Here is a 56,786-nt window from a genome sequence, read left to right as displayed (position 1 = left end):
GGCGAGTGCGGGCTCGGCCGAGGTCTCCAGGGCGTTGTACGTCGACTGGACGGTACGGAAGAGAGGCTCGCCGTCGACCGTCACGGCGAGGGCGGCGCGGATCGCCTCGGCCTGGGCGGGGCCGCTGGTGGAGAAGCCGACGGTGAGGCCCTGGGCGGCCGCTTCGGCAAGCCTGGCGTGCAGGTCCTTGTCGGTGAGAGCGGGGCTGTCCGGGGTCACCGAGTGGATCTGGTAGAGGTCGAGCCGGTCGCCGAGCAGGGCGTCGGTCTCGGCGCGCTGACGTTCGTACGCCTGAAGGCTGTGGTCCTTGACCTCGTGCTTCTCGGCGTCGGTGGTCCAGTCGGCGGTGTACGTGTAGCCCCATTTGCTGCCCACGACGATGTCGTCGAATGCGGGACGGGCCTTCAGCCAGTCGGCCAGGAACTCCTCGGAACGGCCGTAGGAGCGGGCCGCGTCGAAGTAGCGGACGCCCTGGGCGTAGGCGGCGTCGAGGAGTTCGTGGGTGCGGGTGCGAAGCGCTTCGGCGCTCCGGTCCTCTCCGAGGTCCTCGTCCCGGCCGAGGTTGATGTAGCCGGGGCGGCCGACGGCGGCGAGGCCCAGTCCGATGTGGCAGGTGGGGGTTGTTGCTGTGGCCAGTCGGGCGAAGGGCATCGCGGGCTCCGTTCGGTCGGGTCCGGTACGGCTCCCGAACAACGTAACCCGCGATGGCGCTGCGCTTGCTGAACGGGGCGCCCAGGAGCTCGGGTGGTGCGGCCCTCGTCGTGGCTTGGCGTGCCCGCGCGGCTGAGCCGCACATCGATACGGCCCCGCGCACCTTCAGGGGGGTTCCTCTACCGCTTGGCCGTCGCCCACTCGTGCTGGGCCGCCACGTCCTGCTTCACCTCGGCCAGCTGGATCGCCACCGCGCTCGGGGCGGTACCCCCACGGCCGTTCCTGGAAGCCAGAGCACCCGGCACGTTCAGCACCGAGCGCACCTCCGGTGTGAGGTGGGCGGAGATCTTCGCGAACTGGTCGTCCGTCAGGTCGGCCAGTTCCTTGCCCTCGGCCTCCGCGACCTTGACGCACTCGCCCGCGACCTCGTGGGCGACGCGGAAGGGAACGCCCTGCTTGACCAGCCACTCGGCGATGTCGGTGGCGAGGGAGAAGCCGGCCGGGGCCAGTTCCTCCATGCGCTCGCGGTTGACGGTGAGGGTGGCCATCATGCCGGTGAAGGCGGGGAGCAGGACCTCCAGCTGGTCGCAGGAGTCGAAGACGGGCTCCTTGTCCTCCTGGAGGTCGCGGTTGTAGGCGAGGGGCAGGGCCTTGAGCGTGGCCAGCAGACCCGTCAGGTTGCCGATCAGGCGGCCGCTCTTGCCGCGCGCCAGCTCCGCGATGTCCGGGTTCTTCTTCTGGGGCATGATCGACGAGCCCGTGGAGAACGCGTCGTGCAGGGTCACGAAGGAGAACTCCTTCGTGTTCCAGATGATGATCTCCTCGGCGATCCGGGACAGGTTCACGCCGATCATCGCGGTGATGAAGGCGAACTCGGCGACGAAGTCACGGGAGGCCGTGCCGTCGATCGAGTTGGCGGCGGACCCGTGCTCGAAGCCGAGGTCCTTCGCCACGGCCTCCGGGTCCAGGCCGAGGGACGAGCCCGCGAGGGCGCCCGAGCCGTACGGCGAGACCGCCGTCCGCTCGTCCCACTGGCGCAGCCGTTCGGCATCCCGGGACAGGGACTGGACGTGGGCCAGCACATGGTGGGCGAAGAGCACCGGCTGAGCGTGCTGGAGGTGGGTGCGGCCGGGCATCGCCACGTCCGCGTGGGCCTCGGCGAGGCCGATCAGGGCGTCCTGGAGATCGGCGATCAGGCCGCCGACGATGCGGGCGTGGTCGCGCAGGTACATCCGGAACAGCGTCGCCACCTGGTCGTTCCTCGACCGGCCCGCGCGCAGCTTGCCGCCGAGGTCCGGACCGAGGCGCTCCAGCAGGCCGCGCTCCAGGGCGGTGTGGACGTCCTCGTCGGCGATCGTGCCCACGAAGGAGCCGTCGGCGACGTCCGCCTCGAGCTGGTCCAGCCCGGCGGTCATCCGGGTCAGCTCGTCCTGCGTGAGCAGCCCCGCCTTGTGCAGCACGCGCGCGTGGGCACGCGAACCGGCGATGTCGTACGGCGCCAGCCGCCAGTCGAAGTGGACGGATGCGGACAGCTTGGCCAGCGCCTCGGCGGGACCGTCGGCGAAACGGCCGCCCCAGAGCCGGACGTCACCGCTGTTGCTGCTCACTTGCGTTGCTCCTAGGAAGGGTCGGTCGGCGTTGCGCCGGGTCGACGTCAGGCTATGCCCGCGACGGACGCTGAGCGGTACTGCTCGACGACAGGCTGTTGCATGAGTATGCAGAGCTCTGCATGATTCGTCAATCTCGGTCGGCGTGAGCGGGAATTTCGGTCTCCCTTTGAACGCGGGAAACCGCTTACCCGTACCTCTCGCCGAACGCAGGCGCCGCGTTTGTAAAGAAGTCCGCGAAGAAGACACTCCCGAACCCGAGTGAGGCATCCGTATGTCCAGGGCTCTTCCGAAGTACAACAAGCGTCGCGTCACGTTCGTCGGCGGCGCCGCCGCGGTGGCGCTGTCCGGCACGGTGATCGCCGGTTTCGCCCTGGCCGGGGAGACGACATCGTCCTCGACGAGCGCCGGCACGAACGCCCGGACACTGGCCGGCCCCGGCACCATCTCGTGCCCGGACGTGACCGGCGAGCTGCCCGCGGTCCCCGCGTCCGCGCAGGCCGAGGTCGACCGCAACCTCGCCCAGCTCCAGACCCAGATCCAGGAAGCCAACCAGCGCCTCGCCGACACCGTCGGCCAGGGCGGCCCCAACTTCGTCCAGAACGCCATCCTCGGCCCCCTCGAGGACAAGCGCGTCGCCGCCCTCAACCGCATCGAAACCTCCATCGGCCGCGCCGCCGCAAAGCCGGAAGGACTGGAGGCGTTCGCCGCCTGCACGCTCAACGCCGAAGGCGGTGCGGGCGGGGGCGAGGAGGCCGACGCCGGTGCGGAGGCGGACGCGGGCGCGGAGGCCGGGGCGGGCGCGGAGGCCGGCGCCGGCGGGGAGGCCGGGGCCACCCCGGGCGGTGCCGCCACGGAGGAGGCCGGCGGTGCTGCGGGCGAGGAGGCCGGTGACGCCGCGGGCGAGGCGGGGAACGCCGGTGTCGGCACGATCAGCTGCCCGGACGTGACCGGTGAGCTCCCCGCGGTCCCCGCGTCCGCGCAGGCCGAGGTCGACCGCAACCTCGCCCAGCTCCAGACCCAGATCCAGGAAGCCAACCAGCGCCTCGCCGACACCGTCGGCCAGGGCGGCCCCAACTTCGTCCAGAACGCCATCCTCGGCCCCCTGGAGGACAAGCGCGTCGCCGCCCTCAACCGCATCGAAACCTCCATCGGCCGCGCCGCCGCAAAGCCGGAAGGACTGGAGGCATTCGCCGCCTGCACGCTCACCCAGTGACGTGACAGGCAGCCATGGCCGCCCCGTTGGCACGCCGGCCGGGGCGGCCGTGGTGACTCCAAGAGGACCACGCAATTCCTTAGACAGGCGAACGATCCGCGTCCATACTCGGTTGACGTGGGAAAAACTTACGAACGCATAGACGGCAGGCTGCGGACCTTCATCGAGGAGCAGCCCCTCTTCTTCACCGCGACCGCTCCCCTGTCCGGCGATGGCACGGTCAACCTCTCCCCCAAGGGCCTCAAGGGTTCCTTCGCGATCCTCGACGAACTGACCGTCGCCTACCTCGACTTCGCCGGCTCCAACGCCGAGACCGTGGCGCATCTGCGGGAGAACGGCCGGATCACCCTGATGTGGTGCGCCTTCCAGGGCCCGCCGAACATCGTCCGCGTCCACGGCCGCGGTGAGGCCGTCTTCCGCGACGACCCGCGGTTCAAGGAGCTGCTCGGGCGCTTCCCCGACATCGACCCGTCCCTGCACGGGCTGCGCGCGATCATCGTGGTCCGGGCCGACGTCATCCGCGACTCCTGCGGGTACGCGGTGCCCCTGATGACGTACGACGAGGACCGCGACCTGCACGGCAAGCGGTTCGCGCGCGAGGACGACGACTCGCTGAGCGCGTACTTCAGCAGGAAGGAGTACATCGCGACCAGCCTGGATGGCCTACCCGGGCTGCCGCTGCCGCTCCCGCCCTCTAGCGTCTGAGCCATGCGCCCCGGTGTCGTAGCCCTCGCGTCCGCGTCCCTCCTCGTGCTCGGTGCCGCACCCGGCGCCGGAACGCCCGAGCCGCTGCCCGCACGCATGGCCGACACCGGGGGCGGCACCCAGCTGATCACCGCCGTCGCGCCGGGGAAGGGCTCGACGTCGGGCACGGTCACCTGGTGGGACCGGGTGGGCGGAAAGTGGGTGAAGGCCGGTTCGGCCTCGGCCCGTTTCGGGGCGAAGGGGCTTGTCGAGGGGACCCGGCGCAAGCAGGGCACGAACACGACACCGACCGGGCTGTACGGGCTGCCGTACGCCTTCGGCATCAAGGCGGCGCCGCGCGGCACGGCGTACAAGTACCGGCGTGTGCACCAGGGCTCCTGGTGGTGCCAGGACACCGACTCCCGCGCCTACAACCGCTGGAGCGAGCCGCTGGCCCGCGACTGCCGTGCCGCCGAGTCCGAGCACCTGGTCTCCTACGGCGCGCTGTACGCCCACGCGCTCGTCATCGCCTTCAACTACGAGCGCCCCGTGAAGGGCCGCGGCGCCGGAATCTTCCTCCATGTGAGGGGGCGTACGGCGACGGCCGGTTGTGTGTCGGTGTCCGAGGCGGCGATGAAGCGGATCCTCAAGTGGGCCGACCCGGGACGGAGGCCGCACATCGCGATCGGGACCGAGCGCGGGGCGACTTCCATCACTCGGTACTGAGGGCTGCGACAGGGCAAGCCGTTTCGCCGCCGCCGGCAGCGGGGCGATGCCATCATGTTCTCCTGCTGGTGGGAGGGGAACGGGGAACATGGAGCAGGCTCGCAAGGCCCTGCTGGTCGGAGTCGGACAGGTGCCCGCGGCCGCAGAACAGCTGGAGCCACTTGACGAGGCCGTCACCGCGGATCTCCGGCTTCTCAGCTCGGCGCTGGATGCGTCAGGGTACGAGGTACGGACGCTGCACAACGCAGGTCTGAGCCAGATGCGATCGATGATCTACGAAGTGGCCCGGGACATTCCGGAGGGCGGAGTCCTCCTGCTCTACTTCACCGGCCACGGCCTGCGCGTCGGCCGCACCGACTACCTCGTCCCGGCCGACACCGTTCCCCCGGCAGACGGGAACTGGCAGGAGCCGTACCTGGACTCGCTCCTCCCGGCCAACATCAGTCCGCTGCTCAAGGACTGCGCTGCCGACACCGTGCTGTGGTTGATCGACGCATGCCGCTCGAACCTTCCGAGCAGCGGAGGGCCGTTCGGAAACGGTGTCGACAGCGGCCCGCCGAACAGCGGCTTCGCCGTGCTGACCGGATGCTCAGCCGGCGAACGCAGCGGATACACGGGGGAAGGCAGCTTCTTCACCCGCGGACTGGCACACGCCCTTGGGCCGATGACCCCCGCCCGCACCGTCGAGGAAGTGTTCGCCGCGGCATGCGGCAGAACCAGGGAGGCGGCACTCAGGCACGGGCTCACCCAGACACCCCGGGTGCGGTACGGCACCCATGGCGAGGCCAGGACCAGGGAAATGGAGATCTGCGGCGGGCGCCCCCTGCTGGAGGCCTGGCAGGAAGCCGTCGAGGACACACCCCTGTGGGGGTATGTCGCCGCTGGGGACATAGCTCACGTGCCTGCCTTCAAGGAGGCGCTGCGCGCGTTCGTGGAGCAGTGCGCGCGCACCGTTCATCTCGCCCACCAGCGCTTACCCCACGCCGATCCCTGGGCTGACGACACCTTCCCCGTCAGAGTGCTGTGCGACCGCCTGCCGCTGCTGCTTCCCAAGGACGCCTCGCTCTCGGCCCTCGAGGCCGTCACCCTCATCGCAGCCCCTCTGCTGCGGGAGGTCGCCTGGGCCGAACGCCTGAGCCATGCCTCGGAGATCGATCCGTACTCCCCGGAACGACGTCCGGACCCGCAGGCCCACCGCCGCCACTACGAGCAGATCGCCGAACAGCACCACCGCATCGCGCGCAAGGTGTCCGACTGCCGAAGTCGCGGCCGTACGGAGGACATGGCCGCGGTCGCCATGTGGCTCGTCCATCGCTGGATCGCGGACCGCTGCGAGACGGACGACGAGGCCGTTCCGATCCGTCCGAGCGAGGCGCTGGCCACCGGACTGGGCGTGACGGACGGCAGAGTTCACGAACTCTCAGAAATGCTGCGGGCGGCCGCGTCGGGGATGGGCCTGGACGAACAGGTCGACGAAACCTGGAGCCGACCCCGCAAGGTACTGCTCCCCGGAGGCCACCAGTCGTTGCGTCTACGCCCTTTGGTGGCACTGCTCCAGCTCGCCGCGATGCTGGCCCTGGACGTCCGCAGGCTTCCGGTTGTGGTGGCCGAGCACTTGGCCGTCACGGACCCGGTGCTGCCCCAGCAAGTCGTCGCACTCGCCCACGGGTTGAGCTGGCACCGAGACGGCGATGCCCTGCACCTCGACGCACCGTCGCCGCACCAGGCGGTACACGCCGTCCTCGCGGAAGTCGCGGGGGAGGCGGACGAACTCGTCGCTCGGACCCTGGAACTGGCTCACGATCTACGGGAGTCGGAGGCCGAGCTACTGGGGGCACTTCCCCTGCGCGTCACCGACCGCGATCTTCGCCCGCAACGTGTAGGCAACCAGGACGCATATGAGGTTCCACTCCTCCGCTTTCACCTGGCACAGACCGAGGTGCGCGAACTCCTCATGGGTGAGCAGCTCTACGGCGGCGAGCCCGAGCTGGCACTGCGAGAGATGTACCAGAACGCCATGGACGCGTGCCGATACCGGGCCATGCGCTGGGCCTACCTGAGCAGCAGCTGCGCTCGACCGGCCGACTGGTCAGGCCGGATCGTGTTCACCCAGGGGCGCGACGAGCGCGGCCTGTACGTGGAATGCCGGGACAACGGCGTGGGTATGAGCCGGGAGCAGCTCAAGCAGACCTTCACCCGCGCCGGCAGCCGTTTCGAGCGGTCGAAGTCGTTCCGCAAGGAGCAGTCCCGGTGGCTGCGCCACGACCCTGCGCTACGTCTGTACCCCAACAGCCGATTCGGCATCGGTGTGTTCAGCTACTTCATGCTCGCCGAAGAGATGACGGTCGTGACCCGTCAGGTCAGTCCCGACGGCATTCCGGCGGAACACGCTCTGCGCGTCGACATTCCCAGCAGTGGGAGCCTCTTGCGCATCCAGCGTCACGACGGATCCGACGACGGCCTCGCGGAGGGCGGCACGCGGGTGAGGCTGTACCTCCGCGACAGCCTGGCGGCCCTCTCCTGTGTCTCCGTGCTGCGGAACCTGGTCAGAGTGAGCGAGTTCGCCCTGGAGGCGCGCGAGCACACCGGGCTTGGACATGTGTGGGACGCCGGGGTTCTACAGCCCTTGCCCGGCGCCGACGCGGTCGAGTCGCTCGAGGCCGTGCCGGGAGCGCTGTGGTGGGTCACCGGGCGGGGTGCGGTCCTGTGCGACGGCGTGATGACGGACCAGGATCCCTTCGGCTACGTGGTGAACCTGACCGGCCCCCATGCCGGAAGTCTGAGCGTCAATCGTAAGGAGCTCCAGGACTTCGATGCGGAGTGGGTGGCCGACCTGTGGCGCCGGGGCGCGCAGAAACTTCGGAGCTGGCCGAACCTGTCACTGTCTTGGCTGGGCCGTCTGGACGACGTGAGCCGATCCGCCGCCCGTGTACTCGCCGAGGTATGGCGGGGCAAGGGGGTGTCGGCGCGGGGGTGGGACGACGAATCCATGTCACTCGACACCGTGGGCTGGTTCCACCTTGATCGTGGATTGCTGGAAACCAGCTTCCTCTCAGGTGACCAGGTCAGATACGCCCCGTGGCGCGCCGCTGTCCTGGACAGGGTCCTGGGCGCCAGTACGGCTCCTCCGCTGGACCTGGCCGGGCACGCGGTACCGATGCCCGGCGACGCGGAGCTCCTGCGCAGGAATCCACGCCCTTGGACCGAAGTTGTCGCATATGCGGCAGAGCAGGACTTGACGCCGGCGGATGTGCAGCGCAGACGGAGGCGCCTGCGTATCGTGCATTGGATCTTCGGACCACTTCCCACGTCCGGACCCGTGGTCGAACAAGTGCCGGATGATCTGGACAGGTCCTTGGCGGAGAGTCTGGGCAATGTCGGCGCGGCGATGGTGGTTGACGGTGACGGCTCCCGACACTGGGGCGGCCTGATCCTCGCGTCCGTGCAACACGCCCTGCCGCTGGGCACGCTGGTCAGGCGCCTGCACCTGCTAGCCCCGTTGCTCCCCGCCCGCCCACCGGAGATACCACCACATCACGAGAATCGCGTCTGCACGCAGGAAGACGTGGACAGCATGTTTCTTCGTGATTCCTCCCGCATCGCGCGCGGCGCCTCCGTCCATTGGCTCCTCGCCGATGAGCCGGCGTACCTGGACGAGATTCACCGGAAGACCGGAAAGGATCCGACAGAACTCCTGCGCCGTCTGGCCGAATTCTCCTGGCTCGGGTGGACCCCACCCTCACCTGATGAAGTCGCTGCCTGGACTGACCTCACCGATGAGCTTCACGACGTGGTCTCGCTGTTCACGTCGCAGGGCCCTGACGACAGCCGAACGCTTCGCTGGGCAGCGACCCTGGACTACGCGGACACACTGGAGGTCGGGCTGAAGGCGGCCGAACAGCAACTCGCCACGGTTGCCGATCGTCTGGGGCTGACGTACCAGCGGCGCTATACCGACGACTGCGCGGTCGGTCGCTTCGTCCCGTCCCCCGATGCGGCGCACCTGGTGCGCAACCTCGTGGAATGGGGTGGGCATCTCGAACACGGAGTTGATCTGGCGGACCTGGCTCTGGCGTACAAGGGCTGGTCGGAGGAGTTCAGCCTCGAGAGGGCGGTCGACGACCTGAGAGAAGCCGGCGTCACGGTCCCTGATCACGTTGCGATCATCGTGGAATGGGACGACCTGAGCCTGCGCGACCGCTACATCCTGTCAGGCAAGGAAGCGTCCATGGACGAGGAGGACTACCCGGCGGCAGACATCACTTCGGCCATGCTCCTCGATTCCGCGGGACGGCTCAATGAATCGCTCCGCGATGTGTGGGCCGTGGCCACGAAACATGCCGAGCGCTTTGGACTCACGGTGCCTCCGCTCCCGGACGACCTCGCCGATTTCCGGCCGTCCGACGGTCTGACCAGAGCCCTCATCCGGCATCCCGACGACGGTCGCGGGAGCCTCAAAGCCGGACAGTGGCGCCGTCTCACACCGCTGCGGCTGGCCTCGTACGCCCGTCAGCTCGCCGTCGACGCGGCAACCGCTTACGAACGCCTGTGGGCCTTGCGCCCCCTCGGCGCCCCCTTGCCCGAGCTCACCACCGAGGCGCTGGACACGCTGAGACATTGCGTGCCGGACCCGTACGACCTGGTCGCCCTCGACGATGAACACCGGCTCACGCCACCGGAAGCCCCGTACGAGGCACTGGACGTGGTCAGCATCGCCGGCCGCCTGGGCGAGCCCCTGCCTCGCACGGTCCAGCGCATCTCCCCCTATCTCCCCCTGTGCCCAGGCGCTGATGACCTGCCGCTCGTGCCTGACGTCATCCCGTTCTGGCAAGACCTGGCCCTGCTCAGTCAGAACCTCGACGGCATGCTGCCCGCCCTCACGGGACGCGTCACGCGGCGGCACATCGCACTCGCGGCGGACGCCACGGACGAGAGCGAGGTATGGATCCTGGACCGACTGCGGTTGTACGCCCCGATGTTCGGACTGGTTGTCGACGAGGACGAGAGTGATGGCTGAACCACCGTGCCGCTCCCATGACTTCAGCGCGGGATACGCGGAGACGTACCTGGGGGTGACGACCGCCGTGTTCGCGCGCCGCGCCGCCGCCGACAGGCAGAGCGTCCTGGTCGAGGGCGTCTGTCCGCGCTGCCACGGCGATACCGCGACGGAGTACCGGCACGGGGTCCCCGGCACCGGCACGAAGGGCGTCCTGGACCGGCTGCGGCAAGCGCGGCGGCCGTCGCCTCAGGACGAGGACGCGGTCCTCCTCGCGGAGGTGCACTTCTGCGAGTGCGGCCACCCCCATCCCGATCTGCCCGCGGACGCTCCGTGGGTGGGCTGCGGGGCGAGTTGGCGAGTGGCGGCGCTGACGACGGTGGACCAGGCGTGAGCAGGCAGTCGGACAGACGCTGGGCCCAGCTCGCGCGCGAGCTGGAGTTCACCCAGCTCCCCGAGCTCAGGCGGCAGGCAGAGGGGTGGCGTACAGGCCTCACCGGCCTCACCGCGCTCCTCGCGGCTCTCGTCACGCTCAAGGGACGGGACGACCTGTCCCAGCTCCCGGACTCTGCCCGACATGGCGCAACCGCCCTGATCGGTCTTGCCTTCCTGCTCCTCGTTGTGGGCTCAGTGCTGGCCGTACGCGCCGCTCACGGCAGCCCCGGCGAGCGGGTTCTTCTGGCCGGTCAGGCCCTGCGCGAATGGACCCAACGGGAGATCGCGAGGGTCGACAGGTCGCTGCGCCATGCCGCGTTGTGCTGTGTGATGGGCGTGACCATGGTCGCCGCCGCCGTAGTCGTGGCATGGACGACCACCCAGGCCTCGCCGGACCATCTTGTGATAATCAGGACGACGAGCGGCGAGCGCTGCGGCGAATTCATCGCCTCTGGACCGGATGGGGTGACCCTCAAAACGGAGGGCGACAATCAGGTGATGCTGCCCGCGCGCACGGTGACGTCAGTGATTCCGGTGCCCGCGTGTAAGTAGTCGGATGGCCACGCGAGCACCCTGGGCGGGCAGGGTGGCTGCTGCCGGCCAATGCGTTCGCTCCTGACTCCGCGCCCGACTGAACACTCGAGCGTCACGGCACGTACCTCTGGGCCAAGGGACCACGCCCACCCCTTGCTCCCGTCCCCGGAGGAACCGTGACCACCACGCTCGCAGGCGGCCGTGCCGCTCGCCGCCAGACGATGCGCCGCATCCGCCCGCGCCGCTCCCCGGCCGTCCCGCTGGTGATCGCCCTATGGGCGGGCGCGGCGGCGGTGCTGTGGCTGTGGTGGGACAACACGCCGTCCCTCGCGGACAACACAGCCAAGATCATCGCCGCGGGCCGGATCACCGGCCTGCTCGCCGGCTACCTGATGGCGCTCGTGGTGCTCCAGATGGCCCGGGTGCCCGCGCTGGAGCGACGGGTGGGCTCGGACCGGGTCGCGCGCTGGCATGCGATGAGCGGGCGGTACACCATCTGCCTGGTCATCGCGCACGTCTTCCTCATCATGTGGGGTTACGCGCTCCAGGCCGGCAAGACGCTCGGCGATGTCGTCCAGCAGACGATCGACTCGGTCAACACGCTGCCGGACATGGGCAAGGCGGCGATCGGCACAGGGCTGCTGTTCTTCATCGCGTTCATCTCGATCGGGGGCATCCGCCGCCGCATCCCGTACGACACCTGGTACCACGTGCACCTGCTGACGTACGCGGCGGTGTACCTGACGTTCTGGCACCAGATCTCCACCGGCAACGAGTTCGCCGTCGAGCCCGCCGCGAAGACCTTCTGGTACGGGCTGTACGGCGTGGTCACCGCGCTGGTGGTCTGGTACCGGATCCTCACGCCGATCCGCCTCAACCTGCGGCACCGGATGTATGTCGAGGCGGTCATCGAGGAGACGCCGGGCATCGTGTCCGTGCTGATCGGCGGGCGCAAGCTGCACCGCATCGGCGCGGAGGCCGGGCAGTTCTTCCGGTGGCGGTTCAAGGCGCCGGGCATGCGGTTCAGCTCCCACCCGTACTCGCTGTCGGCGGCGCCCCGCCCCGACATGCTGCGGATCACGGTCAAGGCGATCGGCGACCACACGTCGCGGCTGCGTGACCTGAAGCCCGGCACCAAGGTGTGGGCCGAGGGGCCGTACGGCGCGCTGACCGCCCAGCGGCGCAGCCGCGGCAAGGTGCTGCTGGTCGCCGGCGGGGTCGGCATCACCCCGATGCGGGCCCTGTTCGAGACGCTGCCGGGCGCGTCCGGCGACATCACCCTGCTCTACCGGGCCAACAGCACCCAGGACCTGGCGCTGTGGGACGAGCTCTCCAAGATCGCCGACGAGCGCGGCGCCCGGCTGATGTACGCGGTCAACAGCCCGGACGGGGAGCGGCCCGACATCTCGGCGGAGCGGTTGCAGCAGAAGCTGCCCGACATCGACAAGCACGACGTGTTCATGTGCGGGCCGGCCGGCTTCGCGCAATCCGTCTACGAAGCACTACGCGGCGCGGGTGTGCCCGCCCGCCGCATCCATCACGAGTCGTTCGAGATGTGAGCGACGGGACTTCCAACTTCAGGAGCTGTAGGAGCGATGAGGAAGAGTCACCCGATCCGCCGCGTTGTGCTGGCAGGCGCCGCCACCGTGTCCGGGATCGTGCTGCTGCTGTCGCTGAAGCCGGCGACCGACCCGGGCGCCGCGCAGGCGGCGGGCGTCGGCGCACCGCCGGCGGCCTCGGCCCAGGGCGGCGCCCAGGCGGCGTCCGGCACGGTCACCGGTGACGCGGCGCAGACCCAGTACGGGGCCGTGCAGGTACGGCTGACCGTGGCCAACGGAAAGATCACCAAGGCCGAGGCCGTCCAGGCACCCAAGGGCGGCCAGAGCGACCAGATCACCGCGAACGCCGTACCCAAGCTGAACCAGGCGGTGGTCACGGCGCAGAGCGCGAACGTCGACGCCGTGTCCGGGGCGACGTACACCAGCAACGGCTACAAGAAGTCCGTGCAGTCGGCGATCGACAAGGCGAACGCGAGCGCCGGCTCCCAGGGTTCGGGCGGCTCCGCGCAGGCCGCCACCGTCACCGGCGACGCCGTCCAGACCCAGTACGGCGCGGTCCAGGTCCGTGTCACCGTCGCCGGCGGAAAGATCACCAAGGCCGAGGCCGTCCAGGCACCCAAGGGGGGCCAGAGCGACCAGGTCACCGCGAACGCCGTACCCAAACTCAACCAAGCCGCCGTAGCCACCGGCACCGCCGACATCGACGCCGTCTCCGGAGCCACCTACACCAGCAACGGCTACAAGGAATCCCTCCAGTCCGCACTGGACAAGGCGCAGGCGAGCTCCGGCTCGTCGCAGGGCTCCGGCTCCGAGGGTTCGGGCGGCGGCGCCGCTCAGGCCCGCACGGTCACCGGCAGCGTCTCCCAGACCCAGTACGGCGCGGTCCAGGTCCGTGTCACCGTCGCCGGGGGAAAGATCACCAAGGCCGAGGCCGTCCAGGCACCCAAGGGGGGCCAGAGCGACCAGATCACCGCCAACGCCGTACCCAAACTCAACCAAGCCGCCGTAGCCACCGGCACCGCCGACATCGACGCCGTCTCCGGAGCCACCTACACCAGCAACGGCTACAAGGAATCCCTCCAGTCCGCACTGGATCAGGCCGGTGGCTGACACGGTGGTGGAACCGACACAAGCTCCCGCCGCGGTGCGTCATGCGGAGGAGGTCATGGGGACGGTCTTCTCCTTCGACGTCCGCGGCGGGGACCCCGGTGCCGTGCAGGCGGCGCTGGGAGAGGCGGTCGCCGGCCTGCACCGGGTCGACGAGGTGTTCAGCACCTACCGCGACGACAGCCAGATCTCCCGGCTGGCGCGCGGTGAGCTGACCGTCGAGGAGTGCGATCCGGAGGTCGCCGAGGTGCTGGAGCTGGGCGCCGAGGCGGAGCGGCTCAGCGAGGGCTGGTTCAGCACGAGGTACGAGGGCCGCCTCGACCCGACCGGCATCGTCAAGGGCTGGTCCGCCGAACGCGCGGCCCGCCGCCTCGCGGACGTCCCCGGCGTGACCGGCGTCAGCCTCAACGGCGGCGGCGACGTCCAGCTGTTGGGCGTGCCGGGCCCCCAGCGCCCCTGGCGGGTGGGCGTCTCCGACCCTCTGCGCCCCGGGGGCCTGGCAGCAGTCATCTCCGCCGCCGGCGTGTCCGAACTTGCCGTGGCCACATCCGGCACGGCAGAACGGGGCGATCACATCGTCGACCCCGGCACGGGCCGCTCAGCCGTGACGGACCTGGTGGCGGTGACGGTGGTGGCACCGAGCCTGACCTGGGCGGACTGCTGGGCTACGGCGGCTTTCGCGATGGGTTCGCGGCAGGGGCTGCGCTGGCTGGAGTCCTTGCCGGACGTGGAGGCACTCCTGATCACGGCAGGCGACGAGGTCCGGTGCACAGACGGCCTCGCATCCCGACTGGGCTGAGTGCAACGCCCTCAAGGGGCGACGGGAACTGCGCGACAAACGACGTACCACGCGCCGCCGAGGCACAACCACAGCCCCTACGGCGATCAGTGCCCGTTCTGAGCCAACCGCAGCAGATGATCGGCCAGGGCCTGACCCCCCGTAGGGTTCCGGCTGATCAGCAGCAACGTATCGTCACCGGCGATCGTCCCCAGGATGTCCTGCAGCTCGGCCTGATCGATGGCCGAGGCCAGAAACTGCGCGGCCCCCGGAGGGGTGCGCAGGACCACGAGATTCGCCGAGGCCTCCGCGGAGATGAGCAGCTCCTGCGACAACCGCCGCATCCGCTCCTCCTTCGCCGACTCCCCGAGCGGCGCCCGAGGAGTGCGAAAACCCCCCTCGCTCGGCACCGCGTAGATCAGGTCACCGTCGTTGTTGCGGATCTTCACCGCGTTGAGCTCGTCCAGATCCCGGGAGAGCGTCGCCTGGGTGACGCTCAGCCCGTCGTCCGACAGCAGCTTCGCCAGCTGACTCTGCGAGCGCACGGGCTGCCGGTTGAGGATGTCCACGATCCGGCGGTGGCGTGCGGTGCGGGTCTGCGGCACGGCAGGCCCGACGGCCCCGTTCGCCTCGTTGTGCCCGTGCTCCTGCGCCTGACTCATCGTCGTCTCATTCTCCGGATCCGTCCCCGTTGGCCTGGTCCAGGATGCCGGGAAGGGCCTGAAGAAGCGCCTCCACTTCGTCGTCACCGAGGTTCAGCGGCGGCATGAGCCGTACGACATCGGGGGCGGGCGCGTTCACCAGGAAACCGGCGTCCTGAGCCACCTGCTGCACCTTGGCGGCGTGCGGCTCGGTGAGCACGATACCCAGGAGCAGTCCCGCGCCCCGGACATAACCGATCAACGGGTGGCCCAGCGCCTCGATCCCGTCCCGCAACTTCTCGCTCTGCCGCTTGACGTTCTCCAGCAACCCCTCGTTCGCGATGGTGTCCAGCACGGCCAGGCCCGCGGCACACGCGACCGGGTTCCCGCCGAAGGTCGTCCCGTGCTGGCCGGGCTGCAGCAGCTCCGCGGCCCGCCCGAAGGCGACCGTCGCGCCCAGCGGCAGCCCGCCGCCGAGCTGCTTGGCGAGCGTGACCACGTCGGGCAGCACGCCCTCGTGGGCCTGGTACGCGAACCAGTGCCCCGACCGGCCGACGCCGGTCTGCACCTCGTCCAGCACCAGCAGCGAGCCGGTGGCGGCCGTGATGGCCCGGGCCGCCTTGAGGTAGCCGGCGGGCGGCACGACGACCCCGTTCTCGCCCTGGACCGGCTCGATGATCACAAGCGCGGTCTCCTCGGTGACCGCGGCGGCCAAGGCCTGCGCGTCCCCGTACGGCACGTGCGTGACGTCGCCGGGCAGCGGCAGGAACGGCTCCTGCTTGGCGGGCTGGCCGGTGAGCGCGAGGGCGCCCATGGTCCGGCCGTGGAAGCCGCCGTCGGTGGCGACCATGTGGGTCCGTCCGGTCAGCCGGCCGATCTTGAACGCGGCCTCGTTGGCCTCGGCGCCGGAGTTGCAGAAGAAGACCTTGCCGTCCCGGCCGAAGAGCTGGAGCAGCCGCTCGGCGAGGGCGACGGTCGGCTCGGCCATGAAGAAGTTGGAGATGTGGCCGAGGGAGGCGACCTGCTTGCTCACGGCTTCCACGATCGCGGGGTGGGCGTGGCCGAGCGCGTTGGTGGCGATGCCGCCGACGAAGTCGAGGTACTGCCGGTCCTCGGTGTCCCAGACCTTGAGGCCCGCACCGCGGACGAGGGGCAGCCGCGGGGTGCCGTAGTTGTTCATGAGCGAGCCCTGCCAGCGCTGGGTGAGCTCCTGATTGCCGGTCATTCGGCGTCCCCCTCTTCGGCGTCCGGCACGACCATCGTGCCGATGCCCTCGTCGGTGAAGATCTCCAGCAGGATCGAGTGCTGGACCCGGCCGTCGATGACGCGGGCGGTGGTCACGCCGCCCCGGACCGCGTGCAGGCAGCCCTCCATCTTCGGCACCATGCCGGAGGACAACTCCGGCAGCAGCTTCTCCAGTTGGGAAGCGGTGAGGCGGCTGATCACCTCGTCGGAGTGGGGCCAGTCCTCGTAGAGGCCCTCGACGTCGGTGAGGACCATGAGGGTTTCGGCGCCCAGCGCAGCAGCGAGTGCCGCAGCCGCCGTATCAGCATTGACGTTGTAGACATGTCCGTCGTCCTGGCTCCGGGCGATCGACGAGACGACCGGGATCCGGCCGTCGGCCAGCAGCGCCTCGATCGCGCCCGTGTCGATGTCGGTGATCTCGCCGACCCGGCCGATGTCGACGAGTTCGCCGTCGATCTCGGGCTGGTGCCGGGTGGCGGTGATGGTGTGCGCGTCCTCGCCGGTCAGGCCGACGGCCAGCGGGCCGTGCTGGTTGAGCAGCCCGACCAGTTCCCGCTGGACCTGCCCGGCCAGCACCATCCGTACGACGTCCATGGCGTCCTCGGTGGTGACCCGGAGCCCCGCCTTGAACTCGCTGACGATGCCGTGCTTGTCGAGGGCGGCGCTGATCTGCGGGCCGCCGCCGTGCACGACGACCGGCTTGAGGCCGGCGTGGTGCAGGAAGACGACGTCCTGGGCGAAGGCGGACTTCAGCTCCTCGTCGACCATGGCGTTGCCGCCGAACTTGATGACGACGGTCTTGCCGTTGTGCCGGACCAGCCAGGGCAGCGCCTCGATGAGGATCTGGGCCTTGGGGAGCGCAGTGTGCTTGCGCGCGGGGGAGTTGCTCATGAGGAGTAGGCGCTGTTCTCGTGGACGTAGTCGGCGGTGAGGTCGTTGGTCCAGATGGTGGCGGTCTCGGACCCGGCGGCGAGGTCGGCGACGATGTGCACCTCGCGGTAGCGCATGTCGACCTTCTCGCGGTCCTCGCCGACGCCGCCGTTCTTGCACACCCAGACGCCGTTGATGGCGACGTTGAGCCGGTCCGGCTCGAACGCGGCGGACGTCGTGCCGATCGCCGAGAGGACGCGGCCCCAGTTGGGGTCCTCGCCGTGGAGGGCGCACTTGAGGAGGTTGTTGCGGGCGATGGAGCGGCCCACCTCGACGGCGTCGTCCTCGGTCGCCGCGTTGACGACCTCGATCTTGATGTCCTTGCTGGCGCCCTCGGCGTCCCGGATCAGCTGCTGACCGAGGTCGTCACAGACCTGCCGTACGGCCTCGGCGAACTCCTCGTATGCCGGGGTGACGTCGGCCGCACCGGAGGCGAGCAGCAGCACGGTGTCGTTGGTGGACATGCAGCCGTCGGAGTCGACGCGGTCGAAGGTCGTGCGTGTCGCCGCCCGGAGTGCCTTGTCCAGTACGTCGCTGTCGAGGGCGGCGTCGGTGGTGAGGACGACGAGCATGGTGGCCAGGCCCGGGGCGAGCATGCCGGCGCCCTTGGCCATCCCGCCGACGGTCCAGCCGTCCTTGGTCACGACGGACGTCTTGTGGACGGTGTCGGTGGTCTTGATGGCGATGGCGGCCTTCTCGCCGCCGTGCTCGGAGAGCTGGGCCGCGGCGGTCTCGACGCCCGCGAGCAGCTTGTCCATGGGCAGCAGGACGCCGATCAGACCCGTCGAGCAGACGGCGACATCGATGGCGCCCCGGCCGAGCACCTCGGCGACCTTCTCGGCGGTGGCGTGGGTGTCCTGGAAGCCCTTGGGGCCCGTACAGGCGTTGGCGCCACCGGAGTTGAGGACGACGGCGGACACCGCGCCGGTCTTGAGCACCTGCTCGGACCACAGCACCGGCGCTGCCTTCACGCGGTTGGACGTGAAGACACCGGCGGCGGCACGGCGGGGCCCGGTGTTGACCACGAGGGCCAGGTCCGGGTTGCCGTTCTCCTTGATCCCGGCGGCGATGCCCGCCGCCGTGAATCCCTTTGCGGCCGTGACGCTCACGGTGCGACTCCGATCGTGGAAAGCCCGGTGTTCTCGTGAAACCCGAGGGCGATGTTCATGCTCTGGACGGCGCCACCGGCCGTGCCCTTGGTCAGGTTGTCGATGGCGCTGATCGCGATGATGCGGTTCGCGGCGGCGTCGAATGCGACCTGCACCTGAACGGCGTTCGAACCGTAGACGGACGCCGTGGCGGGCCACTGCCCCTCGGGGAGGAGGTGCACGAAGGGCTCGTCGGCGAGGGCCTTCTCGTAGGCGGCGCGGACGGCCTCACCGGCGACCCCGTCCTTCGCCTTCGCGGTGCACGTGGCAAGGATGCCGCGGGGCATCGGGGCGAGGGTCGGCGTGAAGGAGACGGCCACCCGCTCCCCCGCCGCCGCGCTGAGGTTCTGGATCATCTCGGGGGTGTGCCGATGCCCACCGCCGACGCCGTACGGCGACATGGACCCCATGACCTCGCTGCCCAGCAGATGGGGCTTGAGCGCCTTGCCCGCGCCGGACGTGCCGGAAGCGGCGACGATCACGGCCTCGGGCTCGGCGAGGCCGGCGGCGTACGCCGGGAAGAGGGCGAGCGACACGGCGGTGGGGTAGCAGCCGGGTACCGCGATGCGCTTGGCTCCCTCCAGCGCGGCACGGCCGCCCGGCAGCTCGGGAAGGCCGTACGGCCAGGTGCCGGCGTGCGGGGAGCCGTAGAACGTCTCCCAGTCGCCCGCGTCCTTCAGCCGGAAGTCGGCGCCCATGTCGACGACCAGCACATCCGGGCCGAGCTGCTCGGCGACGGCTGCGGACTGGCCGTGCGGCAACGCGAGGAAGACGACGTCATGCCCGGCGAGGACCTCGGGCGTCGTCTCCTGGAGCACGCGGTCGGCGAGGGGCAGCAGGTGCGGTTGCAGCGCACCGAGCCGCTGGCCCGCGTTCGAGTGACCGGTCAGGGCCCCCGTCTCGACCTCGGGGTGCGCCAGGAGCAGACGCAGCAGTTCCCCGCCCGCGTACCCACTCGCTCCGGCCACTGCCGCACGTACCGCCATGGACTCCTCCTCCTTGATGGCATGACTATACGTTTCCACGCAGGTTTATGCAATCACGCTCTACCGCAATCACGCCCGAGGCGGGCCGGGAAAACCAGCTTTGTTCAGGACATGCCCATGAGCTAGTGTCCCCCGGCAAACATCAGGGATCACGGCAGGTGGGGGGACATGGCCGAAAAGATCGGCACGCCGGAGAAGGGCCACAACGCGTGGGGGCAGGCCGTCGCGGCCGTGGCGCTGTTCGCGGCGATCGCCGCAGGCCTGTGGGTGTCCGAGGAGACATCCGGGAACAGTGGCCCGCCGGCTGCCACGTGCTCCGACGAGGAACCCGGCAAACCGACCGGGCGGGTGACCGGAAAGCAGCTGTGCGAGGCACTGCTGCGCCCCGATCTCGCGGAGTTGCTGGGCACACCGACGCAGACCGCGAAGACCGCCTTCGGCAACGACGGCTCCGCCGGCCTCGAAGGCGGCAAGGACATCCCGATGCCTTCCGCGGAGGTCGAGTTCGACACCTACACCGTCACCCTGTCGGCCACCTACGACGACCTGCCCGTGGCCGGGTCCCACGAGCTGCTCGGGGAGGGGGAGCAGCGTACGGTTCTGGGCCGTCCGGCGGTGCTGTACTCGGACCGGACCATCAGGATCGAATTCCGCCTCGACGGGGGCGACGCCGAGGCCGGTACCGGAGTCCCGCTGCGCGCGCTGATGGTGGCCCAGGACGCGAAGGACGGCGGTGGATCCTTCGACGTGACCCTGTGGCGCTCGGACGGCATGGTGCCGGACGACGCAGTGCTGCTGCGGGTCGCCGAGAAGGTACTGCCGACGGTCCCGGGCTGGGCCGCCGGCAGCTGACGCGCTATGTCACTTCTGCTTGATCCTCACCTCTGCTTGATCCTCAAGAACGTCACGGAGTTCGCCGGGAACGTGTATGTGAACTCGTCTGCGACCCCCGAGAAAGTGGACGTCACGGGCGTGACCGGGGCGTCCGTCTCGGTGTTCACCGCGTCCTGATCGGCGGCCAGGGTGGTGACCCGGGCCTTGGCGGCGACCTTGGCGCCACCCAGGTCGACCGCCGCACGGGCCGGTGCCGACTGGGCGTTGACGACCTTGACGATCAGGTCACCGGTGCCGGCGTCCTCGGTGACGACCTGGCGGAACGGCTCGGCCGGCTTGTCGTCGGTGAAGCTGCCCCATTCCTTGCCGTCGAGGTAGAGGGTGACCTGGCGGCCGCGCACCTTGATGTCGATGTCGTAGGCGCGGCCCGTCTCGATCGACCCGGCCTTCGTCATCAGCGTGCCCTTGCCGCCGTCCACGGCCTGCTCGATCGCGGACTGGGTGTTGCTCCAGCCGCCCAGGTTCCACCAGTAGTAGTTGCCGGTGTCCCTGACGCCGAAGGCGACGAGGAAGCCCTCCTTGCCGGACTTCTTGGTGGCCTTCACATGCAGGTCGTAGTCGTGCCAGGTCGGGTCGCCGGCCGACACCATCGTGTTCTCGGCGGCCGTGTCGGTCTGCACGTACTGGCCGTCCTGGACACTCCAGCTGCCGCCGCCGGAGTGCGTCCACTTCGAGACGTCACCGGAGAAGTCGTCGCTCAGCAGCGTGGACCCGTCCGCCGCGGTGACCTTAACGTCGTCGTACGCGGCGCTGGTCGCCCACGTCGACAGGCCGACGGCACCGGCGATCGGGCCGCTGACGTCCGGCGTGGTGGTCGCCTTCGAGGGGACGACCCGGTCGCCGACGTTGTTCATGAACAGCTTCTGGACCTCGTAGTTCGTCGAGTTCCAGGAGGCGCGGTTGTTGAACCAGACCAGGTCCGGCCGCCACTGGACGTAGTCCTCGTTGGCGAGCAGCGGGGCGTACGAGGCGAGCTTGACGATGTCCGCGTTGCGCTCCAGGCCGGTCATGAACGCGGCCTCCGAGAGGCCGTTCTTCCAGGCGTTGCCCTGGGAGGCGTACTCGCCGAGGAAGACCTTCGGGCCGCTGCGGTCGTAGGAGTCGTAGCGGTCGTTGTTCTGCAGGAACCAGTTGGGGCTGTTGTAGTAGTGCTCGTCGACCATCTCGACGTTCGCCTCGCGGTTCAGCTTCCAGGCGGTGTCGAAGGTCGTGCCGCTGTCGTCCGGGCCGGAGTTGGAGACGACCGTGATGTCCGGGTACTCGGCCTCGATCGCGGCGCGGAACTGCTGGAACCGCGCGAAGAACTCGTTCGGGAGATTCTCCTCGTTACCGACCTCGAGGTGGGTGAGGCGGAAGGGCTTCGGGTGGCCCATCCGGGCGCGCACCTTGCCCCACGTGGACGTCGTCGGGCCGTTCGCGAACTCGATGAGGTCGAGGGTGTCCTGGATGTGCCGCTTGAGCAGCGCCTCGTCGTCGACGGCCTTGTTCTGGCCGCAGCCGGTCACGAGGGCCGGGACGACGGGCAGCGGCATGGCGCCGATGTCCTCGGAGAAGCGGAAGTACTCGTAGTAGCCGAGGCCGTAACTCTGGTTGTAGCCCCAGAAGTTGGCGTTCGTCGCACGCTGCTCGACCGGGCCGACGGTGTCCTTCCACTGGTAGGAACGCTTGCGCTGCCAGCCGGAGGCCTCGCTGTAGTCCTCCATGGAGCCGGTGTTGACCAGGCAGCCGCCGGGGAAGCGTACGAATCCCGGGTGCAGGTCGGCGATCTTCTGCGCCAGGTCCTTGCGCAGGCCGTTCGGCTGGTTCTTGTACGTCTCGCGCGGGAACAGCGACACCATGTCGAGGGCCGCCGCGTCCGTGGCGGCGACGGCAAGACGCCCGCGGTTACTCGTGCGGGTCGCGGTGAACGTGGCCTTGTACCGGGCCCAGCCGCCCTTCACGGCCACCTGTCGGGCGGTCGCCAGTGCGCCGGCGGCATCCTTGAGGCCCACACTCAACGCGCTGCCGCCCTCGGCGCGCGCCCACACCGAGAAGTCGTACCTCTTGCCCTGCTCGACCCGGATACCGGTGTTGTAGCCGGTGTTCGTGACGGCCGAACCGGCGCCCAGGGAAAGGTAGTTGCGGTTGCGTTCGTTGAGCCGGCCGGCGTCGTTCACGACTTCGGCGGTGCCGTCGACCGTCCAGGACGTGAGCGGGGTGTAGGAGCCGTTGTCGGCGGTGGAGTACTCGAAGGACCGGTTCTGCACGAGTTCGGCGTACAGACCGCCGTCCGCGGCCCGGTTGATGTCCTCGAAGAAGACGCCGTACATCGTGTCGTCGATCCTCACCCCCTGAGCGGTGGGATCGACGGTGATGGCGTAGTCGGTGACGTCCTCGGCATGGGCGGGGGCCGGAAGGAGGGCGGCTGCGGCCAGGAAGGCGGTGGCGGCGACGCCGAATCTCCAGCGGCTGGAGGTGCGTGGCATGGATACTCCGCGGCTCGATGTTCGAGATATCAGACGTTGATCAGCACTTCGAACGGCAAGATAGGGAGGGAGATCCGGAGCGTCAACGGGTCGCGCGGTATCGAAAGTGTCGGAAGTGAGGGCGGGATGGGCGAGTTCTGGCCGGTTCCGGATGTGCTGGCGTATCTCGCCGGGAGCTGGCGAGTCGTACGTTCCGTACGGGACCTGGCGAGTGGGGACGAGGGGGCGTTCTCCGGTACGACGGTTTTCGGCCCGCTGGAGGGTGGCGGGCTACTGCATCACGAGTCCGGCACCTTCGTGTGGCAGGGCGTGCCGAGGCCTGCCGAGCGGACGCTGCGATTCCTGCCGGGGACCGCGCGGGGCACGGCAGACGTGCGGTTCTCCGACGGCCGCCCCTTCCACGACCTCGACCTGACGTCCGGGCGGCACATCGCGGACCACCCCTGCTCGGCCGACCTCTACCGCGGCGAGTTCACGGCCCTCGGCGAGGAGCACTGGCGGACGGTGTGGCGGGTGCGCGGCCCGGCCAAGGACCTGGTGCTCACCACCGACTACGCCCGCGAGGGCTGAACCGGCGCCCCCTCGAAGCGGAGGTACCAACGCCCGGCACGGCCGGTGACGGTGGTCGCCGACAGGGGACGTACGTCGATGTTCCAGTACGTCGAAGGCGGCGCCTTCAGCGCGTACACCAGAGCGGCGCGGATCACGGCCGGCTCGGCCACGGCGACGATACGACCACCGTCCCCCACGGGCCGGGTGTCGAGCCAGTTGCCGACCCGGGCTATGAAGGCGAGCAGCGACTCACCGCCGTGCGGTGTGCCCCGCGGATCGGCCAGCCAGGCGTCCACCGCCTCCGGCTCCCGGGCCATCGCCTCGCCGAGCGTGAGCCCGCGCCAGCGGCCCATGTCGCAGTCGCGCAGGGCGAGTTGCACCAGCGGTGCGTAGCCGAGGGCGTCGCCGGTGGCGCGGCTGCGCGGGGTCGGCGAGCAGTAGCGCAGCTCGGCCGCCGCCAGCGGCAGCAGGTCGCGCGCGGCGAGCTGCACCTCGTCCCAGCCGGCCTGGTCCAGCGGCCGGTCGTCCTCGAAGCGCTCAGCGAGCAGCGGGGAGCTGCGCGCGGCGGCGACGAACGTGACCCGAAGCGACATGCGGCGATGGTGTGTCGCGAAAGTGCGCAGGTCAAGAGAGGTTGTGCAGCTGTCACCGAGGGTTGGCGAAGCCTTACTGCGGGGTCAGGATCAGACGGACATGTCACGGGAAAACGATCAGATGGAAAGTTCAAGCACGACGCCCGCCTCCACGCAGGACGCCCGAAGCTAGAAGTAGAGCGCCATCCACTGGTCCGGCTTCTCCAGCGGCGCGAACCCGTGCTTCTCGTAGACCCCGTGCGCGTCGTGCGTGGCGAGCAGCATCCGCTTCACCCCGTACGACCGCACCTGCTCGCGTACGGCCCCCACGAGCGCCGTCCCCATTCCCTTGCCGCGCACCGACCGGTCGACGTACACGTCGCAGAGCCACGCGAAGGTCGCCCGGTCGGTGACGACCCGGGCATACGCCACCTGCTCCCCCGATGCCGTCGCGTAGACCCCGAAGTTCAGCGAGCCGTCGATCGCCCGGTCCTGCTTCTCCCGCTCCCGGCCGATGGCCCAGTACGCGTCGGTGGACAGCCACCGGTGCACCCGCTCGACGTCGATACGGTCGGGGTCGGTGGAGATCTCGTAGCCCTCGGCGAGGGGCGGGGTGTCGGTCATGCGGCGAGATTCGCAGGACGGGAGCGTCGGCGTCGAGCGGTTTTCCCCGGTGGGCGGGGCGTTGTCAGTGGCCGGTGCGATGCTGCGGGCATGACTGCGATGACGACGGCCGCGGACTACGCCTGGCTGGAGGAGCGACACGAGGCCCTGATGCAGGCGTACTGCGTCACGCTGGTCCGCGGGCTGACTCCCCTTGAGCTGCTCCGGGAGCTGAAGGCCCGACCCGGGCCGCGGATCACGGGGGTGGACGGTCTGTGCGAGCCCTCGTACGACGTGGATGAGGCCAATCGGCTCTTCGTCGGGGCGACAGCGCTGGGCGACTGGTCGCTGATGGTCGAGTTCAACGGCTACCTCGGCGTCACGAACGAGGCCATGATCCCCCTCTCGCGCGGCCGAAGGGTGGTCTCCCACTTCCTCAACGTCAACGCGGTGGACCACTTCTGCTGGTACGAGGACGGCGAGCTGCGCCTGCACTTCGAACCCCTCTTCGCGTACCACCGCGACGGCACGCATCCCGACGAACTCCTCGACGCCATGCGGGAGTCGGGGTTCGACCTGGTCGAGCACGAGGAGGACGAAGAGCGGGACTACGACGACCTCACCGGCGCCTCCTTCGCCCTCGCCCACCGCATCACCGGCATCCGCCTGACCCCCGAACTGTTCGCATCGGCCGAGTTCATCTGCGGCGTCGCCCCGGTGCCGCGCACCTAGAGGACCTCGTCACAGGCCGCGCGAAGCCGCCGCACCCCCTCCGTGATCTCCCCCGCCCCCGCCACCGCCGCGAAGCTCAACCGCAGGTGCCCCGCCGAAGGCTCCGCGCTGAAGTACGGGCGGCCGGGTGTGATGGCGACGCCCGAGCGCAGGGCGGCCGAGGTCAGGGCGGCCTCTCCCCCGGAGCCGAGAGCCTGGGAGGTGCCCCCCGTGCCGTCGGGCAGGCGGAGCCACAGGTGGTAGCCGCCGGACGGGATGTGCGGGAGGGCCAGTTCGGGGAGGTCGAGGCGCAGGGCAGCCGTCATCGTGTCGCGGCGGGTCTTCAACTCGGCGGAGATCGCCCGCAGATGGCGCGGCCAGGCGGGCGAGCCGACCAGTTCCAGCGCCGCCTCCTGCAACGGCCGCGGCACGAAGAAGGTGTCCACGACCTGGATGGCGCGCAGCCGCTCCAGCACCGGGCCGCGGGCAGCGAGCGCGCTCACCCGGAAGCTGGGCGAAGTGGCCTTGGTCAGCGAGCAGACATGGACGACGACGCCGTCGGGGTCCTCGGCGGCCAGCGGGCGCGGCAGCGGCCCCGCGTCCTCGTGCACCAGCCGTCGCACGAAGTCGTCCTCCACGACGAAGGCACCCGCCTCGCGCGCGATTCGCAGCACCTCGCCGCGCCGCTCGGGGGCGAGTATCGCGCCGGTCGGGTTCTGGAACAGCGGCTGGCAGACGAAGACGCGGGCACCGGTCGCCCGGAAGGCGTCGGCGAGCAGGGACGGCCGTACGCCGTCGGCGTCGACCGGGACGGGAACCGGGCGCAGTCCGGCCGCACGGGCGATCGCCAGCATGCCCGGGTACGTCGGCGACTCCACCAGCACCGGTGCACCCGGCGGCGCGAGTGCCCGAAGCGCGGTCGTCAGCGCCGACTGGCCGCCGGCGGTGATCAGCACCTCGGCGGCGGTGACGGCGCCGCCCGGCCCGCCGATGCTGCGCGCGAACCACTCCCGCAGCTCAGGCAGCCCTTCCATGGGCGGCCTGCCCCACGCCCCCGGCCGTCGCCCGGCCCGGGACAGCGCGGCGGCCATGGCCCGCTCCGGCTGCAGCGACTGGTGCAGATAGCCGCCGTTGAACTCGATCACACCGGGCGACGGCGCGGTGAGCGAGGCCAGCACCCCCGAGGCGTCCACCGAGCGCGGTACGAGTTCCGCGGCGGCGTCCGCGCTGAGCGTCACCTCCTGCCAAGAGGTGTCACCGGCCGCGGCGGTCCGGGTGTGCGCCTCGGCGCGGAACGCTCCGGCGCCGGGCCGGGTCACCACGAGCCCCTCGGCGGCCAGCTGCGCGAGGGCGCGGGAGACGGTCACCGGACTCACCCGGTACCGCTCGACGAGGGCCCGGCTCGACGGCAGCTTTCCACCTGGAGAGTAGCGGTTCAGTTCCCGCCGCAGCTGATCTGCCAGTTCACCGACACTGCTACGCTCTTGCATGAGGACCAAGAATAGCGCTACTGCTCCAACCTCGATAGCAGTGACCGGTGGCAAGGCCACGTCGGCGGCCCCGGCCACGTCGGCGGCCCCGGCCACGATGGCCGCCCCGGCCGGGACGGCCGTCGGAGGGACCCTCCAGGCCGCCCTGGGGGTCGCGGCCTTCTCTCTCACCTTCCCCGCCACGGCCTGGGGGCTGGAGAGCTTCGGGCCCTGGTCCTTGGTCGCCGTGCGCAGCTTGCTGGCCGCGCTGATCGCGGGGGTCTGCCTGCTGGGGCTGCGCGTGCCGCTGCCCGCCCGCCGGCACTGGGCGGGCCTGGCGGTGGTAGCCGCCGGGGTGGTCCTCGGCTTCCCCCTGCTCACCACACTGGCGCTCCAGACGTCCACCACCGCGCACGCCGCCGTCGTGGTCGGTCTGCTCCCGCTGACCACGGCCCTGTTCTCCGCCCTGCGCGTCGGCACCCGTCCCTCGCGCACCTTCTGGACGGCGGCACTGGCGGGCGCGGCCGCGGTGGTCGCCTTCACCGTGCAGCAGAGCGGGGGCGCCCTGACCACGGCCGACCTGTATCTCTTCGCGGCGCTGCTGGTGTGCGCGGCCGGCTACACCGAGGGCGGCCGGCTGGCCCGCGTCATGCCGGGCTGGCAGGTGATCGGCTGGGCTCTGGTGCTGTGTCTGCCGCTGACCGCCCCGGTCGCCGCGGTCGCGTTGTCGTACGAACCCGTGCACCTGACCTGGCACGGCGTGACCGGGCTGCTGTGGGTCGCGGCGGGCTCGCAGTTCCTCGGCATGGTCGTCTGGTACCGGGGCATGGCGGCCATCGGTATCCCGAAGGCCAGCCAGTTGCAGTTGGCCCAGCCCCTGCTCACACTGGTGTGGTCGGTGCTGCTGCTGGGCGAGCACCTGACAGTGGCCGCCCCGCTGACGGCCGCGGCGGTGCTCGTGTGCATCGCCGTGACCCAGCGGGCGCGTGGCTGAGCGGGCCGCACGACCCACCTCCAACCACCGCTCCACGCCGTAGACTCAAGGCCACGGACCGCTGCTCCCGCACCTGGTGAGGAGGCCCAACAGATGCGTGCAACCGTGGGCGACCAGCTTGTCCAGCACGGCAGGGTGGTCGGGCAACACGACAAGGTCGGCGAGATCGTCGAAATCCTGGGCCATGAGGGCAATCCCCCGTACCGCGTCCGATTCGAGGACGGGCACGAGGGTCTGTGCGCCCCTGGCCCCGACACCGAGATCCGTCACAGGAACACGATGAAGTAGCCCGGCGATCAGATCAGCGCGGGGAAATCGCCGGCTGCCCGTAGTGGTCGGCGACGACCCTCGCCATGGCACCGATCCGGTCCGCCGTCACCTCCTTCGCGGCGAAGTACACGTGCCCGCACACCTCGGTGTGCTCCTTGGCCAGCGTCAGGTGGCGGGACAGCTCGGCCGCGTCCTGCCAGGCCTCGGGCTGCGCCGGGTCACCGGCCTTGTAGAGCGCCTCTCCGACGTACAGCTTCGTCCGGCTGTCCCGCGCCACCCGGGCCCACCAGGGCACGAGCTCGGCGTAGTCGGCGGCAGCGAAGCCGATGTTCCAGTACAGCTGCGGACAGATGTAGTCGATCCAGCCCTCGCGGACCCACTTGCGGGTGTCCGCGTAAAGATCGTCGTACGTCTCCACACCGCCCCGGGTGTCGGAACCGAGCGGGTCGGTGACGGCGTTGCGCCACACGCCGAACGGGCTGATGCCGAACTGGGTGGTGGGCCGGATCTGCCTGATGGCGTCCGCCATCTCCAGGACCAGCTTGTCGATGTTGTCCCGCCGCCAGTCGGCCCGGACCGTGAATCCGCCGCCGTAGCGGTCGTAGGCCTCGTCGTCGCCGAAGCTCTGGCCGGCCACCGGATAAGGATAGAAGTAGTCGTCGAAGTGGACGCCGTCGATGGGGTAACGCTCCACCGCGTCGAGCATGGCCCGCTGCACGAAGTCACGGACGTCGGGCAGCCCCGGGTTGTAGTAGAGCTTGCCGCCGTACGTCACCACCCAGTCCTCGTGCGCGCGGGCGGGGTGCGACTCGGCCAGCCTGCCGAGGTCCGTGTGGTTGGCGATGCGGTACGGGTTGAACCAGGCGTGCAGCTGAAGGCCGCGGGCGTGGGCCTCCTCGACGGCCGTGCCGAGCGGGTCCCAGCCGGGGTCCTCGCCCTGGGTGCCGGTGAGGACCTGCGACCAGGGCTCGTACGGCGACGGCCACAGGGCGTCGGCCGTGGGCCGCACCTGGAGGATCACCGCGTTCAGCCGGCGCTCCACCGCCGTGTCCAGGTGGCTGATCAGCTCCGCGCGCTGCTCGTCGGCGCTCAGACCCTGCTTGGAGGGCCAGTCCCGGTTCGCCACGGTCGCCACCCACACGCCGCGCATCTCCCCGGTCGCCTGTCGCCGGGACCGGTCCGTTGTGCCCGCCGTGGCGGACCCGGCCGCCATCGCGCTTCCTGACGCCACCAGTGCCGCCAGGGCGGTCACCGAGAACGCGCGTCGTGACATCCGTGACTTCCGGTGCAGCATCTCTTCGTACCTCCGTGTGCCGTGGTCAAGGGCCCACCCCGCGACCGGTCCGCACCTGAGGACCAGCCCCGCGTCAGCCTTTCATGAGGCACCCGAACGATCGATCAAGCTGCGCCGAAGGTAACGTGCAGGTTTGGAGCAGGCGTCGAACAACGGCGGACCTGCCGCAGTCGTGGATCAGCGAAGGGGACGATGTGACCGGCATCTCCGGAGATATTGCACGCGTCGGCGTGGTGGGCTGCGGCCAGATGGGAGCGGGCATCGCCGAGGTGTGCGCCCGCGCCGGCCTGGACGTGAGGGTCGCCGAGACCACCGGCGAGGCCCTGGAGTTCGGCCGTACCCGGCTGTTCAGTTCCCTGGCCAAGGCCGCCGAGCGCGGCAAGATCACCGAGGAGGAGCGGGACGCCACGCAGGCGCGGCTGTCCTTCACCACCGACCTCGGCGAGTTCGCCGACCGTGACCTTGTGATCGAGGCCGTGGTCGAGAGCGAGCAGGTGAAGACGGAGATCTTCCAGGTGCTGGACCAGGTCGTGACCCGGCCGGACGCGATCCTCGCCTCCAACACCTCCTCGATCCCCCTGGTGAAGCTGGCGGTCGCCACCTCGCGTGCCGACCAGGTCATCGGCATCCACTTCTTCAATCCGGCCCCGGTGCAGCAGCTCGTCGAGCTGATCCCCGCGCTCACCACCTCCGAGGGCACGATCGCCCGTGCCCAGTCGTTCGCGGAGAAGCTGCTGGGCAAGCACGCCATCCGTGCCCAGGACCGGTCCGGTTTCGTCGTGAACGCGCTGCTGATCCCCTACCTCCTCTCCGCGATCCGGATGTTCGAGTCGGGCATCGCCAGCCGCGAGGACATCGACAACGGCATGGAGCTCGGCTGCGCCCACCCGATGGGCCCGCTGAAGCTGTCCGACCTGATCGGTCTGGACACGGTCGCCTCGGTGGCGCAGAGCATGTACGAAGAGTTCAAGGAGCCGCTGTACGCCGCTCCCCCGCTGCTGCTGCGCATGGTCGACGCGGGCCGGCTGGGCCGCAAGACGAACTCCGGCTTCTACACCTACGGCTGATTACGGACGGTCAGATTCCGGCCAAGCGCACGGGCCCGGCACCGAGAAGGTGCCGGGCCCGCGTCATTCACACACCGTGTGCGCTCCGGGCTCGCATATGCCCCTCGCACACTCTCCCCACGCACCCACCAGGCGAGTTCACTTTCCCTGCGCATGCAAGGGATGTGAGATGACTACGGAAAGGAGCGGACAAGTGACCGCCGATCCCGAGCATCCCGTCGTACAAGGGGAACTCGCAGAGTTACGACGTCGCCTCGACGTCGCCTACGCCCGTGTGGAGGGCGGGCTGGCTCTGCTCACGCACCGCACCGAGGAGAGCGCCAAGGAGCTCGACGAGCTGAACACCCGGATCAACACACTGGAACACGCGCGCTGGCCACTGCCCGCGGTCGCCGCCATCACCGCCGTGGGTGCTCTCGTCGTGGCGATCTGGCAGGCGGTGGGGCACTAGATCCAGGCCGTGGGACGTCGATCAGGGCAGGACGTCCTGGCCGAGCCTGAGTTGGTGCAGCATCAGTAACGCGGCCGCCATGTTGGCGGCCGGGACCTCCCCCCGGGCGATCATGTCGGGGACGAGCTTGAGAGGAACCCATTCCCGGCGGTCCGACTCGAAGTCGTCCACGGGATGCCCGACGTACTCGCCCTCGTCGGCCCAGTAGATATGGTGCCGGGCGTCGGTGAGCCCGTTGGAGGGCTCCACGCTCATGAGGTGGTGCAGGGGTCCCGGCCGCCAGCCGGTCTCCTCCTCCAGCTCCCTGGCCGCCGCGCGGACGATGTCCTCGCCGTCCTCGACGACGCCTGCCGCGAGTTCCCACCCCCAGGTGTCGGTGATGAAACGATGGCGCCACAGGAGGAGGACTTCGCCCGCCTCGTTGACCACCGTGGCCACGGCGACCGGCCGCATCCGTATCAGGAAGTGGTCCAGGTGCCGGCCGTCAGGCAGTTCCACGTCTGCCAGGTTGACGGTGAACCAGCGGTTTTCATACACAGTTTGTTCGCTCTGTTTCGTCCACTGCACGGTTCTGCCACCTTCCGTCGAGTAAGTGGCAATATCGCAGCAGGGACTAGGAAGTGTCGGTGCTCGGGTGCCCCGTCGTGGCCGGGCTACAGCGGTACGCGCAGTGCTCCGTCGATGAGTTCGGCCGCCTCGGCCGTGCCCGCACAGCCGTTGCGCACCAGGTGTTCGCGTACCGCCCGGAGTCTGTCGCGCAGGCGCTGGGACTCCATTCCCCGGGCCTGCTCGGCCATCTGCACCGCGATGGCCACCGCCTTGTCGGCGTTGCCCTGACGCAGCTCGATCGTGCTGAGCATGGCCAGCCGGTGCACCCGGCCCCGGTCGTGCGCGGGATTGTCGACGGCGGCCGCGGCATGCTCCCCCGCGGCCGCCAGTTCCCCGAGGCTGAGCAGCGCCTCCGCCACCTGGACGTTGACCAGCCCCGGCTGGACATAGCCGGTCTCGTCGGGTTCGTATCCGCGCCGGATGCGATCCGCGGCCTGCTCGGCACGCCGTATGCAGGACAGCGCGCTCGTGCCGTCGCCGAGGTGGGCGTACGCCTTCGCCTGCATCGCGTACAGGTCCGAGGCGAGCGCCGGCGTGATGTGCTTGCCCGCGGCCCGCAGCGCGGCCTCAGCGAAGGCGACGGCCTGGCGGAACTCCCGCATGAACAGAGCCTGGTTGACCAGCAGCGCGATCACATAGGCGCCCAATCCCCGGTCCCCGCTGGCCTTCGCGAGCCGCAGCGCCTGATGGAAGTACCGCTGGGCGAGGCCGTGCGCGTCGGAGTCGTAGGCGCAGATGCCCGCGATGGCCACCAACCCGCCCGTCGCCCGGTGCAGTTGACGCCCCGTCGCATCGGTGTAGCTGCCGCGCAGCAGCGGGGCGGCCTCGGCGTTGAGGAAGCCGACGATCCGGGTGCGGGTCGCCATACCGCCCGCCTTGCGGTACATCTGCTCGTAGTGCGTACGGGCGGACCGCAGCATCTCCAGGTCGGCGGGGGTGACCCGGTGCCGGCCGCCGCGCGAGACATCCACGTCCTCGGGCGGGTTCTCCCACTCCCACACGGGCATCACGGCGGGCGTGCCGGTGACCGCCGGCGCGCCCAGGATGTGGGGCCGTTGCTGTTCGTCGGAGCGCCACAGGGCGGTGGCCCGCTCCACGAAGCCGGACAGCGAGGTGGTGTGCAGGGCGGACTGCTCGCCGGGCACGCCGAGGCCGATGTCGTCCAGCGTGACGGTGCGGTGCAGCCGGGCGGCGAGCACCTCGCAGATCAGGTCGGGTACCTGGCCGCGTGGCCGCTGCCCCTTCAACCACCGTGCGACGGCGGTGTGTTCGTATCTCAGCGCGAGCCCGCGCGCCCGCCCTGCCTGGTTCACGTGTGCGGCCAGCCCCGCGTGCGAGACTCCCGCCTCGTCCAGGATCGCGTCGAGCAAAGTGTTGGGCTGCATGTATGCCCCCCGGGTGGCTCGGTGTCGTCAGAGTAGTGCGAACCGCTTCACACGGGGTGTGAACGGAGTACGCGAATCCGCAGCGTGCGCGCGCTGTTGCGGAGAGTTTCCGACCGGTTGACTGAAATGCCTCGCAAGAGGCCGGCCGGGCCGCCGGCTCCCCCTCGTACAGTGCGGCGGCCCGCATCCGCGCCGTCCGCCCAGCTGCCTGCCCGACACTCCGTGGCTGGGCGGATGGCGACCGATCGCCGTTGCGTCAGAAGTAGTTTGTCGGCTGCGGGTTGTGGGTGGTTGCTCGCGCAGTTCCCCGCGCCCCCAGGGGGTCGTACTGGACCTTGGCTCGATCGTTCCGTAGGACCAGCAATGCGAGGTCGTCTGACGGCCTTCCCCTCGTGTGGCGGATGAGGGCCGTGAAGAGCGTGCGCAGGATCGTCTGGGGAGTGATCGGCTGGTTCCGTACGATGCCGGTCAGCGCCGCCCGGAGAGAAAAGAACCGGCCTCTCGCGTCCCTCGCGTCCTCGACACCGTCCGTGTACAGCACCAGCGAGTCGCCGGACATGAGCGAGCCGCAGGGCAACGGGGTCAGTTCGGGGGGAAGCGGGAACGGGCCCAGGGGTGGCAGGGGGTCGGCTCGGGCGAGGGGTTCGACTGCCGTGCCGCTCAGCAGATACGGCCAGGGATGACCGCAGTTGAGAACGGTGATCTCGCCCTCCTGCCCGATTTCCAGCAGCAGCAGGGTGACGAACTCCTCGGAGGCCGGGCTGTCCGGATCCCGGCACCTCTCGCGCACGTGACGGGCCAGGGCGCGGTCCAGTCTGTGCAGCACCCGGCCCAGCTCGGGCTCGTCGTGGACGGCCTCGCGGAAGCTGCCGAGGACCGCGGCCACGGTGCCGATTGCGGTGATGCCATGTCCCCGTACGTCGCCCATCACCGCCCGTACGCCGTGTTCGGTGGCGATGACCTCGTACAGGTCACCGCCGACACGGGCGCTGCGATCCGCGGAGAGCTGGGCGGCCGCGACGTCCAGCCCGTCGATGCTCGCGGGCAGCGGCCGCAGCAGCGCGTTCTGCGCGGCCCCGGCGACCTCGCGGACCTGCCGGAGCTCACGCAGCAGGGCCTGCCTGACGTGCACGATCAGACCCGTACCCACGGCGAAGAAGACGGCACTGGTGACGACCCGGGCGCCGAGGCTGTCCTGCTGGGCGAGCGGGCAGGTCAGCTTGTACGTGATGGCCATCGCGCCCCAGGCGGTGGGCAGCCCCCACCCGATCACCTTGCGGGGAACCCGACCCTTGATGCGGAACATGCCGATGGCCCCCCAATAGGCCCTGACAACGCAGACGGACCGACCCCGAAAGGCCGGTCCGATTCTGTCGACAGGGGACCCGGAAGTACCAGATCACCCAGAGAAGTCACCCTTTTGAGTGAGGTGACCACAACGCCCCGATGGGGGTTTGGGGGCGTGCCCCCACAAGGGGCGCGGGGAACTGCGCGACCAGCCACGGACTACCCGCAGCCGCCGAAGAAGCAACAGTCCCCCACCCCTTGGGCGAACTACCCCCGCAGCACCGCACCCGTCCGCTCGCCCGCGAGGGCCACCGCAGCGTCCCGGGCAGCCGACGCCTCATCGACGGTCAGCGTCCGGTCCCCCGCACGGAAGCGCAACGCGTACGCCAGCGACTTCTTCCCGTCACCGAGCTGCTCGTCATTGACGTACACGTCGAACAGCCGGATCCCCTCGAGAAGTCCGCCCGCCCCCTCACGCAACGCGGCCTCGACCTCCGCGGCCGGCACCGGCTTGTCGACGACGAGGGCGACATCCTGCGTGGCGACCGGGAACGTGGAGATGGCCGGCGCCTGCGGCACACCGTCCCCGACCTGCTCCAGCGCGTCCAGGTCCAGCTCCATCGCACAGGTACGCCCGGGCAGGCCCAGCGCCTTGAGCACCCTCGGGTGCAGCTCACCGGCGTGACCGACGACCCGCTGCGCACCGTCGACGGTGATCGCCAGCTCGGCGCACCGGCCCGGGTGCCACGGCCCGTACTGTCCCGTCCGCACGATCAGTTCGGCGCCCGCTTCGACGGCGACGGCACGCGCCGCCTCCACCGCGTCGGCCCAGTCGGCCGGACGGCCCTTGCCCCACCAGCCGGCCTGCTCACGCGCGCCGGCGAGGACGACGGCCACGTGCCGGGGCTGCTCGGGCAGCACGGCGTTCAGCGCGGCGATCTCCTCGTCGGTCGGGCGGCGGTCGACCGGCAGGTGCCCGGCGACGCGCTGCTCCTCGCGCGGCTGGAAGACCAGGCCCGTCTCGAACAGGGCCAGATCGTGCGAACCCCGGCCGTCGTTGCGGCGCAGCGCACCGAGCAGACCCGGCAGCAGCGACGTACGCAGCGCGGGCTCCTCGTCGTTGAGCGGGTTGACCAGCTTCACGACGCGGCGGGCCGGGTCGTCGGCCTCCAAGCCGAGCTGGTCGAAGACCTGCTCGCTGACGAAGGGGTAGTTCGGCGCCTCGACGTAGCCCGCGCCGGCCAGCGCGCGGCCGACCCGGCGGTGCAGCCGCTGGCGGTGGGTCAGGCCACGGCCGGACGGCGGCCTGGGCAGCGTGGAGGGCAGGTTCTCGTAGCCCTCCAGGCGGATGACCTCTTCGGCCAGGTCGTTGGACTCCAGCAGGTCGGGTCGCCAGGACGGCACGGTGACGATCAGCTCGTCCTGCCCGTACACGTCGCAGCCGATCTCCTGGAGCCGGCGTACGACGGTCTCGCGGCCGTACTCGACGCCCGCGACCTTGTCCGGGTGGTCGGCCGGGGTGGTGATGGTGTGCGGCGCGGACGGCGTGACGACCTCGGTGACGCCGCCCTCGGCGGTGCCGCCCGCGAGCAGCACCAGCAGGTCGACGGTGCGCTGGGCGGCCGCGGCGGCGGCTGCCGGGTCGACGCCGCGCTCGAAGCGGCGGGACGCCTCGGACGACAGCTTGTGGCGGCGTGCCGTGCGCGCGATCGACACCTGGTCGAAGTGGGCGGCCTCGATGACGACGTCGGTCGACGCGTTCTCCACGTCGTCGTGGTCGGCGATCTCGGTGTTGGCGCCGCCCATGACGCCCGCGAGGCCGATCGGGCCGCGCTCGTCGGTGATGACCAGGTCCTCGGCGTGCAGCTTGCGCTCGACTCCGTCGAGGGTGACGAGCTTCTCGCCCTCCTGCGCCCGGCGCACACCGATCGTGCCCTGGACCAGGCCCCGGTCGTAGGCGTGCAGCGGCTGGCCGAGCTCCATCATCACGTAGTTGGTGATGTCGACGGCGAGCGAGATCGGGCGCATGCCGACCTTCTGCAGACGGCGCTGCAGCCAGATCGGGGAGCGCGCCTCGGGGCTCAGGCCGGTCACCGTGCGGGCGGTGAAGCGGTCGCAGCCGATCGGGTCGGAGACCTGCACCGGGTAGCCGTAGGCGTTCGGGCCGGGCACGTCGATGAGGGCCGGGTCGCGCAGCGGGAGGCCGTAGGCGATGGCGGCCTCGCGGGCGACGCCGCGGATGGACAGGCAGTCGCCGCGGTTGGCGGTGACGGCGATGTCCAGGACCTCGTCGACCAGCTCCAGCAGTTCGATGGCGTCCTTGCCGACCTCGGTCTCCGGCGGCAGCACGATGATGCCCTTGGTGCCGTCGTCGCCCATGCCCAGCTCGTCGCTGGAGCAGATCATGCCGTGGGACGTCTTGCCGTACGTCTTGCGGGCGGAGATCGAGAAGCCACCGGGCAGCGTGGCGCCGGGGAGAACGACCACGACCTTGTCGCCGGCCTGGAAGTTCCGCGCACCGCAGACGATCTCCTGTGGCTCACCGGTGCCGTTGGCCTGGCCGACGTCGACGGTGCAGAAGCGGATCGGCTTCTTGAACTCCGTCAGCTCCTCGATGGTCAGCACCTGGCCGACGACGAGCGGGCCCTTGAGGTCGGCGCCGAGATGCTCGACGGTCTCGACCTCGAGCCCGGCCGAGACGAGCTTCTCCTGGACGTCGCGGCCGGTTTCCGTCGCCGGCAGGTCGACGTACTCCCGCAGCCAAGAAAGCGGGACCCGCATCAGATCTCCATCCCGAACGGCCGGGTGAACCGGACGTCACCCTCGACCATGTCTCGCATGTCTTCGACGTTGTGGCGGAACATCAGCATCCGCTCGATGCCGAACCCGAAGGCGAAGCCGCTGTACTTCTCCGGGTCGACGCCGCAGGCCTTGAGCACCCGCGGGTTGACCATGCCGCAGCCGCCGAGCTCGATCCAGCCCTCGGAGGAGCAGGTCCGGCAGGGCCGGTCGGGGTTGCCGACGGACTCGCCGCGGCAGACGTAGCAGACCATGTCCATCTCGGCGGACGGCTCGGTGAACGGGAAGAAATTCGGCCTGAGCCGGGTCTTCATGCCCTCGCCGAACAGGGCCTGCACCATGTGGTCCATGGTGCCCTTGAGGTCGGCCATGGTCAGACCCTCGTCCACGGCCAGCAGCTCGACCTGGCGGAAGACCGGGGTGTGCGTGGCGTCCAGCTCGTCGGTGCGGTAGACCACGCCGGGGCAGATCACGTACACCGGCAGCTCGCGGCTGAGCAGCGAGCGGATCTGCACGGGCGAGGTGTGGGTGCGCAGCACGACGCCGGACTCGGTGCCGCCGTCGGGGCCCTGCACGAAGAACGTGTCGGCCTCGCCGCGCGCCGGGTGGTCCGGGCCGATGTTGAGGGCGTCGAAGTTGAACCACTCGGCCTCGACCTGGGGGCCCTCGGCGACCTCGTAGCCCATGGCCACGAAGACGTCCTCGATGCGCTCCGAGAGCGTGGTGAGCGGGTGGCGGGCGCCGGCCGGTACGCGGTCGTAGGGCAGCGTGACGTCCACCGCCTCCTCGACCAGCACGCGCTGGTCCCGCTCGGCCTCCAGCTCGGCCTGACGGCCGGCGAGCGCCTTGTTCACGGCGCCGCGGGCCTGGCCGACGCGCTTGCCGGCCTCGGCCTTGGCCTGCGGGGGCAGGGCGCCGATCTCGCGGTTGGCGAGCGCCAGCGGGGACGTGCCGCCGGTGTGGGCGACCTTGGCCTCCTGGAGCGCGTCGAGGGAGTCCGCGGCGGCGAAGGCGGCGAGCGCCTCGTCCCGCATGCGCTCGATCTCTTCCGGTTTCAACGCCTCGACCTCGACAGGGTCGTACGACTTATTCGGTGCCGACATCTCTTCCCGTGCTTCCGGTTGGCTGGCTGAAGGTCCCCGTACCGACTCGTGGACAGATCGTCACGGTTTTTTGGGACGCAAAGGTGCCAAAGGCCGAGTCTAACGGGGTTGAGGAATGCGAATGCGCCCGTGGGGCCCGGGCCGGCTCTCAGGTGAGATACGCCGGTGCCGCCACGGGCAACGTAAATCGGAACTGCGCGCCGCCGCCGGGGGCGCGGCCGACCTCGATGGCGCCGCCGTGAGCCTCGACGATGCCCTTGACGATGTAGAGCCCGAGGCCCGTGCCACCGCGCTTGCTGCCCCGCCAGAAGCGGGTGAAGACGCGGTTCATGGACTCCTCCGGGATGCCGGGCCCCTCGTCGCTCACGGTGACCGACGTGCCGGTGTCCTCGCCCTCGCGGGGGGACGCCGTGGCCGTGACGTCAATGGTGACCGTTCCGTCGCCGTGCCGCACGGCATTTTCGATGAGGTTGCTGAGCACCTGGTCGATCTTGTCGGGGTCGGCCCACAGGTCGGGCAGCGGCTGCTCGACGCGCAGCAGGAACCGGTCGGCGGGCTGGCCGGCGGCGACGTACGCCTGGATGTGCCGCCCGACGGCCGCGCCCATGTCGACGGGCTGGCGGCGCACCTCGAGGCGGCCGGAGTCGATGCGTGAGATGTCGAGCAGCTCGGCGATGAGCCGGGTGACCCGGTCGGCGTCGGCGTCGACGGTCTCCAGCATGAGCCGCTTCTGATCGTCGGTGAACCGGGCCCACTTGGCCAGGAGCGTGGCGGTGAAGCCCTTGACGGACGTGAGCGGCGAGCGCAGCTCGTGCGCGACGGTGGCGATCAGCTCGGCGTGACTGCGCTCGGTGCGGCGGCGCGCCTCGGTGTCACGCAGGGAGACGACGACGCGACGGACGGGCCCGACCGGCTCGCCCCGCACGTACCGCACCGAGACGAGCACCTCCCGGCCGCCCGGCAGCAGGAGATTGCGCTCGGGCTGCCGACGGCGAATGGCGAGCCCGCCGTACGGGTCCGTCAGCTGCCACCAGCGCCGCCCCTCCAGGTCCTCTAACGGCAGCGCCTTCTCCAGCCGCTGCCCGAGGGCGTCGGCGGCGCGGACGGCAGTGATGCGCTCGGCTGCGGCGTTGAAGCAGATGACGTGCCCGTGCTCGTCGGCGACGACGAGGCCGTCGGGCAGGTCGTCGGGATCGATACCGAGCTCGGCGAGATCACCGGGCCGGGACGCGGACGGCCGCCGCACCTCACGTGCCCCCGGTGCGCTGCTCGTGCCGACACTCATCCCCGTACCCCACCTCTCACGACGGCTGAGGGGCCCCCGAGCTGGTCACCCTACTAGCTCTCGGTGACGGTGCGGCACCCTCCGGAGGCGCGCTGTGCACGGGCCGACGCATAGAGACATACGGCCGCGGCGGTCGCGAGGTTCAGGCTCTCGGCCTTCCCGTGGATCGGGACGCGCACGACGGCGTCGGCCAGCGCCCGCGTCTCCTCCGGAAGCCCCCAGGCCTCGTTCCCGAACACCCAGGCGGTCGGGCCGCCCATGCTGCCCTTGTCGAGTTCGTCGTCGAGATCGTCCGTACCGGCCCCGTCGGCGGCGAGGATCCGCACACCGGCGTCCTGGAGCCCGGCCACGGCCCGCTCGACCGGCACGCCGACGGCGACGGGCAGGTGGAACAGCGACCCGACGGAGGCGCGTACGGCCTTGGGGTTGTAGAGGTCGACGGACGCGTCGGTGAGGACGACGGCCTCGGCGCCCGCGGCGTCGGCGCACCTCAGCACGGTCCCTGCGTTCCCGGGGTCCCGTACGTTCGCGAGCACGGCGACGAGCTTGGGCCGGGCGGCGAGGATCTCCTCGAAGGGGGTGTCGATGAACCGGCAGACGCCGACGAGCCCCTGAGGCGTGACGGTGGTCGAGACGTCGGCGATGACCTGCTCGGAGGCGAGGTGGACACGGGCGCCGGCGTCCCGCGCCTCCCCCACGATGTCGGCGTACCGCTCGGCGGCGTCGAGCGTGGCGAACAGCTCGACCAGCGTGCCGTCGTGCCCGGCCGCCTCCCGCACGGCCTGCGGCCCCTCCGCGAGGAACAGCCGCTCCTTGCCCCGGAAGTTCCGCTTGGCCAGCCGCCGGGCGGCGGAGACCCGGGGGGAACGGGGCGAGATCAGCTCGGGAGTGGCGGGGGGCATGGGTTCACCTTGGGGTTCTGAGGTTCGCGGACACAGCGGGACCCGCAGGCCTTCTCAGCCTGCGGGTCCCTCAGTCACTTCGGCTGGGCCGAGCGTCGGCGTCAGGCCGCCTTGGGGGCGTTGACGTCGGCCGGCAGCGCCTTCTGGGCGACCTCGACGAGCGCGGCGAACGCGTTCGCGTCGTTGACGGCCAGCTCGGCGAGGATCTTGCGGTCGACCTCGACGTTGGCGGCCTTCAGACCCTGGATGAAGCGGTTGTACGTGATGCCGTTGGCGCGGGCAGCGGCGTTGATGCGCTGGATCCACAGCTGGCGGAAGTCACCCTTGCGCTTCTTGCGGTCGTTGTAGTTGTAGACCAGCGAGTGGGTGACCTGCTCCTTGGCCTTGCGGTACAGACGCGAACGCTGACCGCGGTAGCCGGAGGCCTGCTCGAGGATCGCCCGGCGCTTCTTGTGGGCGTTCACTGCCCGCTTGACGCGTGCCACTTTTTAACTCCTTGTAGCGGGGCCGCGGTTGGACTCACACGACCCGGTATCGATTGGGTCCCGGTCAGAGATCAGGCGCGAAGTGGTTCCGCGCCCCGATGTCACTTGCCGAGAAGCTTCTTGATCTTCGCGGCGTCGCCCGGGGCCATCTCGGCGTTGCCGGTCAGGCGGCGCGTCACGCGGGACGACTTGTGCTCGAGCAGGTGGCGCTTGCCGGCGCGCTCACGGAGCACCTTGCCGGAGCCGGTGATCTTGAAGCGCTTGCTGGCACCGCTGTGCGACTTGTTCTTCGGCATAGCGCCGTTCTCTCCTCGTCGGTGGCGTTCCGGTGCCCGGTCGTGAAACCGGGCACGGTGGAACGTCGCTGTTGTATCGGTTACGTCCTGGGGACTCGCGTCCCCCGGGATCACGCCTCGGCGGAAGCCTCGGCAGGTGCCTCGGTCTCCACGGCGTCCTCGGACTCCGTGTCCTCCTCGGACTCCGCGGCGTTCTGCGACTTGCCGGGGTTGGCCTTCGCGTCTGCCTTGCGGGCTTCCTGCGCCTGGCGGGCCTCGGCCATCGCCTCGGTCTTCTTCTTGTGCGGACCGAGAACCATGATCATGTTGCGGCCGTCCTGCTTCGGGTTCGACTCCACGAACCCGAGGTCCTCGACGTCCGTCGCGAGCCGCTGCAGCAGTCGGTAGCCCAGCTCGGGCCGGGACTGCTCGCGACCACGGAACATGATCGTGATCTTGACCTTGTCGCCCTGCTTGAGGAACCGGACGACGTGACCCTTCTTGGTGTCATAGTCGTGCGGGTCGATCTTCGGCCGGAGCTTCATCTCCTTGATGACCGTGTGCGCCTGGTTCTTGCGCGCCTCACGGGCCTTCATGGCCGACTCGTACTTGAACTTCCCGTAGTCCATGAGCTTGCACACGGGCGGACGGGCGTTCGCCGCGACCTCGACCAGGTCCAGGTCGTACTCCTGCGCAAGCTCCAGTGCCTTGGCCAGCGGGACAATGCCCACCTGCTCGCCACTGGGACCGACAAGTCGCACCTCGGGAACGCGAATCCGGTCGTTGATGCGGGGCTCGGCGCTGATGGATCCTCCTCGGTTAGCACCACACGGCGGTCTGGCGGACAGCCGCGTATGTCTCTGTTAGACAGACCTAACCGCGCCGAAGCACAAAAAATGCCCCGGACGATCACAGGCGGGGCTCCAAAGCACTACCGGAGCACCGCCGCGATGGCCGCGGGGCGCACATTCGGGCGACTCCATCGTCCGTACGGAACGATGGTGGCCGCCTGACCGGGGTGACCCGCCGTCCCGGGGGACGGTCAGGTGGGAGATCGGAGCCTCCACTTGTGGGCCGGACACCCTCACTGCTCATGGGTCGTCCAGCCGGTCGTCACACAAGGTTAGCAGCTCCGGAAGGGAAGGGCTAACCGAGGCCGACTGGGGGCCGGGCCGCCACGGCACATATCGTGTCAGCCATGAGTGAGACCTCCCCCTCCGGCTCCGCCGAGCAGCCCGACTTCAACGAGATGACCCGCGACATCGCCGAGGTCCCGGCGGTCGAGGTGATCGTGACGGTCGCCGTCAACCTGATGAGCGCGGCCGCCGTGAAGCTCGGTCTGACCGAGGAGGGCGACAGCTACAAGGACCTGGATGAGGCACGCAAGCTGGTGCACGCCCTCGCCGGTCTGCTGGACGCGAGCGCGACCGAGATCAGCTCGTTCCACGCGGCGCCGCTGCGCGACGGTCTGAAGTCGCTGCAGCTGGCCTTCCGCGAGGCGTCGATCGTCCCGGACGAGCCGGGCCAGGGCCCGGGCGAGAAGTACACCGGCCCGATCTACGGCTAGCCCGGCGGCGGACCGTCCGCCCTTATCCGCGTACGAACAGGGGCTCGCCCGGCGGCGTCGCCTCGGCCGGCAGCAGTGCAAGGTCGAGGCCGTGCACCAGGCGGGCCCTCAGTGTCGCGTCGGCGGCGAGGCGCTCCGCCACCGCACGCGCGGCCTTGGCCGGTGGCGCGGACGGGTCCAGTACGAGGGCGAGGGTGCCGTCGGCCTGTCCCGGGCCGAGGTGGGCGCGCAGGACGGCGGGCTCGGCGGCGACGGCGGCGCGCACCGCCGCCAGGACCGCAGGGTCGGCGAGCGGGTCGGTCGTCGTGCGGCCCTCGGCGAGCGCGAGCAGGGAGCGCCCCGACAGCTCGAACGGCACCGGGCCGGCCAGGTCCAGCACGATCGTGTCCGCCTTCTCGTGCGCCGCGGCCTGCAGGGCCTGGTGCAGGGGTACGGCGACAGGGCGGGCCGCCGGGTCCCAGCGGGCGAGCGACTCGGTGGACGTGAAGGCGGGCAGGGCGGTGCGCTCGCCTGCCTTGAGGGTCGGTACGGCCATGTCGCTGGTCTTCTCGCGGCGCAGCCCGTTCTCGTCCTCCTCGACCTCGCCGAGCACGGCCACGACCGGGACGAGCAGCCGGGCGGCCTTGAGTGCCTCCAGGACCGGGCCCTCGGCGGCGCGGTCCTCGGCCCAGTCGGCGAGCGCGGCGCTCAGCCGAGGGTCGGCGGAGCCGTCGTCGTCGGAGAAGAGGGAGTCGGGAATGTTCTTGTTCGCCACGGTCACCGACCCTATCGGGGGGATGCTGCTGCGCTTGTGCGGCCCCGGAAACCTGGCTGTGACGCCCTCACCGGATTCTCAGTTTTCCCTGACACACATCTAACGTCCGTCTAACGGCCCGCACAGGCGCCGCCCCGACGATCGCGGGATGGAGTCCCCCAGAGCTCGCGCCCGCCGGCGACGCCGGTCACTGCTGTTCACCGCGCTCGCCCTCCTCACCGTCGTCGGCGGCGCAGCCGCGGGGACCGTTTATGTGAAGGCTCAAGCGCACTCGGGCCCGAGCTCCGTATCGTCGGCGTCGGTGTCGGTTCAGGCAGGCGAGGAGGCTTCCGTGGAACCCGTGGCTCAGCCGGCGGTGGACCACGACGCAGCCCTTGCCGAGGCCATGGCGTCGGTGACCGTCGAGGACGGCGCCGAGGTGTCCGTGGCGGTGCTGGATCCGGAGTCCGGTGAGAGCGCCACGTACGGCAGCGGCAGCTTCGACACGGCGAGCGTCGTCAAGGTCGACATTCTGGCGGCGCTGCTGCTCCAGGCACAGGACGCGGGGCGACAGCTGACGGCGACGGAGAAGTCGTACGCGACCGCGATGATTCAGGACAGCGACAACGCCTCCGCATCGGAGCTGTGGCGGGCCATCGGGGAGGCGGAGGGGCTGGACGCCGCGAACGAGCGGCTCGGGCTCACCGCGACCGAGGGCGGTGACGGGATGCTGTGGGGGCTGACGCAGACCACCGCCGAGGATCAACTGCGGCTGTTGCAGCAGGTGTTCGGGGAGGACTCGGAGCTGAGCGAGCCCTCACGGACGTATCTGCGGGGACTGATGGGGGAGATCGCCGTCGACCAGCAGTGGGGCGTGTCGGCCGTGGCCGGCGGCTCCGCGTGGGCGTTGAAGAACGGCTGGCTGCCGCGCACCGCCACCGGGCTGTGGGACATCAACAGCATCGGGCGGGTGACGGTGGACGGCACTGTGTATCTGGTGGCGGTGCTGTCCGACGGCAACTCTACGAAGGCGAAGGGGATTTCGCTGGTCGAGGCGGCGGCCGGGGCGGCGGTGTCGGTGTTCACCGGGGAAGCTTCGTCCGGTTCCCCGGAGCCGACGAGCGCCGCCTCCCCCTCGTACTCGCCGTCGTAACGGCTAGAAGTCGCGGCGTCCGCGTCGGCCGCGCCACACCACGACCGCCGAGACCAGCAGCAGGCCGCCGGCGCCGCCCGCGAGCGGGGCCGTCCAGCTCGACGCGTCGTCGCCCGACTCGGCGGCATCGGGACCCGAGCCGAAGTACTCCTCGCCGTAGGCCGCCGGCTGAAGCTTCTCCCGCTCCATGCGGGAGGCCTCCTTGATGGCGGCGGCCGGGTCGATGAAGCCGTAGCCGCGGGAGTCGTCGCGGCCGTCGGCCGGGGCGTTGCGTGCCGTGTCCTCGAGGAGCTTCTTGATCTGGGCCGGGGTCAGGCCGGGGTGGGCGGACTTGACCAGGGCGACCGCTCCGGAGACGAAGGCGGCCGCGGCGCTCGTGCCCCAGCCCTCGTAGTACTTGTGGTCGGGGTCGGCGATGACGACGTTGACGCCGGGGGCGCTGACGGTGGCGTACCAGCGGCGGGTGGAGAAGGAGGCGCGGGTGCCGAACTTGTCGACGGCCGTGGCGGCGATGACGCCCGGGTAGGCGGCCGGGTAGGAGATGTGGTCGCCCTTCTCGCCGCCGTTGCCTGCCGAGGCGACGACGACGGAGCCCTTCTTCAGGGCGTACTGGACGGCCTCGTCCTCTCCGGCCTCGGGGTGGGCGGACTTGGAGTCGTCGCCGAGGGAGAGGTTGATGACGTCGGCGCCGTGGTCGGCGGCCCAGCGGATGCCTTCGGCGAGGGCGTTGCCGCGGCTGCTGCGGGCCTTGGCGCGGGCGGGGTCGCCGTCCTCCAGGATGACGCGGACGGGGAGGATCTTGGCCTCGGGGGCGATGCCCATGACGCCGTCGCCGTTGCCCGCTCCGTGTCCGTGCCCGGCGATGATGCCGGCCATCGCGGTGCCGTGCCTGGCCCAGGCGCGGTCGCCGCGCTCGGCTCCGAAGCCGACCATGTCCTTGCCTTCGAGGACGTTGCCGGCCAGGTCGGGGTGGTCGGCCTCGACGCCGGTGTCGAGGACGGCGACGGTGATGCCCTTGCCCTTGGTGGTCTGCCAGGCCTCCGCGGTGTGCATGGCGTCCAGGGCCCACTGCTGGGCCCGTATGGAGTCGGCGTGCGCGGCGGTCGGGGGCAGGACGGCGAGGCAGGCGCCGAGGAGGACGGCGAGGGAGCCGGTCCGGCGGGTCATGAAGGTCTTCACAGTCCTGGTCACGGCGCCGGCCGCCGCGCTGTTCATGCCGGTGCTCATGTCGGTCCTCGTGCCGGTGCCCGTGCCCGAGCCGGTGCCGGTGCCGGTGCCGGTGCCGGTGCCGGTGCCGGTGCCGGTGTTCATGACGGCTGCTCCGTGGACGAGCCGACGTTCTTGCGCAGTGAGCGTTCGACACGGTCGGCGAGGCCCCGTGCCTCGTGGCCGAGGCCGGCCTGGGCGACGGCCGTGGTGTCGCCGGACTCCATGGCCTGTCTGGCGGGCTCGGGCTCGTCGACGGTGCGGTCGTCGGCCCAGCCGGAGACGGCGTAGACGACGACCGGGGCGTCGGTGAGGACGGAGACGGTCCAGGAGGCACGCTGTTCGTCGCCGAATCCGGCGGCCGGGGTGCCCTTCGCGGCGTAGGGGCGGGGCATGAGGTCGGTTCTGCGGTCCAGGTCCTCTTTGGTGAAGCGGGCGTCGAGCGAGCGCATGGCGGTGGCGTCGGCCGTGGTGAAGAGCAGGCCGACGGTGGTGACGTAGCTCTGAGTGGCGTCGATGTAGGTGGCGCGCAGGAGGCGGTCGCAGCCGACGGTGGAGAGAGCCTTGCGCAGGAGCGGGTCGAAGGCGTTCGCGCAGCCCGTGTCGGGGGCGACCGCGATCCGCGTCCAGGTCCGGTCGGCGCCACCGGGGCCGGCGCCCCGCCCGGTCACGGTGGGCGGGAAAAGCTGGTCGACGGGAACGCTGTGCCACAGGCTTCCGGCCGCGGCGAACGTGTCCTGCGTGGTGCCGTCACCGGTGTCGCCGATCAGCCAACTCCCGGTCACCGCCCCGCCGATGAGCCCCAGCCCGAGCACGACGCAGGCGGCTGCCACGGCTACCCGCGGCCTGATCCGCAGTCCGAGGGGCCGCGGTCGCGCCTGCTCGTCGTACCCCTCGGGCTGCCCGAACGACACGACCGGCCGCCCGGCCCCCGGGGGCCCGCCGGGTGCCATGGGGGCACTCCAGGACAGCGACGGGTCCGGCGAGAACGCGGCGGAGCCGTGGCCGTTCGTGGCGGGGCCGGGGTGCGTGGGGTGCTGGGTGCCGGGACTGGGGTGCTGGGTGCCGGGCGAGGGGTGCTGGGTGCCGGGCGAGGGCCCGGCGGGGGCCGGGGCCGCGTATCCGCGTGCCGCCGACCCGTCTCCTGCCGAGGGCCGGGATGCGGGACGCTGCGGCGGCAGCGGTGCGGAAGCGGGGTGGCGAGAGGGCTCGCCGGGGGCCGATCCGGGGCGGGAGGCGGGCTTGGCGGGCATGCCGACGGAGCTCTGCGCGAGGCTGGGGGCCACGTGCGGGGGCATGGGGCCGGGGGCCGAGGCGGGGGCCTGTGCGGGCGCCGACGCCGGGTGTGGGGGCATGGCGTTTGAGCCGTGTGTGGGGGCCGTGGCCGGCTTCGAGGGCCCGCCCACAGAACCCGACGCGGGTCCCGAGCTCGCCTGCGCGGGCATCCCGCTGGAGCTCTGCAGCCGACCGGCGCCCGGCTGCCCGGGTGCGCCCACAGGGCCCTGCGCCCGGCCGGAACCAGCATGCGCGGACATGTCCCCGGAGCCTTGCAACCGACCGGCGCCCGGCTGCCCGGGTGCGCCCACAGGGCCCTGCGCCCGGCCGGAACCGGCATGCGCCGACATGTCCCCGGAGCCTTGCAACCGACCGGCGCCCGGCTGCCCGGGTGCGCCGACAGGGCCCTGCGTCCGGCCGGAACCGGCATGCGCCGACATGTCGCCGGAGCCTTGCGGCCGACCGAGGCCTGGCTGCGCGGGCGTGCCCACGGGACTCTGTCCCCGGCCGGGTCCCGGCTGCGAAGGCCCGGTCGGCTGCGGGCGCCCGGCGGACGGGCCGCTGCCCTGCTCCGGCGATGCGGACGGGGTCGTTCGGATCGGGCGGAGTCTGAAGGTGGTCTCCGCGGCCGTTTCCGCGGGGGCCGCCGTGCGGCGGGGCGGGGCGGGACGCTCGGGCGGGCGGGGCGGGGTGTCGCCGGGCGCGCTCTCGCGGTGCGGCGAGCCGCCGCTGTCCTGACGGCTGGCTTTCGGCGGGGCGTCCGGGAAGCGTGCCGAGGCCCGGGGCGGCGGGGCCGTCGCAGCGGGCTCCGCGGCGTTCGGGTTCTGGAGGGGCTGCGCGCCGGAGGCCGCGGCCGGGCCGCCCTCCTGCTGCTCACCCTGTGCGTCGGCGGACGTCGGTGGCTCCGCGGGTCTCGGCGGGGTCGACGGGCGGGGCGGGGTGGTGGGCGGGGGCGGTGTCGAGGGGAGCGGGGGGATGAGGGCGCGCCGTGCTTCCGTGCTCATGCACCCCCCGTTTCCTCGTGTCCGGGCCCGTCCTCGTACGCGGGGCCGTCGTGCCGCTTTCCCTCTGCCCGGCCCGGCGCGGACTCGTCCGACCAGGCACGCATACCCGCACATCTGGAGCGTCATCCCGGCGCACCGTGCGGCCGGGGATGTTCCCCACATGCGTGCGCGTCACTCTACGGGTTGATCCTGGGCGAACGGGAACCAGTCCGGGACCCCGTGTGCATCTGCCCGGAACATCCCCCTACCCTGCGGTAATCCTGCATGGCAGGCTTCGTTCATGACTGCGCGCGCCGCCGACCGGGCCCGTTACGACCGGGCCACCGCCCATCTCGACGCCCCTCTCGCGATCGTGGACCTGGACGCCTTCGACGCCAACGCCGACGACCTGGTCCGCCGGGCCGGCGGCAAGCCCATCCGGGTCGCCAGCAAGTCCGTACGCTGCCGTGCCCTGCTCGAACGCGTCCTCGCGAGGGACGGCTTCGCGGGCGTGATGTCCTTCACCCTCGCCGAGTCCCTGTGGCTGGCCCGCTCCGGGTTCGACGACGTCCTGCTGGCCTATCCGTCCGCCGACCGCGCCGGGTTCGCCGAGCTGACGGGTGATCCCAAGCTCGCCTCCACCGTCACCGTGATGATCGACGACCCGGCTCAGCTGCGGTTCATCGACGAGGCCCGGGACGGCGGGCGGGAAGTGGTGCGGGTCTGCCTGGAGTTGGACACCTCGCTGAAGCTGTTCGGCGGACGGGTGCGCGTCGGCGCCCGGCGTTCGCCGTTGCACTCCCCGGCCCAGGTCGCCGACATGGCCCGTGCCGTCGCCCGGCGGCCGGGGTTCGAGGTGGTCGGGATCATGGCGTACGAGGGGCACATCGCCGGGGTCGGGGACGCCTTGGCGGGGCGGCCGCTGCGCTCGCGTGCCGTACGGCTGATGCAGGCCGCCGCCCGCCGGGAACTCGCCGAGCGGCGGGCCGAGGTGGTGCGGGCCGTCCGGGCCGTGGCCCCGGGGTTGGAGTTCGTCAACGGCGGCGGGACCGGCAGTGTGCAGTTCACGGCCGCCGAGGACTGTGTCACGGAGATCGGGGCCGGGTCGGGACTTTACGTGCCGCGGCTGTTCGACAACTACACGTCCTTCAGCGGGCGTCCGGCCGCGCTGTTCGCTCTGCCCGTGGTGCGCCGGCCGGGCGTCGGGGTGGTGACCGTCCTCGGCGGCGGATACCCGGCCTCAGGTGCGGCCGGACCCGACCGGCTGCCGGTGCCGTATCTGCCGGAGGGCCTGCGGTACGACCCTCAGGAGGGGCCCGGCGAGGTGCAGACGCCGCTGCTCGGCTCCCCCGCCGACGATCTCCTGCTCGGCGACAAGGTGTGGTTCCGGCACGCCAAGGCCGGTGAGCTGTGCGAGCGGTTCGACACGCTGCATCTCGTCGAGGGCGACGCGGTGACGGCGACCGTGCCTACGTATCGGGGCGAGGGCCGTACGTTCCTGTAGCAAACGTCCGCGCGCGGGGCGAGCGGGACGTCGCCATCCCCCGAAGGCGGCGTCCCACTCACGTTCCCGGCGCCGGGCTACAGCGGCGTGACGTACGCCCCCGAGATACCGCCGTCGACCAGGAAGTCGGTGGCGTTCACGAACGAGGAGTCGTCGCTGGCCAGGAACGCCACGGCGGCGGCGATCTCCTCGGCCTCGGCGAAACGGCCGACCGGGATGTGGACGAGCCGGCGCGCGGCGCGCTCGGGGTCCTTGGCGAACAGTTCCTGAAGGAGCGGGGTGTTGACGGGTCCCGGGCACAGGGCGTTGACCCGGATGCCGTCGCGGGCGAACTGGACGCCCAGCTCGCGGGACATGGCCAGGACGCCGCCCTTGGAGGCCGTGTACGAGATCTGGGACGTGGCGGCGCCCATCCTCGCCACGAAGGACGCCGTGTTGATGATGGAGCCCCTGCCCTGCTCCCGCATGTAGGGGATCGCGGCCTTGCAGCACAGGTAGACGGAGGTGAGGTTGACCTCCTGGACCCGCTTCCAGGCGTCAAGCCCGGTCTCCAGGATGGAGTCGTCGTCGGGCGGCGAGATGCCCGCGTTGTTGAAGGCGATGTCGACGCTGCCGTAGGTGTCGTACGCCGTCCTGAACAGCGCTTCCACCTGCTCGGGGTCGGTGACGTCGACCTTCACGAAGATCCCGCCGACCTCCTCGGCGGCCGCCTTGCCGCGCTGCTCGTCGACGTCACCGCAGACGACGTGGGCGCCCTCGGAGGCGAGCCGGCGGGCGGTGGCGAGGCCGATGCCGCTGCCGGCGCCGGTGATGACGGCCGTGCGGCCGACCAGCCGACGGCAGATGTTCTCCTGAGCCTGAGGCTGTGCCTGAGTCACTGTGCGGGGCCCTCCGTGCTGATGAAGACGTTCTTGGTCTCGGTGAAGGCGGTCAGGGCGTCCGGGCCCAGCTCGCGGCCGATGCCGGACTGTTTGAAGCCGCCGAAGGGGGTCCAGTAGCGGACGCTGGAGTGGGAGTTGACGGACAGGTTGCCGGCCCGGACCGCCTGGGAGACGCGCAGGGCGCGGCCGACGTCGCGGGTCCAGATGGAGCCGGACAGGCCGTAGTCGGTGGCGTTGGCGAGGGCGACGGCCTGCGCCTCGTCTTCGAAGGGGAGGACGACGGCCACGGGGCCGAAGACCTCCTCGACGGCCACGCGCGCGTGCGGGTCGACACCGGTGAGGACGGTGGGCGGGAACCAGAAGCCGGGGCCCTCGGGGGCCTTGCCGCGGATGCCGGGGGCGCCCTCGTCGACGTACGAACGCACCCGCTCCAGCTGGACCTTGGAGATCAGCGGGCCCATGTCGGTCTTCTCGTCGGCCGGGTCGCCGACCGTCACCGCCTCGATCGCGGGGCCCACCAGCTCCAGGAATCGGTCGTAGGCGGAGCGCTGGACGAGGATGCGGGTGCGGGCGCAGCAGTCCTGGCCGGAGTTGTCGAGGAAGGACATGGGGGCGGCGGCCGCGGCGGCCTCGAGGTCGGCGTCGGCGAAGACGATGTTGGGGCTCTTGCCGCCGAGCTCGAGGGTGACGCGCTTGAGCAGGGCCGAGCCCTTCGCCAGCACCTGTTTGCCCACGGCCGTCGACCCGGTGAAGACGATCTTCGCGACGCCAGGGTGCTCGACGAGGGCGTTGCCCGCGACGGGCCCGTGGCCGGGCAGCACTTGGAAGAGGCCCTCGGGAAGGCCTGCCTCCAGGGCGAGTTCGGCCAGGCGCAGGGCGGTCAGCGGGGTCGTCTCGGCGGGCTTGAGGATGACCGCGTTGCCGGCCGCGAGCGCCGGGGCGGTGCCCCAGGCCGCGATCGGCATCGGGAAGTTCCAGGGCGCGATGACGCCGACGACGCCGAGCGGTTCGAGGATCGTCACGTTCAGGCCGCCGGGCACCGGGATCTGCTGTCCGGTCAGCCGCTCCACTCCCCCGGCGGCGTAGTCGAGCAGATCGCGGACGTTGCCCGCCTCCCAGCGGGCGTTGCCGACGGTGTGCCCGGCCTCGCGGACCTCCAGCTGGGCCAGCTCCTCGAGGTGCTCGTCGACCGCGACGGCGAACCGGCGCAGCAGCCGGGCGCGTTCGCCGGGCGCGAGGGCGGACCACGCGGACTGTGCCTTCGCGGCCCGTACGACGGCCGCGTCCACGTCGGCGGCGGTGGCGGCCGGCACCGTGGCGACGACCTCTTCGGTGGCCGGGTTCAGTACCTGCAGCTCGTTCTCGTGGGACAACTCGTGGGACGACTCGTGGGACAAGAGGGGCCTCACATGCGTTCGAAGGAGCGGCGCAGCTCCCAGTCGGTGACCGCGGCGTCGAAGGCGTCCAGCTCGACGCGCGCCATGTTGCGGTAGTGCGCGACGACCTCGTCGCCGAAGGCGGCCTTGGCGATCGGGCTGTTCTCCCAGAGCTCGGCGGCCTCGCGCAGCGTCGTGGGGACGTGCTCGAAGCCGGCGGCGTAGGCGTTGCCGGAACAGGCCTCGGGCAGCTCCAGCTTCTGCTCGATGCCGTACAGGCCGGCCGCGACCAGGCCGGCCACGGCGAGGTGCGGGTTGACGTCCCCGCCGGGCAGCCGGTTCTCGAAGCGCATCGAGCGGCCGTGGCCGACGACGCGCAGTGCGCAGGTGCGGTTGTCGTAACCCCAGGCGACCGCGGTCGGGGCGAAGGAGCCGGGCTGGAACCGCTTGTAGGAGTTGATGTTGGGCGCGTACAGCAGGGAGAAGTCCCGCAGCGCGGCCAGCTGGCCGGCGAGGAAGTGGCGCATGACGTCCGACATGCCGCCCTCACCGTCCCCGGGCATGGCGTTGTTGCCGGCCGTGTCGGCGAGGGAGAGGTGGATGTGGCAGGAGTTGCCCTCGCGCTCGTTGTACTTGGCCATGAAGGTGATCGAGACGCCTTCCTGGGCGGCGATCTCCTTGGTGCCGGTCTTGTAGATCGCATGCTGGTCGCAGGTGACCAGGGCGTCGTCGTACTTGAACGCGATCTCGTGCTGGCCGGGGTTGCACTCGCCCTTGGCGGACTCGACGGTGAGGCCGGCGCCCGCCATTTCATTGCGGATACGGCGCAGCAGGGGCTCGATGCGGCCCGTCCCCAGCACCGAGTAGTCGATGTTGTACTGGTTGGCGGGGGTGAGCCCCCGGTAGTTCGCGTCCCACGCCTGCTCGTAGGTGTCCTTGAAGACGATGAACTCCAGCTCGGTGCCGACCTTGGCGGTGTACCCGAGCTCGGCGAGGCGCTCCAGCTGACGGCGCAGGATCTGGCGGGGCGCGGCGAGAACGGGTGAGCCGTCGCTCCAGGCGAGGTCGGCGACGAGCATGGCCGTGCCGGCGTTCCAGGGGACGCGGCGCAGCGTGGCCAGGTCGGGGTGCATGGCGAAGTCGCCGTAGCCGCGGTCCCAGGACGACATCTCGTAGCCGTCGACGGTGTTCATCTCGGTGTCGACGGCGAGGAGGTAGTTGCAGCCCTCGGTGCCGTGGTGGAGCACCTCGTCGAGGAAGAAGCGGGCGGCGAACCGCTTGCCCTGGAGCCGCCCTTGCATATCGGGGAAGGCCAGGACGACAGTGTCGATCTCACCGCTCGCGACGAGGGCGTGCAGCTCCTCGACGCTCAGCGGGGGTGTGCGGTCTGCCACGGGAGAGCCTCCATTCGGCTACTTCGGTCAGCCGGGAGCCATAAGGTATTGCTGATGACCATTGCTTGGGAAGGGGGTACGGCCACATGTCGCAGGCGGACACGGAGCACGGGGCGCCCGGAGCCGACGACCGGCTGACGTCGGTGCTGCGGCCGGTGCGTGCCGGCAACGGCTTCGAGGAGGCCCTGGAGCAGATCCTCCAGGTGGTCCGGCTCGGCCTGGTGCCCGGCGGCGAACGGCTGCCCGCGGAGCGCGAGTTGGCGGACCGGCTGGGGATCAGCCGGGTGACGCTGCGCGAGGTGCTGAAGGTGCTCCAGGACCAGGGGCTGGTGGAGTCGCGGCGCGGCCGCTACGGCGGAACGTTCGTGCTGCCGCGGCCCGTGACACAGGGCGAGGAGGAGTTGCGCCGCCGGCTCAAGGACGTCGACGTCGAGGACACGCTGCGGTTCCGCGAGGTCCTCGAGGTGGGTGCGGCCGGACTGTGTGCGGCGCACGGCCTCGACGAGGAGCAGGCCGACCGGCTCCGTGCGGCCCTGACGCGCACGCACGACGCCCCGCTCGCCGAGTACCGCCGCCTGGACACGCTGCTGCACCTCACGCTCGCGGAGCTGTCCGGCTCGCCCACGCTCACCGCCCAGTACGCGGCCGTACGCGCCACGGTCAACGACCTGCTCGACTGCATCCCGCTTCTCGTGCGCAATCTGGAGCACTCCCAGCGCCAGCACACCGCCCTGGTGGAGGCCGTGATCGAGGGGAACGCCGAGTGCGCGCGGGAGATCATGCGCGAGCACTGCGGGGGGACGGCGGCGCTGCTGCGGGGCTTCCTGGGGTGAGCGCGGCCACGCCCCCACGAGTGGATTTACAAGCGATTAACGCAAGGGTATTGCCTTCGACCGGCCAACCCCGCAAAGGTATGCATCCATTCCATTGAGCCGGAGCCCGGTCGACCCCACCGTGCCCGGAACTGCACCGGTGTCCACCGCACGTGGGGAGTTGGCCATGTCCCTCGAATCCACAAGCACACCCGCCGCCGCTGAGGCGGACGACTATCTCAAGCGCAGAGCACTGCGCCGCGGCAGCGCCGGCTGGGTGCTGCTGACCGGTCTCGGCGTCGCGTACGTCGTCTCCGGCGACTACTCCGGCTGGAACTTCGGCCTGGCGGAAGGCGGCTTCGGCGGCCTGGCGATCGCCATGGTGCTGATGGGCGCGATGTACGCGTGCATGGTCTTCGCCCTCGCCGAGCTGTCCTCGATCCTGCCCACGGCGGGCGGCGGCTACGGCTTCGCCCGCCGCGCCCTGGGCCCATGGGGCGGCTTCCTGACCGGTACGGCGATCCTCATCGAGTACGTCCTCGCGCCCGCCGCCATCGTCATCTTCATCGGCGACTACGTCGAATCGCTGGGCCTGTTCGGCCTGGAGTCCGGCTGGCCGATGTACCTGGTCTGCTTCGCGATCTTCCTCGGCATCCATCTCTGGGGCGTCGGTGAGGCGCTGCGCTTCAGCTTCGTCGTCACCGGCATCGCGGTGGTCGCCCTGATCGTGTTCGCGCTGGCGGCGCTGCCCGACTTCTCCTTCGGCTCGCTGGACGACATCCCGGTCGACACCTCGGCCGCGGGGTCCAGCTCCTGGCTGCCCTTCGGGCTGCTCGGCATCTGGGCGGCGTTCCCCTTCGGGATGTGGTTCTTCCTGGGCGTCGAGGGGGTGCCGCTCGCCGCCGAGGAGACCAAGGAGCCGGCCCGTACGCTGCCGAAGGCGATCCGCTGGTCGATGGCCATCCTGGTCGTGCTGGCCGTGGTGACCTTCGTCGCGGCGGCCGGCGCACGCGGCTCGGCGGCGATCCAGGAGGCGGGCAACCCGCTGGTCGAGGCGCTCCAGCCGGATGGCGAGGCGACGACGCTGAGCAGGATCGTGAACTACGCGGGTCTCGCAGGCCTGGTGGCGTCGTTCTTCTCCCTCATCTACGCGGGCTCGCGCCAGCTGTTCGCCCTGTCCCGCGCGGGCTACCTCCCCCGCTTCCTGTCCCTGACCAGCCGCCGCAAGGCCCCGTACCTGGGCCTCCTGGTCCCCGGCACGATCGGCTTCCTGCTGGCCGCGGTGTCGGGCGACGGCGCGCGGATGCTGAACATCGCGGTGTTCGGCGCGACCATCTCCTACGCGCTGATGTCCCTGTCGCACATCGTGCTGCGCCGCCGGGAGCCGGAGCTGGCACGGCCGTACCGCACGCCGGGCGGGGTGCTGACGTCGTCGTTCGCGCTGGTCCTGGCGTGTGCGGCGCTGGTGGCGACCTTCCTGGTGGACGTGACGGCGGCCCTGATCGCGCTGGCGGTGTACGTGGTGGCCGTCGGGTACTTCGGCCTGTACAGCCGTAAGCGGCTGGTGGCGACGGCGCCGGAGGAGGAGTTCGCGGCGCTGGCGGCGGCGGAGGCAGAGTTGGCACGGGACTGAACGCTGCGCCGTGAATTCGCTGTGAAGGAGTACGAGCATCGTGGGCAGGCCGTTGATCGGGGTCAGCACCTATCTGGAGTCCGGTGCGCGCTGGGGTGTGTGGGAGCTGGAAGCGGCGCTGCTGCCGGTCGGCTATCCGCGGCTGGTGCAGCGGGCGGGCGGACTGGCCGCGATGCTGCCGCCGGACGACCCGGCCAACGCCGCGGCCGCTGTGGCCCGCGTTGACGGGCTGGTCATCGCGGGCGGCCCGGACGTCGAGCCGGTGCGGTACGGGGCCGAGCCGCATCCCCGCACCGGGCCGCCGGCGCCGGAGCGGGACGCCTGGGAGCTGGCCCTGATCGACGCTGCGCTCGCGGCGGGGGTTCCGCTGCTGGGGATCTGCCGGGGGATGCAGCTCCTGAACGTCGCCCTCGGGGGCACGCTGGTTCAGCATCTCGACGGGCACGCGGAGGTCGTGGGCGTCTTCGGCAGCCATACCGTCAAGCCGGTGCCGGGGACTCTGTACGCCGCCGCGGTCCCGGAGGAGACGACGGTACCCACCTACCACCACCAGGCCGTCGACCGCCTCGGCAGGAACCTGATCCCCTCGGCCCACGCGGCCGACGGCACGGTGGAGGCGGTGGAACTCCCGTCCCCCGCCTGGGTCCTGGGCGTCCAGTGGCACCCGGAGATGGGTGACGACGTACGGGTGATGCGGGCCCTGGTGGAGGCGGCGGGCGGCTGATGCGGGACCCCGCCCCCTCACATGGCTGATGCGGGGCCCCGCCCCCTCACATGCCCGGGCAGCCCCGGGCCCGCGTCACCGGGGGCCGGCCCCGTTCGGCGGCGAGCCGCACGTCGCCGGTCGGCCGGCGGAGCCTCAGCCCCGGGTCAGTGACAGCAGGTCCCGGGCCGGGCCCACCGGGCGGTGGCCCGTCGGCCAGACGGCTCGGAGGTCGCGGGCCAGGGAGACGCCGGAGAGGGGGATGCCGACCAGGCGGCGCATGGACAGTTCCTCCCCGACCGCGAGTTCGCTGAGGACCGCGGGGCCGGCGCCGCTGACGGCGGCGGCCTTGACCGCCGTCGTGGAGGACAGTTCGATCAGTGGCCGGGCCAGGCCGCCCAGCGCCGCGTCCAGGACCTGCCGGGTGCCGGAGCCCTTCTCGCGCAGGATCAGCGGGGTCGCCGCCAGCTCCGCCCCGTCCAGCGGTCGTCGCCGCCGCGACCAGGCGTGTCCCGGCGCGGCCACCACGATCAGGTTGTCGTGGGCGATGACCACCGAGTCCAGCCCGGTCGGCACGGTCAGCCCCTCGACGAACCCCAGGTCCGCCTCGTCGGCCAGCAGCCGTTCCGCGACGGCCGCCGAGTTCCCGGCGTGCAGGGACACCGCCGTGTCCGGCCGCTGGGCGCGCAGGGCGAGCAGCCACCCCGGCAGCAGGTACTCGGCGATGGTCATGCTCGCCGCGACCCTCAGCCGCGAGTCCCGCCGTACGCGCAGGGCCTGCGCCCCGGCGTCGAAGGCCTCGGCCGCCTCCACGACCCGCCGCGCCCAGTCCGTCACGAGCGCCCCGGCGT

The 56,786-nt window shown here is 70.9% G+C and carries 50 protein-coding genes and 1 pseudogene (1 of these 51 running past the window's edge); 22 read left to right on the top strand and 29 right to left on the bottom strand.

What is annotated here, in order from left to right; translation table 11 throughout:
• Together ACFY5C_RS25280 and argH are read right to left on the bottom strand one after the other, a co-directional pair.
• On the bottom strand, positions 1-651 hold the 5' portion of the coding sequence (locus tag ACFY5C_RS25280) for an aldo/keto reductase (protein WP_389447750.1). Its footprint begins 321 nt before the window's first position; 651 of the gene's 972 nt are visible here — the first part of the coding sequence; it begins with the start codon at positions 649-651; the stop codon falls past the left edge of the window.
• Between the two features lie 179 nt (positions 652-830).
• Entirely contained in the window at positions 831-2,258 is a 1,428-nt protein-coding gene (gene argH, locus ACFY5C_RS25275) for an argininosuccinate lyase (RefSeq protein ID WP_389447748.1), read from the bottom strand.
• 274 nt (positions 2,259-2,532) lie between these two features.
• Here argH and ACFY5C_RS25270 point away from each other — a divergent pair, with 274 nt between their 5' ends.
• The 9 genes from ACFY5C_RS25270 to ACFY5C_RS25230 all read left to right on the top strand — a co-directional run bounded on the left by ACFY5C_RS25270 (position 2,533) and on the right by ACFY5C_RS25230 (position 14,314).
• A complete protein-coding gene (locus ACFY5C_RS25270; RefSeq protein ID WP_389447747.1) occupies positions 2,533-3,474 on the top strand; it encodes a hypothetical protein in 942 nt (313 codons plus the stop codon).
• A 117-nt stretch (positions 3,475-3,591) separates the two neighbouring features.
• Positions 3,592-4,179, top strand: coding sequence for a pyridoxamine 5'-phosphate oxidase family protein (locus tag ACFY5C_RS25265; protein WP_389447745.1), 588 nt, complete (start codon positions 3,592-3,594; stop codon positions 4,177-4,179).
• 3 nt (positions 4,180-4,182) lie between these two features.
• Positions 4,183-4,884 (top strand): L,D-transpeptidase, encoded by a 702-nt coding sequence (locus tag ACFY5C_RS25260; protein WP_389447743.1) that lies wholly within the window; start codon positions 4,183-4,185, stop codon positions 4,882-4,884.
• Between the two features lie 88 nt (positions 4,885-4,972).
• The gene (locus ACFY5C_RS25255; RefSeq protein ID WP_389447741.1) at positions 4,973-9,901 is read left to right on the top strand and encodes a caspase family protein; all 4,929 of its coding nucleotides are present in this window, start codon (positions 4,973-4,975) and stop codon (positions 9,899-9,901) included.
• Positions 9,894-10,274 carry a hypothetical protein gene (locus ACFY5C_RS25250; RefSeq protein WP_389447740.1) on the top strand — a complete coding sequence of 127 codons (381 nt, stop codon included), beginning with the start codon at positions 9,894-9,896 and terminating at the stop codon, positions 10,272-10,274. The genes ACFY5C_RS25255 and ACFY5C_RS25250 overlap by 8 nt, the downstream gene beginning before the upstream one ends.
• Positions 10,271-10,867: a hypothetical protein gene (locus tag ACFY5C_RS25245; RefSeq protein ID WP_389447739.1), complete on the top strand. Its 597-nt coding sequence runs from the start codon at positions 10,271-10,273 to the stop codon at positions 10,865-10,867. The genes ACFY5C_RS25250 and ACFY5C_RS25245 overlap by 4 nt, the downstream gene beginning before the upstream one ends.
• A gap of 158 nt (positions 10,868-11,025) precedes the next feature.
• Positions 11,026-12,408, top strand: a complete 1,383-nt coding sequence (locus ACFY5C_RS25240) for a ferredoxin reductase family protein (RefSeq protein ID WP_328882818.1) — start codon at positions 11,026-11,028, stop codon at positions 12,406-12,408.
• A gap of 36 nt (positions 12,409-12,444) precedes the next feature.
• The gene (locus ACFY5C_RS25235; RefSeq protein ID WP_389447737.1) at positions 12,445-13,518 is read left to right on the top strand and encodes an FMN-binding protein; all 1,074 of its coding nucleotides are present in this window, start codon (positions 12,445-12,447) and stop codon (positions 13,516-13,518) included.
• 55 nt (positions 13,519-13,573) lie between these two features.
• Positions 13,574-14,314, top strand: a complete 741-nt coding sequence (locus tag ACFY5C_RS25230; protein WP_389448056.1) for an FAD:protein FMN transferase — start codon at positions 13,574-13,576, stop codon at positions 14,312-14,314.
• A gap of 86 nt (positions 14,315-14,400) precedes the next feature.
• Here ACFY5C_RS25230 and ACFY5C_RS25225 read toward each other — a convergent pair whose 3' ends face one another.
• Genes ACFY5C_RS25225 through argC form a run of 5 tightly spaced genes read right to left on the bottom strand, consistent with a single transcriptional unit; the run spans position 14,401 to position 19,243 of the window.
• The gene (locus tag ACFY5C_RS25225) at positions 14,401-14,955 is read right to left on the bottom strand and encodes an arginine repressor (RefSeq protein ID WP_383240305.1); all 555 of its coding nucleotides are present in this window, start codon (positions 14,953-14,955) and stop codon (positions 14,401-14,403) included.
• 7 nt (positions 14,956-14,962) lie between these two features.
• A complete protein-coding gene (locus ACFY5C_RS25220) occupies positions 14,963-16,159 on the bottom strand; it encodes an acetylornithine transaminase (RefSeq protein ID WP_389447735.1) in 1,197 nt (398 codons plus the stop codon).
• Positions 16,156-17,070 carry an acetylglutamate kinase gene (gene argB / locus ACFY5C_RS25215; protein WP_389447733.1) on the bottom strand — a complete coding sequence of 305 codons (915 nt, stop codon included), beginning with the start codon at positions 17,068-17,070 and terminating at the stop codon, positions 16,156-16,158. The genes ACFY5C_RS25220 and argB overlap by 4 nt, the downstream gene beginning before the upstream one ends.
• On the bottom strand, positions 17,067-18,218 hold the full coding sequence (gene argJ / locus ACFY5C_RS25210; protein ID WP_389447731.1) for a bifunctional glutamate N-acetyltransferase/amino-acid acetyltransferase ArgJ: 1,152 nt from the start codon (positions 18,216-18,218) through the stop codon (positions 17,067-17,069). Before argJ ends, argB begins: the two co-directional genes overlap by 4 nt.
• Complete coding sequence (gene argC / locus ACFY5C_RS25205; protein ID WP_389447729.1) at positions 18,215-19,243, bottom strand: N-acetyl-gamma-glutamyl-phosphate reductase; 1,029 nt, start codon at positions 19,241-19,243, stop codon at positions 18,215-18,217. Before argC ends, argJ begins: the two co-directional genes overlap by 4 nt.
• A 168-nt stretch (positions 19,244-19,411) precedes the next feature.
• Here argC and ACFY5C_RS25200 point away from each other — a divergent pair, with 168 nt between their 5' ends.
• Positions 19,412-20,095 (top strand): DUF6215 domain-containing protein, encoded by a 684-nt coding sequence (locus ACFY5C_RS25200; protein WP_389447728.1) that lies wholly within the window; start codon positions 19,412-19,414, stop codon positions 20,093-20,095.
• Positions 20,096-20,121: 26 nt separating this feature from the next.
• Here the strand turns inward: ACFY5C_RS25200 and ACFY5C_RS25195 are convergent, their stop codons facing one another.
• The gene (locus tag ACFY5C_RS25195; protein ID WP_389447726.1) at positions 20,122-22,602 is read right to left on the bottom strand and encodes an alpha-L-arabinofuranosidase C-terminal domain-containing protein; all 2,481 of its coding nucleotides are present in this window, start codon (positions 22,600-22,602) and stop codon (positions 20,122-20,124) included.
• Between the two features lie 126 nt (positions 22,603-22,728).
• Between ACFY5C_RS25195 and ACFY5C_RS25190 the strand changes: the two genes are divergently transcribed.
• The gene (locus ACFY5C_RS25190) at positions 22,729-23,172 is read left to right on the top strand and encodes a DUF6314 family protein (RefSeq protein WP_389447724.1); all 444 of its coding nucleotides are present in this window, start codon (positions 22,729-22,731) and stop codon (positions 23,170-23,172) included.
• On the opposite strand, the gene ACFY5C_RS25185 is transcribed toward ACFY5C_RS25190, so the two are convergent.
• Together ACFY5C_RS25185 and ACFY5C_RS25180 are read right to left on the bottom strand one after the other, a co-directional pair.
• On the bottom strand, positions 23,154-23,747 hold the full coding sequence (locus ACFY5C_RS25185) for a histidine phosphatase family protein (protein ID WP_389447722.1): 594 nt from the start codon (positions 23,745-23,747) through the stop codon (positions 23,154-23,156). The two genes, ACFY5C_RS25190 and ACFY5C_RS25185, sit on opposite strands and share 19 nt — an antisense overlap.
• Positions 23,748-23,915: 168 nt before the next feature.
• The gene (locus ACFY5C_RS25180) at positions 23,916-24,350 is read right to left on the bottom strand and encodes a GNAT family N-acetyltransferase (protein WP_389447720.1); all 435 of its coding nucleotides are present in this window, start codon (positions 24,348-24,350) and stop codon (positions 23,916-23,918) included.
• Positions 24,351-24,440: 90 nt separating this feature from the next.
• Here ACFY5C_RS25180 and ACFY5C_RS25175 point away from each other — a divergent pair, with 90 nt between their 5' ends.
• The gene (locus ACFY5C_RS25175) at positions 24,441-25,061 is read left to right on the top strand and encodes a DUF6461 domain-containing protein (RefSeq protein WP_389447719.1); all 621 of its coding nucleotides are present in this window, start codon (positions 24,441-24,443) and stop codon (positions 25,059-25,061) included.
• Here the strand turns inward: ACFY5C_RS25175 and ACFY5C_RS25170 are convergent.
• The gene (locus ACFY5C_RS25170; protein ID WP_389447717.1) at positions 25,058-26,530 is read right to left on the bottom strand and encodes a PLP-dependent aminotransferase family protein; all 1,473 of its coding nucleotides are present in this window, start codon (positions 26,528-26,530) and stop codon (positions 25,058-25,060) included. The two genes, ACFY5C_RS25175 and ACFY5C_RS25170, sit on opposite strands and share 4 nt — an antisense overlap.
• Between ACFY5C_RS25170 and ACFY5C_RS25165 the strand changes: the two genes are divergently transcribed.
• Positions 26,529-27,503 carry a DMT family transporter gene (locus ACFY5C_RS25165; protein WP_389447715.1) on the top strand — a complete coding sequence of 325 codons (975 nt, stop codon included), beginning with the start codon at positions 26,529-26,531 and terminating at the stop codon, positions 27,501-27,503. The genes ACFY5C_RS25170 and ACFY5C_RS25165 overlap by 2 nt on opposite strands.
• 93 nt (positions 27,504-27,596) lie before the next feature.
• A complete protein-coding gene (locus tag ACFY5C_RS25160; protein ID WP_389447713.1) occupies positions 27,597-27,791 on the top strand; it encodes a DUF1918 domain-containing protein in 195 nt (64 codons plus the stop codon).
• Positions 27,792-27,804: 13 nt separating this feature from the next.
• Here ACFY5C_RS25160 and ACFY5C_RS25155 read toward each other — a convergent pair whose 3' ends face one another.
• Positions 27,805-29,046 (bottom strand): glycoside hydrolase family 10 protein, encoded by a 1,242-nt coding sequence (locus ACFY5C_RS25155; RefSeq protein ID WP_389447712.1) that lies wholly within the window; start codon positions 29,044-29,046, stop codon positions 27,805-27,807.
• A gap of 215 nt (positions 29,047-29,261) precedes the next feature.
• Here ACFY5C_RS25155 and ACFY5C_RS25150 point away from each other — a divergent pair, with 215 nt between their 5' ends.
• Together ACFY5C_RS25150 and ACFY5C_RS25145 are read left to right on the top strand one after the other, a co-directional pair.
• A complete protein-coding gene (locus ACFY5C_RS25150; protein WP_389447710.1) occupies positions 29,262-30,134 on the top strand; it encodes a 3-hydroxybutyryl-CoA dehydrogenase in 873 nt (290 codons plus the stop codon).
• 193 nt (positions 30,135-30,327) lie between these two features.
• Positions 30,328-30,585 (top strand): hypothetical protein, encoded by a 258-nt coding sequence (locus tag ACFY5C_RS25145; RefSeq protein WP_147997080.1) that lies wholly within the window; start codon positions 30,328-30,330, stop codon positions 30,583-30,585.
• A 21-nt stretch (positions 30,586-30,606) separates the two neighbouring features.
• Here ACFY5C_RS25145 and ACFY5C_RS25140 read toward each other — a convergent pair whose 3' ends face one another.
• The 10 genes and pseudogenes from ACFY5C_RS25140 to infC form a co-directional block, all read right to left on the bottom strand.
• On the bottom strand, positions 30,607-31,152 hold the full coding sequence (locus ACFY5C_RS25140) for an NUDIX hydrolase (protein WP_389447708.1): 546 nt from the start codon (positions 31,150-31,152) through the stop codon (positions 30,607-30,609).
• Positions 31,153-31,238: 86 nt separating this feature from the next.
• Complete coding sequence (locus ACFY5C_RS25135) at positions 31,239-32,579, bottom strand: transcriptional regulator (RefSeq protein WP_328882799.1); 1,341 nt, start codon at positions 32,577-32,579, stop codon at positions 31,239-31,241.
• Positions 32,580-32,835: 256 nt separating this feature from the next.
• Entirely contained in the window at positions 32,836-33,885 is a 1,050-nt protein-coding gene (locus ACFY5C_RS25130; RefSeq protein WP_389447706.1) for a PP2C family protein-serine/threonine phosphatase, read from the bottom strand.
• Between the two features lie 248 nt (positions 33,886-34,133).
• Positions 34,134-36,647, bottom strand: coding sequence for a phenylalanine--tRNA ligase subunit beta (gene pheT, locus ACFY5C_RS25125; protein ID WP_389447704.1), 2,514 nt, complete (start codon positions 36,645-36,647; stop codon positions 34,134-34,136).
• Positions 36,647-37,768 (bottom strand): phenylalanine--tRNA ligase subunit alpha, encoded by a 1,122-nt coding sequence (gene pheS / locus ACFY5C_RS25120; RefSeq protein WP_389447702.1) that lies wholly within the window; start codon positions 37,766-37,768, stop codon positions 36,647-36,649. The genes pheT and pheS overlap by 1 nt, the downstream gene beginning before the upstream one ends.
• Before the next feature lie 148 nt (positions 37,769-37,916).
• Positions 37,917-39,053, bottom strand: a complete 1,137-nt coding sequence (locus ACFY5C_RS25115) for an ATP-binding protein (protein WP_389447700.1) — start codon at positions 39,051-39,053, stop codon at positions 37,917-37,919.
• Positions 39,054-39,106: 53 nt separating this feature from the next.
• Positions 39,107-39,955, bottom strand: coding sequence for a TrmH family RNA methyltransferase (locus ACFY5C_RS25110; protein WP_389447698.1), 849 nt, complete (start codon positions 39,953-39,955; stop codon positions 39,107-39,109).
• Positions 39,956-40,056: 101 nt separating this feature from the next.
• The gene (gene rplT, locus ACFY5C_RS25105; RefSeq protein WP_030744620.1) at positions 40,057-40,440 is read right to left on the bottom strand and encodes a 50S ribosomal protein L20; all 384 of its coding nucleotides are present in this window, start codon (positions 40,438-40,440) and stop codon (positions 40,057-40,059) included.
• Positions 40,441-40,541: 101 nt separating this feature from the next.
• Positions 40,542-40,736: a 50S ribosomal protein L35 gene (rpmI, locus tag ACFY5C_RS25100; protein WP_003977225.1), complete on the bottom strand. Its 195-nt coding sequence runs from the start codon at positions 40,734-40,736 to the stop codon at positions 40,542-40,544.
• Between the two features lie 110 nt (positions 40,737-40,846).
• Positions 40,847-41,546: pseudogene (gene infC, locus ACFY5C_RS25095) on the bottom strand (translation initiation factor IF-3).
• A 367-nt stretch (positions 41,547-41,913) separates the two neighbouring features.
• On the opposite strand from infC, the gene ACFY5C_RS25090 reads away from it, so the two are divergent.
• Positions 41,914-42,282, top strand: a complete 369-nt coding sequence (locus tag ACFY5C_RS25090) for a DUF1844 domain-containing protein (RefSeq protein ID WP_383607729.1) — start codon at positions 41,914-41,916, stop codon at positions 42,280-42,282.
• 22 nt (positions 42,283-42,304) lie between these two features.
• On the opposite strand, the gene ACFY5C_RS25085 is transcribed toward ACFY5C_RS25090, so the two are convergent.
• Complete coding sequence (locus tag ACFY5C_RS25085) at positions 42,305-43,036, bottom strand: SseB family protein (RefSeq protein WP_389447696.1); 732 nt, start codon at positions 43,034-43,036, stop codon at positions 42,305-42,307.
• 148 nt (positions 43,037-43,184) lie between these two features.
• On the opposite strand from ACFY5C_RS25085, the gene ACFY5C_RS25080 reads away from it, so the two are divergent.
• The gene (locus tag ACFY5C_RS25080; RefSeq protein ID WP_389447694.1) at positions 43,185-44,168 is read left to right on the top strand and encodes a serine hydrolase; all 984 of its coding nucleotides are present in this window, start codon (positions 43,185-43,187) and stop codon (positions 44,166-44,168) included.
• Between the two features lie 3 nt (positions 44,169-44,171).
• Here the strand turns inward: ACFY5C_RS25080 and mycP are convergent, their stop codons facing one another.
• Complete coding sequence (gene mycP / locus ACFY5C_RS25075) at positions 44,172-45,335, bottom strand: type VII secretion-associated serine protease mycosin (protein WP_389448055.1); 1,164 nt, start codon at positions 45,333-45,335, stop codon at positions 44,172-44,174.
• Positions 45,336-45,475: 140 nt separating this feature from the next.
• Positions 45,476-46,660, bottom strand: a complete 1,185-nt coding sequence (locus ACFY5C_RS25070; RefSeq protein ID WP_389447693.1) for a hypothetical protein — start codon at positions 46,658-46,660, stop codon at positions 45,476-45,478.
• A 1,273-nt stretch (positions 46,661-47,933) separates the two neighbouring features.
• On the opposite strand from ACFY5C_RS25070, the gene ACFY5C_RS25065 reads away from it, so the two are divergent.
• The gene (locus ACFY5C_RS25065; protein ID WP_389447691.1) at positions 47,934-49,136 is read left to right on the top strand and encodes an amino acid deaminase/aldolase; all 1,203 of its coding nucleotides are present in this window, start codon (positions 47,934-47,936) and stop codon (positions 49,134-49,136) included.
• A 77-nt stretch (positions 49,137-49,213) separates the two neighbouring features.
• Here the strand turns inward: ACFY5C_RS25065 and ACFY5C_RS25060 are convergent, their stop codons facing one another.
• Genes ACFY5C_RS25060 through ACFY5C_RS25050 form a run of 3 tightly spaced genes read right to left on the bottom strand, consistent with a single transcriptional unit; the run spans position 49,214 to position 52,787 of the window.
• On the bottom strand, positions 49,214-50,014 hold the full coding sequence (locus tag ACFY5C_RS25060) for a 3-oxoacyl-ACP reductase (RefSeq protein ID WP_389447689.1): 801 nt from the start codon (positions 50,012-50,014) through the stop codon (positions 49,214-49,216).
• Entirely contained in the window at positions 50,011-51,414 is a 1,404-nt protein-coding gene (locus ACFY5C_RS25055; protein ID WP_389447687.1) for an aldehyde dehydrogenase family protein, read from the bottom strand. The genes ACFY5C_RS25060 and ACFY5C_RS25055 overlap by 4 nt, the downstream gene beginning before the upstream one ends.
• A gap of 8 nt (positions 51,415-51,422) precedes the next feature.
• Positions 51,423-52,787, bottom strand: coding sequence for a glutamine synthetase family protein (locus ACFY5C_RS25050; RefSeq protein ID WP_389447685.1), 1,365 nt, complete (start codon positions 52,785-52,787; stop codon positions 51,423-51,425).
• Positions 52,788-52,873: 86 nt separating this feature from the next.
• On the opposite strand from ACFY5C_RS25050, the gene ACFY5C_RS25045 reads away from it, so the two are divergent.
• The 3 genes from ACFY5C_RS25045 to ACFY5C_RS25035 all read left to right on the top strand — a co-directional run bounded on the left by ACFY5C_RS25045 (position 52,874) and on the right by ACFY5C_RS25035 (position 55,956).
• The gene (locus tag ACFY5C_RS25045; RefSeq protein WP_389447683.1) at positions 52,874-53,620 is read left to right on the top strand and encodes a FadR/GntR family transcriptional regulator; all 747 of its coding nucleotides are present in this window, start codon (positions 52,874-52,876) and stop codon (positions 53,618-53,620) included.
• 166 nt (positions 53,621-53,786) lie between these two features.
• Positions 53,787-55,232: an ethanolamine permease gene (gene eat, locus ACFY5C_RS25040; protein WP_389447681.1), complete on the top strand. Its 1,446-nt coding sequence runs from the start codon at positions 53,787-53,789 to the stop codon at positions 55,230-55,232.
• Between the two features lie 37 nt (positions 55,233-55,269).
• Positions 55,270-55,956, top strand: a complete 687-nt coding sequence (locus tag ACFY5C_RS25035) for a gamma-glutamyl-gamma-aminobutyrate hydrolase family protein (RefSeq protein WP_389448053.1) — start codon at positions 55,270-55,272, stop codon at positions 55,954-55,956.
• Positions 55,957-56,091: 135 nt separating this feature from the next.
• On the opposite strand, the gene ACFY5C_RS25030 is transcribed toward ACFY5C_RS25035, so the two are convergent.
• A partial coding sequence (locus ACFY5C_RS25030) for a LysR substrate-binding domain-containing protein (RefSeq protein ID WP_389447679.1) occupies positions 56,092-56,786 on the bottom strand: 695 nt, incomplete at its 5' end.

Source organism: Streptomyces sp. NPDC012935 (genome assembly GCF_042900345.1).
Classification (GTDB): domain Bacteria; phylum Actinomycetota; class Actinomycetes; order Streptomycetales; family Streptomycetaceae; genus Streptomyces.
This window is presented reverse-complemented; position numbering and strand designations above follow the sequence as displayed.

Bases quoted from the DNA above. Each gene is read 5' to 3' on its own strand.
- ACFY5C_RS25270 (WP_389447747.1), top strand. From the start codon at position 2,533: ATGTCCAGGGCTCTTCCGAAGTACAACAAGCGTCGCGTCACGTTCGTC.
- ACFY5C_RS25260 (WP_389447743.1), top strand. From the start codon at position 4,183: ATGCGCCCCGGTGTCGTAGCCCTCGCGTCCGCGTCCCTCCTCGTGCTC.
- ACFY5C_RS25255 (WP_389447741.1), top strand. From the start codon at position 4,973: ATGGAGCAGGCTCGCAAGGCCCTGCTGGTCGGAGTCGGACAGGTGCCC.
- ACFY5C_RS25250 (WP_389447740.1), top strand. From the start codon at position 9,894: ATGGCTGAACCACCGTGCCGCTCCCATGACTTCAGCGCGGGATACGCG.
- ACFY5C_RS25235 (WP_389447737.1), top strand. From the start codon at position 12,445: ATGAGGAAGAGTCACCCGATCCGCCGCGTTGTGCTGGCAGGCGCCGCC.
- ACFY5C_RS25230 (WP_389448056.1), top strand. From the start codon at position 13,574: ATGGGGACGGTCTTCTCCTTCGACGTCCGCGGCGGGGACCCCGGTGCC.
- ACFY5C_RS25225 (WP_383240305.1), bottom strand. From the start codon at position 14,955: ATGAGTCAGGCGCAGGAGCACGGGCACAACGAGGCGAACGGGGCCGTC.
- ACFY5C_RS25220 (WP_389447735.1), bottom strand. From the start codon at position 16,159: ATGACCGGCAATCAGGAGCTCACCCAGCGCTGGCAGGGCTCGCTCATG.
- argB (WP_389447733.1), bottom strand. From the start codon at position 17,070: ATGAGCAACTCCCCCGCGCGCAAGCACACTGCGCTCCCCAAGGCCCAG.
- argC (WP_389447729.1), bottom strand. From the start codon at position 19,243: ATGGCGGTACGTGCGGCAGTGGCCGGAGCGAGTGGGTACGCGGGCGGG.
- ACFY5C_RS25200 (WP_389447728.1), top strand. From the start codon at position 19,412: ATGGCCGAAAAGATCGGCACGCCGGAGAAGGGCCACAACGCGTGGGGG.
- ACFY5C_RS25195 (WP_389447726.1), bottom strand. From the start codon at position 22,602: ATGCCACGCACCTCCAGCCGCTGGAGATTCGGCGTCGCCGCCACCGCC.
- ACFY5C_RS25190 (WP_389447724.1), top strand. From the start codon at position 22,729: ATGGGCGAGTTCTGGCCGGTTCCGGATGTGCTGGCGTATCTCGCCGGG.
- ACFY5C_RS25185 (WP_389447722.1), bottom strand. From the start codon at position 23,747: ATGTCGCTTCGGGTCACGTTCGTCGCCGCCGCGCGCAGCTCCCCGCTG.
- ACFY5C_RS25180 (WP_389447720.1), bottom strand. From the start codon at position 24,350: ATGACCGACACCCCGCCCCTCGCCGAGGGCTACGAGATCTCCACCGAC.
- ACFY5C_RS25175 (WP_389447719.1), top strand. From the start codon at position 24,441: ATGACTGCGATGACGACGGCCGCGGACTACGCCTGGCTGGAGGAGCGA.
- ACFY5C_RS25165 (WP_389447715.1), top strand. From the start codon at position 26,529: ATGAGGACCAAGAATAGCGCTACTGCTCCAACCTCGATAGCAGTGACC.
- ACFY5C_RS25170 (WP_389447717.1), bottom strand. From the start codon at position 26,530: ATGCAAGAGCGTAGCAGTGTCGGTGAACTGGCAGATCAGCTGCGGCGG.
- ACFY5C_RS25160 (WP_389447713.1), top strand. From the start codon at position 27,597: ATGCGTGCAACCGTGGGCGACCAGCTTGTCCAGCACGGCAGGGTGGTC.
- ACFY5C_RS25155 (WP_389447712.1), bottom strand. From the start codon at position 29,046: ATGTCACGACGCGCGTTCTCGGTGACCGCCCTGGCGGCACTGGTGGCG.
- ACFY5C_RS25135 (WP_328882799.1), bottom strand. From the start codon at position 32,579: ATGCAGCCCAACACTTTGCTCGACGCGATCCTGGACGAGGCGGGAGTC.
- ACFY5C_RS25130 (WP_389447706.1), bottom strand. From the start codon at position 33,885: ATGTTCCGCATCAAGGGTCGGGTTCCCCGCAAGGTGATCGGGTGGGGG.
- pheT (WP_389447704.1), bottom strand. From the start codon at position 36,647: ATGCGGGTCCCGCTTTCTTGGCTGCGGGAGTACGTCGACCTGCCGGCG.
- pheS (WP_389447702.1), bottom strand. From the start codon at position 37,768: ATGTCGGCACCGAATAAGTCGTACGACCCTGTCGAGGTCGAGGCGTTG.
- ACFY5C_RS25115 (WP_389447700.1), bottom strand. From the start codon at position 39,053: ATGAGTGTCGGCACGAGCAGCGCACCGGGGGCACGTGAGGTGCGGCGG.
- ACFY5C_RS25110 (WP_389447698.1), bottom strand. From the start codon at position 39,955: ATGCCCCCCGCCACTCCCGAGCTGATCTCGCCCCGTTCCCCCCGGGTC.
- rpmI (WP_003977225.1), bottom strand. From the start codon at position 40,736: ATGCCGAAGAACAAGTCGCACAGCGGTGCCAGCAAGCGCTTCAAGATC.
- ACFY5C_RS25090 (WP_383607729.1), top strand. From the start codon at position 41,914: ATGAGTGAGACCTCCCCCTCCGGCTCCGCCGAGCAGCCCGACTTCAAC.
- ACFY5C_RS25080 (WP_389447694.1), top strand. From the start codon at position 43,185: ATGGAGTCCCCCAGAGCTCGCGCCCGCCGGCGACGCCGGTCACTGCTG.
- mycP (WP_389448055.1), bottom strand. From the start codon at position 45,335: ATGACCCGCCGGACCGGCTCCCTCGCCGTCCTCCTCGGCGCCTGCCTC.
- ACFY5C_RS25065 (WP_389447691.1), top strand. From the start codon at position 47,934: ATGACTGCGCGCGCCGCCGACCGGGCCCGTTACGACCGGGCCACCGCC.
- ACFY5C_RS25045 (WP_389447683.1), top strand. From the start codon at position 52,874: ATGTCGCAGGCGGACACGGAGCACGGGGCGCCCGGAGCCGACGACCGG.
- eat (WP_389447681.1), top strand. From the start codon at position 53,787: ATGTCCCTCGAATCCACAAGCACACCCGCCGCCGCTGAGGCGGACGAC.